The sequence below is a fragment of the Prosthecochloris marina genome (assembly GCF_003182595.1).
Lineage (GTDB): Bacteria > Bacteroidota > Chlorobiia > Chlorobiales > Chlorobiaceae > Prosthecochloris > Prosthecochloris marina.
Window position 1 is genome coordinate 1 of the sequence record NZ_PDNZ01000004.1, and the last position, 57,671, is coordinate 57,671.

Below are 57,671 nucleotides of genomic sequence, written 5' to 3' on the forward strand. Positions count from 1 at the left end.
GTTCCCTGCTGAACTGGAATCGTTCATCTCCAAGGTTATCGATCAGCTGCAGAGTCCTCGTCTGGCTTCTAACTAACAACGCTCTTCTTCTCTCCGCTTCTTCGGCTTTCGTTTCTTCACAGGGGTCCTGGCATGTTCCGGGGCCTTTGTGGTTTACGTTCTTTTCTTCAGGGTTTCAATAGAGTAAGTACGTTCAGGATACCCTATTTCACACTCAATGTGTAAGTCGCCCCACTGTCAGATCCGGAAGATATTTTCCAGCTGATGGTAGTCAACCTGCTCAAAAACCGCTGATCGTGGCTGATCAGCAGCAACGCGCAAGGGCATTCGACCAAGGCCGCTTCAAGACATTCAATCGAAGGCAGATCCATGTGGTTGGTCGGCTCATCCAGTACGATGATATGAGGAAGGTTCATCATGCCCAGTGCAAGCAAAAGCTTTCTGGTTTCACCAGGACTGGGTGTGGTGCTTTCCAACAAACGATGAGGACGCGATCCCAAACGGCTGATAATGTTCATCACCTGCCCTAACTGCTCGGTTGACAACTCTCGAACCCGGGCCAGTGTTTCTTGCGAACGTTGTATATCAATCTCCTGAGGCACATATGTCAAATGTTCTTTGGGGACATTGAGATATGTTAGTATGTAGCGCAAAAGCGTGCTTTTACCTGCACCATTGGGTCCTGTGACAGCTATGCGATCAGTGGAATGAATAATGAGTTCCTGATATTGCAATGTCTTTTTATCCCCAAGCCGCAACTTACCCGGCGGACAGTTGAGGAGCATATGACGTTTGGAAATTGAACCAGGTAACCAAATACCCAAATCATATTCCTTTTTCACGTGTACATCCCGCATTGCCTGCTCCGCCTGCGCCAAACGCCCATCCAACTGCCGCAACAATTTTCCGCCAACAATATCTTTACCGGAAATGCGAACTAAATCGATTTTCTGTTTGGCATCATGATCATGAGCGGCAATATCTTTTTTTGAACGTTTTTTATCGTATTGATTAGCCATGTGCCGTCTTCGTCCGGCTTCACGTTTGATTTTTTTAAAAGCCTTTTTTTTCAAAGCGTAGTCTTTTTCTCTCGCTTTGCGTTCTTCAGCAGCAACCTGCATGCCTTGTGAATAACCATTCGGTCTTACAATCACATTTGGCGGATCGATGAACAAACATTGCTGACAAAGCGAGTCCAATAAATCACGGTCATGGCTCACGAGCAGGCCCACGCCCTGAAATGCGAAAAGCGCCTGAACGAGAATTTTACGCGCATCGCTATCCACATGGTTGGTCGGCTCATCAATTGCCAGCAAATCAGGCTCTTGCCATAAGGTAACGGCTATCTGAGCTCGCTTACGTTCGCCATGCGATAACGTTTCCCATCGCTCATACCAATCGTCCTGAACACCAAGATTATTCCGGATAACATACGCTTGTTTTTCTGTGGTCCTTATAAAATTCCCGAAATCATTCGGCATGCTGTCAGTCCGCTGTGGACAGTAACGTGACAATGGAGGGCAATCGATCCGTCCTGCATTTGGCTGCAACTGCCCTGTTGCCAATTTCAGAAATGTTGTTTTTCCTGACCCGTTCGGCCCTACGATACCTGTCCATCCTCGTGTCGCATGTACTGAAACATCTTCAAACAAGGGTTCAAGAGCCGTCTGATAGGTGAAACTCACGTTTTGAAATTGTAAAAACAGGTGGCCCATATGAAAAGTTTTGATAGATGGTTAGTTAGTCCCGGTTTCATTCTCACCAAGAAGATAGAATACCACAAATTTGGCAGGAGTTCTTCTGAAAACGGATCATCGATCACACAATATGAATCATAAACAGTAAAGGCAGGACCCTATCATAGAATCCTGCCGTTACTTTAACTGCGCTTGATTTATTCAATCAAAGCGACGGTGGGGGCAAATTTCATTTAAAACCACTAATGGCAATCATGAGCCTGACAGGCATCCTCACTCTCTACCCTGCGCATCAATCCTTTTTTATAACTCTCGAGTGCTTCGGAAAGTGTAGAAAGACCACCGGCAACAAACACTTCAATATCGAGCATTTTCAGCTTAATGAGAGCACGACCACCGATACCTTTGCACAAAACCGCATCGACACTGTTTTGCGCAAAAACATCTACCGGGTTGCATTGTCCATGCTCATGGGTGCTGTTGGAATTCTCCATTATCCGAAGCCTTCCCGAATCCATATTACAGACAGCATACAACGGCGCACTTCCAAAATGTTCGCAAATCTGCGAATCCAGCCCTTTACTTGTTTCCAATGGTACCGCAACTATCATAGCAAAACCCTCCTCTTGTGGCACCCCCACTAACAGCTGTCACCATGGTCACTTCGTCAGGCGGTTCTTGACATCATCATATCCCGAAAAATCGAAATATTCTGGCTTCCGAACCCGTCCGCCTTTGTACTCATACCGCTCACAGCAACATACCGAGGCACCTCTAAATTATTTTGAATAGAATCATGACGTGTTCCTCACTGAACCCGACGGGTCCGATAAAAACACGAATATTGAGCATATGACCGCAATATAACAAAAAAGAACGTAAGAACAGGAATGATTACTGATATATATCAAGCAAACAATGCTCAGTAGAGGCTAAGCCTTGTCTGCTTATGATCGAAAATCGTCAATCGTCAAACTTTTTTTGGTAGATATGACAATAAGGTTGATGACCCGTCTTTGCATAATAGTCCTGATGGTAGTCTTCAGCCGGATAAAATTCCTCCACAGGCTCCAGCTTTGTAGCAACATCATAACCTTTTGCTTTCAGTTCGGTAATCAGCTTTTCCGCAACCTTCTTCTGTTCGTCGTTTGCATAAAAAACTGCCGAACGGTACTGCGAACCGATATCGGGTCCCTGTCGGTCAACCTGAGTCGGATCATGGATTTCAAAAAACAGTTTGGCCAGCTTCTCGTATGAAACGACCGAAGGATCATATTCGACCTCAACAGCTTCTGCATGTCCGGTAGTACCGGAAGAAACCTCCTTGTAACTTGGATTTTCCTTACTCCCTCCTGTATAACCCGATATCACGGCTTTTACTCCGGGAACCTTTTGAAAATGATATTCCACTCCCCAAAAGCATCCTCCAGCAAAAACCGCCTTCTCTGTCGTACCGGTCAAAGCTGTATCAGCGCCACCTTCCCGACTGAAGTCAAGTGAGATCGAATTGACACAATACCGCGCGTTCTTGTCGGTAAATCCTTCATTATAGAATACATGTCCGAGATGTGCACCACAGTTGGCACAGAGTATTTCGGTTCTTCTGCCGTCCGCATCGGTCTCTTTTTTTATCGCTCCGGGAATTTCATCATCGAAGCTTGGCCATCCCGTGCCTGAATCGAACTTATCAGATGAACGGAAAAGCGGAGCGTCACAGCGCTTGCACACATAAGTTCCGTCATCTTTGTTATAGACATATTCACCGGTAAACGGCATTTCAGTCCCTTTATGAACGATCACTCTCTCTTCTTCCGGCGACAAAGTCTTGTGCGTCATTACATCCTCCGTTTCTACAACTTCTTTTTTTGCTGTTTTTTCCGCGGCTTCAGGCTGCTGTGTGTCGCACGAAGCCACAGTCAACGCAATTATCACCATTACTGATACAGACAAATACCTAACATATCTCATCTTTTCACTCCAACATTAAATCATGAACACATATCTCTATAACCATCTATAATGCTACAGGGTTTCACTATCGTGAACTTCCTTTTTCAAAGTATTGTTCTATAGATAACAGATAATCTATCCGCAAATGCCAACACCGTCAAAACGAAAACCCAACCTCCTGGCCAAAGAAACAAGCCCTTACCTGCTGCAGCATGCGTATAATCCTGTCGAATGGTATCCATGGAGTGACCTTGCTTTCGAAAAAGCCCGCAATGAACAGAAACCGATCTTCCTTTCAGTCGGCTATTCCACCTGCCATTGGTGCCATGTCATGGAACGGGAATCGTTCGAAAACGATGCAATAGCCGAGCTCCTGAACAGATCGTTCGTTCCGGTCAAGGTTGATAGAGAGGAACGTCCGGACATAGACAAGTTGTATATGACCTATGTCCAGTCGCTAACTGGAGGTGGTGGCTGGCCGATGTCGGTATGGCTCACCTCTGATCTTGAACCGTTTTACGGCGGCACCTATTTTCCGCCCAAAGACCGTTATGGCAGGCCCGGCTTTCTCTCTCTTCTGCTGTCGATCGAACAGGCGTGGAAAGATGACCGAAACCGGCTTCTTTCTGTAGCGGCAGGCATGAGCACTCGGCTCGAAACCCTCTCCCTGCATAAACCCGACGAAGTTCCTGTGGATAAAGGTGTTTTCGATCTTGCAGCCAAAACATTCGCTGAAATGTTCGACAAGGAAAACGGGGGGTTCGGCAATGCACCGAAATTCCCTCAACCGTCTATCCTCGAATTTCTTCTGACCTACTCCTATTATACCGGCAATCAGGAAGCTCTGGAAATGGTTCTTTTTACTATAAGGAAAATGGCGGCAGGGGGAATTCACGACCAGTTGAGCATAAAGAATCATGGAGGTGGTGGATTTGCCCGCTACTCCACCGATGAACGGTGGCATGTCCCGCACTTCGAAAAAATGCTTTACGACAACGCACAGTTAGTAGTTGTGGCAATAGAAGCTTACCAGATTACCGGTAAAAACCTTTACGCCGATCTCGCCGACGATATCCTCAATTATGTTCTCTGCGACATGACCGACAACGATGGAGGGTTTTATTCTGCTGAAGATGCCGACAGTTTTCCGGACAAAACAAGTAACATTAAAAATGAAGGAGCTTTTTACGTCTGGTCACGCAAAGAAATTGCAGAGGTGCTCGATCCCCTTGAAACAAACATCTTTTGTTTTATATACGGTGTGGAAAATAATGGAAACGTCCTGGATGATCCGCATGTGGAGTTTACTGGGCAAAACATCCTTTTTATAAAGAATACCCCGACTGTTGCTGCTGAAAAATTCTCCATACCTTTAGCAACTATCGACAAACTCATGGTCGAAGCCCAGAAAAAACTTTTCCATGCTAGGCACAAAAGGCCCAGGCCGCATCTGGATGACAAAATCCTCACATCGTGGAACGGCCTGATGATCTCAGCTCTGTCAAAAGCCTCTTCCGCTTTTCAAAATCAACACTATCTTGATGCGGCTCTTAAAGCCGCCGAGTTCATCCTCGAAAACCTTTACAACGGCAGTGAAGGAAGACTGCTTCGGCGTTACCGCAAGGGCCGAGCCGGTATAGAGGGAAAAGCCGACGATTACGCGTTTTTCATACAGGGGCTGATTGATCTTTACGAAGCCTCGTCCGAACATCGCTATCTGAACCATGCGATCAAACTTATGGAAAAACAGGTTGCACTGTTTTTCGATGATAAGTCGGGAGGTTTTTTCAATGCAGCATCGGACGACCCCTCCATTCCGATACGCATGAAAGAAGATTATGACGGTGCCGAACCTTCTCCAAACTCAATAAACGCGCTTTCTCTCTATCGGTTGGCTGACATGACAGGCCGCGAGGATTTGAGAGAAACTGCAGACAAAACAATCGCATATTTCAGCAAAGCACTCAATGAAAGCGGCAGGCCGTTGCCCTTTATGCTGAAAGCAACCATGCTTCCCTTGTACGGAACACGCCAGATTATGCTTACCGGTCACCGGCAAAGCGAAACAATGAAAAGCTTTGAAAATACTCTGGGAGGGATGTATCTGCCTGACACATTTATCGTGCACGCATCAGACAGCCATGCGGAAAATCACCCTTTTCTTAAAAAGGTCATAAGCCAAACCGCGGGAACCGCCGCATATGTCTGCGCACACCAAACCTGCAGCCTACCGGTTTCGGAAAGCAAAAGTCTTGAAGAGCTGCTCCGCAAAACAAAGCCGTCGATGAAAAAATAAAGGGATAAACGCTCAGTCAAGCAGGCTATCATTTTCTGCAGGATCACCGTCAATCTGGCTCTCTTGAGCATCCTGTATCTGCTTGTTTTGCTCTACGATCTTTCCAATGACAGCGTTTGCGGCATAAAGACCGAGCCCTCCTACGACAGCACCCGATACCCCATGGAACAGAACAGGAAAACCCAAAGGCGAAAACATCACGGCGCCTCCCGCCAATCCTGCAGCCCCTACTGCTTTGTTGATCATATCTTCCATTTTTTCTGTTTCGTCAGCCTTTTTCATCTGTGAAATCAGGATACTCTTCGCGATGCTGGTCTTTCGGTGTAACGATATTTCCGATATTATCGGTTATCGCACCGACTGCAGAGCCTGCAGCAATCAAACCAAGGCTCGCAACCGCAAGTCCGGCAATGCCATGGACAATCGGCATACCAACCGGCGAAAACAAAAGCGCTCCACCTGCAACACCTGCCGCTGTTTTCAGCATTGTTTCCTGTTGACCCGAATCAGCCATGATAAAAAGGTTTCAGGTTGTAAACGACCTATGATACCACAGGTAGAAATATAGTATCTGGCATAATGGTTTCAAATGAAAACATTATGTTTTTTAACATCACGACCTATTCCCATCCACCTCCCAATGCCCGGTAAAGTTCCGTTCTTGCATTAAGGCGCTGACGATGTAGATCCGCGAGTGAAAGAGAAGCATCGAGCGCATTTGATTGAGCAGTAATCACCTCAAGGTAATCGGCCAGACCACTTTTAAACAGAAAATTTGCATTATCAACCGATTGACGGAGAATGCGTTCCTGTTTTTCAACTGCTTTCTCGCGATTTTCCAGCTTCTGTATCGCCACTAAAGCATCGGACACTTCCCGTACAGCATCGAGAACAACTTTTCTGAAAAGGATCTCCTCCTTATCACGTGCGACCTTTGACTGCTTATACGCTGTTCTGAGTTTTCCCTGTTGAAAAACCGGTTGAAGAACCGCGCCTTGAACAAACGAGAACAAGGAACCCGGAAAATTAAACCAGTCACTCGCTTCGAGAGCGTTTGCCCCTGCTTCTGCACTGATTGAAAAAGAAGGATAGAGCTTTGCAGAAGCAACTCCACTCTCTGCGTGAGCTTTCATAAGAGCCATTTCTGCAGTTTTGACATCGGGCCGGTTACTGAGAAGCAACGCTGGTACCCCCGGAGAAAAACTGTTTTCCGCGGACAGCTCAGAAAGCTTTGCTGTGCGGGCTATCCTCTCGGGCATCCTGCCGCAAAGAACACTCAAGGCATTTTCCTGTACGGCAATTCCCTGCTCTATTCCGGCAATGCTGGACTGTATTCCAAACGTTCTTGCTTCCTGCTGCTCCACTGCCAGCGACGTTACAAGGCCTGCATCATATTGTAGCCGCATCATTGAAAGAGTGGTTTCTGCAAGTGCAAGATTTTTCTTCGTGACATCGAGCTGTGCATCGAGCAACAACAAATTATAATACCCAACTGCAACGTCGGCAACCAGTCTGGTATGCACCGCCTTTCTTGCTTCAACCGTACGGAGGTACTCAGCCAGCGCAGCCTTTCTTGTATTGCGGATTTTCCCCCATATATCGGCTTCCCAGGACAACAAAAACGATGCATTGTAATCCTCGATACTTTCTTCTCCGGTGGAGAGAGCCGTACTGCTATAATCTGAAGTAGTCGATCTGCTTCCTCTCACCTGGAAATCCAGCGTAGGAATGTTTCCCAATTTTGACTGCTTCAAAGCAAGAGAAGCATATTCTATATTCTTTACGGCAACCTGAAGATCATGATTGTTCTCTATAGCAGCATCGATAAGGTTGATCAGCGTAGGATCGACAAAAAAAGCCCGATACGGCACTGTTCCGGAAAAAGGAGCCGCTACAGACGCTGAATCCGGTTTATCGGCACCCCGGTACATTCCGGGAATACCCGGATCAGGTTGAGCATACTCTTCAACCGTACTGCACGCTGAGAACATCAGTAAAAACATGAGGATCAGGAAGATCCCCGGTACTCTCGTTCTGTTCATTATTTCAATAATTCTTCGTTATCGATTTCGTATTCCTGAAGAAAACATATTCCCTGTACCTGTCAAACACAATCACTCAACCGAGACCTCCTCGGCATCAGGGTCACGAGGCGGCCCGCTGATTTTTTCCTGAAGAGACTGAAAGAGCACATAGAGAACCGGAATTATCAACACACCAAGTAACGCCCCGCTGAGCATACCTCCAACCGCCGCTGCACCAATAGAATGATTGCCAAGAGCTGATGGACCCGAGGCCCACAACAGAGGCGAAAGCCCGACAGCAAAAGCCAGCGAAGTCATAAGAATCGGCCGCAGCCTCGCTCTTGAACCCTCAAGTGCAGAATCAAACAAAGACTGTCCAGCCCTCCTTCGCTGAATAGCGAACTCAACAATCAGGATAGCATTTTTAGCAAGCAATCCAATCAACATAATCATGGCAACCTGCACGTAAATATTATTTTCGATGCCAAACAACTGTATACCGGCAAACACCCCGAGTATACCGGTTGGAATCGACAAAATAACCGCAAGAGGCAAAAGATAACTTTCGTACTGCGCGGAAAGCAGCAGATAAACAAAGACAAGGGAAAGAACAAAAATATACACCGCCTGGCCGCCTGACTCAACCTCCTCACGGCTCATACCTTTCCAGTCATAGGAAAAACCGGCCGGCAGAACCGTTGCAGCGACTTCCTTTGCCACTCCGATAGCTTCACCGGTGGTATGCCCGGGAGCAACAACGGCATTGACAGTCAACGCATTGAAAAGATTGAAATGATCGACAGTCTGCGGACCGTAAACTTTTTTGATACTTACCAGGGAGGTCATGGGCACCATCTTGCCTGAAGAATTTTTCACAAACACCCCCCTCAGAGAAGACGGATCTGCACGGTCTTCTGGTTCAGCCTGCATAACAACCCGATAATATTTACCGAAACGATTGAAATCCGATACCTGGAAACTCCCGTAAAAAGCCTGCATAACCATCAGGAGATTATCGACATCGACTCCAAGCTGGCTTGCCTTGACTTCATCGACCTGTAACTCATACTGCGGGTAGCCGGTGCTGAATGTCGTAAATGCAAAAGCAATTTCTGGCCGGGCCATCAACGCACCGATATATTCTTTCGCCACACCGGAAAAATCATCCAGGCTGCCCGATGTCCTATCCTGCAATACAATTTCCAATCCCCCCACATTACCGAATCCCGGAACGGTAGGAGGCTGAATAGGGAAAAACGTCCCCTCACTAATCACTGAAAGCTTTTGGGAAACGCTGCCCATGATAGCGTGAATATCCTTTACAGGACCCCGCTCTTCGGGATCTTCAAGAGAGACAAAAATAAGTCCGGCGGAAGGAGAAGCAGTACTGCCGGCTATGAGATCGATACCGGCAACCGTGATCGCGGTCTTCACACTTTCTTCCTCATCCAAGATAGCTTCGACCTTCTCAAAAGTCTCTGCTGTACGTTCAAGCGACGCTCCCGGCGGAAGTGATGCGTTCAGAATAAAGAAACCACTATCCTCGTCAGGAATAAAGCCCGAGGGAGTGACCGATGCCATCCAGAAAACAAGACCGGAAACCGCAGCAAGCGCCCCAAGACTCAACCACTTGCGACGAATCAGAACCCGCAGAGCCCCAACATAACGTTCAGTCATCACAGAAAACCCGGCATTGAAGCCTTTGAAAAAACGCAACTCTATGTTTTTTAGCCAGCCGGTTTTTTCGCCACCCTCTCCACTATGGCTATTGGTAAGAAACAGCGCACACAAAGCCGGACTGAGAGTGAGCGCATTGACTGCGGAAATAAGAATAGCTATGGCAAGCGTAAAAGCGAACTGACGATAGAACATACCGGTCGAACCCTCGAGAAAACCAACCGGGAGAAAAACAGATGCCATCACCAGGGTGATCGAAACAATCGCACCGGTAATTTCACGCATAACCTTATGCGTTGCCGCCCTTGCCGGAAGATGGGTTTTTTCCATTTTCGCATGAACAGCCTCAACAATAACTATAGCGTCATCAACCACAATACCGATTGCCAGAACCAGAGCGAAAAGAGTCAGCAGGTTGATCGAAAACCCGAAAAGAGTCATGAAGAAAAAGGTACCGATAATGGCAACCGGAACCGCAATAGCGGGAATAAGTGTCGATCGAAAGTCTTGCAGGAAAATAAATACAACAAGAAAAACCAGCGCAAAAGCCTCGAACAAGGTATGAATGACCTGATCGATTGACTCGTCAAGGGATTTTTTCGTACTGTAGGGAATAATGTAATCGATGCCTTCAGGAAAAGCAGCCGAAGCGTTCTCCAAAACCTCCTGCAATGCAACTTGGATGTCATTGGAATTCGAACCTGCCGACTGGTAAATCGCCATGGTTATACATTCCTCTCCATTTGCATAGGAATCAACGTCATAACTGTACGAACCAAGCTCGACTCTTGCGATATCACCGAGCCGCAAGACCGATCCATCGGCATTGGCCCGCAGAATGATATTCTCATATTCAACAGGCTCTTTCAGCTTACCCTTGTAACGAATGATCAGTTCAAGAGCTTCATCGTTGCTTTGACCGAATCTCCCCGGTGCCGCCTCGACGTTCTGGCTTTGCACAGCGGCAATGACTTCCTGAGGAGATATGGAATAAGCCGCCATTTGCTCAGGCTTCAACCAGATACGCATAGAATAGTCTCTGGAACCGAAAACAGTTGCCTGCCCGACACCGTTTACTCGCTGAATCTCCGGAATCAAGTTTATTTTTGCATAGTTATTCAAAAACGTCGCATCATAGGTTTCGGAGTCGTCACTGACGAGCGAAATCAGCATGATCATGCTGTTCTGCATCTTGGCTGTCGTCACCCCGATCTTCGTCACCTCCTCGGGCAATTGACTGGTTGCGGTTGCAACCCTGTTCTGCACATTGACCGCCGCCTGGTCAGGATCGGTACCAAGCCTGAAAAAAACATTGATTGCAAGGGTACCGTCATTGCTCGATGTCGATGTCATATAGGTCATATCGTCGACACCATTGATCGCCTCTTCAAGTGATGGAGCGACTGAACGAGCTATAGTTTCGGCATTAGCACCCGGATACGTTGCCGATACCCTCACACTGGGAGGAGCGATGTCGGGAAATTGCGTCAACGGAAGCTGAGCAATCCCGATCAAACCAAGCAGAACAAAAAATACCGATATTACCGTTGCGAGAACCGGCCTGTTAATAAATCGTTCAAACATAGATTCAATTGTTTTCCAAGCTGTTCATCAATTTTGTTTACCTTCACCAAACCCCTCACCTTCCCCAGCAAGCTGTGGATTGATAACCGCCCCGTCAGGCAAACGTGAAAATCCCGACAAGACTATCATTTCACCCTCTTCAAGACCTCCGCTCACGATATAATTGAGGTTGCTTCTGTCAATAACCGTTATAGGCGCTCTCGTTACGGCATTACCCTCTCCAACCTTGACAACGAATATTCTATCCTGAAGGTCTGCAGTACCTGCTTGTGGAACCTGAACAACATTTTCATAGCGGTAAGGAACTTTCACTTTTCCGGTATTGCCCGAGCGAAGGACTCCATCAGGATTTGGAAACGTCGCACGAAACATAACCGAAGCTGTAGTGCGGTCAAATTGGCCACTAACCGCATCGAGCCGCCCTTTCAATGGATAACGGCTGCCATCGGCAAGAAGCAGAGTAACCGGTGGCATCAAAGCGAGCTTTTCTTCGATGGAGCTGCCGGGATATTGTTGCCTGAAATGCACAAAATCAACCTCACTCATGCTGAAATAAGCCCGAATTTCATGTACATCGGTCAGGGTCGTCAACTGTTCAGGCTGATTCTTGCTTACCAGACTGCCGATACGAAAAGGAATATCGCCGATATATCCATCTACCGGTGCTGTTATCCTGGTATAACCAAGGTTGATACGCGCCGCCTGAACCGCAGCTTCCGCCTTTTCAAGACTCGCTTTTGCAGAGCGATGATTTGCTATAGCCTGTTTCAGCTGTATTTGTGACACAACCTTGTTTTTCACCAGAGGCCTGAGTCTTTCCACCTCTATCCCGGCAACCTCGAGAGACGCTTTTGCAACATTTCTCGCTGCAACAGCCGATTTCAGCTCTTCACGGTACACACGATCATCGATACCGAACAACAGCTGACCTCTTTTGACGAAAGCGCCTTCATCGATAGCTATTTCCCGAAGGGTTCCATCAACCTGAGGCCTTACCTCGACAGTGACAACTCCTTCGAGAAGAGAAGAATACTCCCTTTGAACAACCGGAGAAGAACGTTCGATTTTCATCACCGGAAGAGATGGTGCCTGTGCTCCCGGCCCGCTACTCCTGCCTCCGCACCCGAACAGGAATATCGATAGCATTGCAATGTGCAATGCCGGCATGCCGATTCTTTTTCTGATATTTTTCAACATATTTATTTGATCTAACAATAATTGATAGCGCAAGTATAATCAAAAAAACAAAAACTAAAAAAACCCTTCGCGAATTTCTCAGGCAAAAGGAGTTCCCCGGTCATTGCCTGGCAAACGTTTCATCAAAAACATTCTCATGCTGACGTCAGGGCAATCGCTTAGAGAAGCAATAATATATGTGTAGAGCAAAAAAACAGAAGAGCACTATTGTCCACTATGCTTGGACAATTTGAACATTTTCCTTCGAAACGCTTCGGGAGAGAGACCCGTATGCCTTTTAAAAAAACGGCTAAAATAGGCTTGTTCACTAAATCCAAGTTCAAAAGCAATCTGTTTAAAATTTTTGTCCCCGTACCCAATCTCACGCTTGGCGTGAGTAATCAGATTATAGTGCAGAATAGCCGTAAGAGTAGAACCTGTCGTCTGCGAGAGAATCTCATTGAGACGTTTGGGCGAAAGACCAACGCGGTTTGCATAAAAAGAAACCTTTTTTTCACTTCTGTAAAACTTGTTGACAATTGAAAACAGCATGTGCAATCTCGCGGCATCTTTCCCGTAGGAAATACTGTAGCCCGGACCGGACCGGGCAATATGGCAAAGGAAAGCTTTCAAGTAAGCCTTGAAAATTTCAGGATCATTTGCCCCCTGAAATTCTTTCACCATAATCTGTGACAATGGTTCCAAGACCTGAAGAACCTCATTGGAGACCACAATACCATCATTATTCAGTTGATTAAAGAGCCAGCGGCTCTTGTCATCAACAATGTCGAGAAACATCTCAATAGGGCATAACAGCCTGAGACCTTCCAAGGGACCTCCTGAAACGAAATGCACCTGCCCGGGACCGAGACAATAAAAGGTATCGGCCGTCACCGGATGCTGCTCGAAATCGATCAAATGTTCGGCCTCTGTCGACTCGGTAAACCAGACGATCTGAAAAAGATTCGGCTGGAAATATCCACCATCCATTCCCGGCAGTTTGTGATTCAGTGGAAAGATCCCGAAAAAATCGTCTGGAAGATTATCGACAACGATATCCGTATCTTTTTTCATGCCACCAAATATTGAATTTCTGTCACTTTTTTCAGGATATTTTCCACCCTCCGAATTCGGCATTTCTAACTCCGGAAATACGGTTTTTCCTCATATAAAACCCTCGAAACACCAGCATTTCTATACCATAATCACATTACGCTATAATTCCCATACAAAAAAGCCGTCCTGATTTGTTCAGGATACCTTCCGGATTCTCCCGATTCTGAAGAATAAAATGCTGGATATCAAAGCCGATCATGTAAAGGCAAGGTACCAAAACAACGGTCAACGGAGTTGCCAGCAGCAGACCCCAGCCCAGCGCGAGAGCCATCGGCATCATCGTGGCATCCGTTCCGCCAATACCGTAAGCAAAAGCGGCAGAAGGCCGGCAGCGGTCGTCACCGTTGTAAGCAGAATGGCACACAGACGACCAGCCGTACCTTTTGCAACCAGTGCAGAAACATCCCTTGATTGCCCGGACTTGCAGAGGTAGTTGACCAGGATAAGCGAGTCGTTGACCACAACACCGGCCATACCGACAACACCGAGCAGTCCGAGGAAGCTGAACACCTCACCGTGCAGCGCAAAAAATTATAACGACACCGATAATGGGCAAACGGTATCGACATCCCTTTAGGTACCGGGAAGATCCGTATCGGGTTGTGAATACTCTCCAACCGTACCGCATGCGGAGAGTATCAGTAAAAACATGAGGATCAGGCCCAACCGATGTTCTGTCGTTCTGTTCATCATATCCATCGTTTCTCCTTTACATCATTGCGTACTTTCACTCCCGGGCTCATGCGGCGGGCCGCTGATCTTTTCCTGAAGCGATTGAAAGAGCACGTAGAGCACCGGAATAATCAGCACGCCAAGCAACGTCCCGCTGAGCATTCCCCCCACCGCCGCGGCGCCGATAGAGTGGTTACCGAGGGCGGATGGCCCGGACACCCAGAGAAGTGGCAGAAGGCCGAGAGCGAAGGTAAGCGAGGTCATGAGAATAGGCCGAAGCCTCACCCTCGAACCCTCAAGTGCCGATTCAATAAGCGAATACCCGGCATTCCTGCGCTGAATGGCAAACTCCACGATCAGAATAGCGTTTTTTGCAAGCAGTCCTATCAGCATGATCATCGCGACCTGCACATAGATGTTGTTTTCGATGCCGAAAAGCTGTATCCCGGCAAAAACACCCAAAATGCCGGTCGGGATCGAAAAAATAACCGCAAGCGGCAGGATGTAACTTTCGTACTGCGCAGAAAGCAGGAGATAGACAAACACAAGGGAAAGCAGAAATATATAAACCGCCTGACTGCCTGACTCAATCTCTTCACGGCTCATCCCTTTCCAGTCGTAGGAAAAACCGGCAGGAAGAGTCGCCGCCGCAACCGCCTCAGCCGCTTCGATAGCCTGACCGGTGGTATATCCCGGAGAAACAACGGCATTGACCGTCAATGCATTAAAGAGATTGAAATGATTTACAGTCTCCGGACCGTAAACTTTTTTCAGGCTTACCAGCGAATTCATGGGGACCATCTCCCCCATTGCATTTTTTACGAACACACCTTCAAGCGTAGAGGGATCTCTGCGGTCTTCTGCCTCTGCCTGAACAATAACCCTGTAGTATTTGCCGAACCGGTTGAAATCCGACACCTGGAAACTGCCGTAATACGCCTGCATAACCCTGAGCAGTTCATCGACACTAACGCCGAGCTGGCTCGATTTTACGTCGTCCACCACCAGCTCGTATTGCGGATATCCGGTATTGAACGAGGTAAAGGCAAAAGCGATTTCCGGGCGGGCCATCAGCGCTCCTATAAAACCGTTGGCCGTTTCCCCGAACTTTTCCAGGCTGCCGGATGTCCTGTCCTGTAAAACCATCTCAAGCCCTCCCACATTACCGAACCCAGGAACGGTAGGGGGCTGGAAGGGGAAAAAGACTCCTTCGCTGATCGATGCAAGCTTTTGCGATACCCCGCCCATGATAGCGCCGATATTTCTCACCCTGCCACGCTCTTCCGGGTCCTTGAGGCTGACAAAAACAACACCGGCGGAAGGGGAACTTGCTCCGGCTATCAGGTCATAACCTGCGACTGAAATGACGTTGTTAACGCTCTCCTCTGCCTGCAAAATGGTCTCGGCCTTGTCAAGGGTTTGCATTGTCCGGTCAAGCGACGCCCCGGGAGGAAGCGATGCGGAGAGAATAAAGAAGCCGCTGTCTTCGTCAGGAATAAAGCCGGTTGGTGCGGAAGCCGCCATCCAGAATGCAAGCCCGGAGACCGCGGCAAGCCCGCCAAGGCTTACCCATTTTTTGCGGATGAGTACCTTGAGAGTGCCGACATAGCGTTCGGCCACCAATGAAAAACCGGCATTGAATCCCCTGAAAAGACTCTGCTCAAAACGTTTGAACCAGCCCAGGTTTTCCTCTCCTTCACCGCCCTTCGTAAGAAACAACGCACAGAGTGCCGGACTGAGCGTCAGTGCATTGACAGTCGATATCAGAACTGCTGTTACCAGCGTAAAGGCAAACTGGCGATAAAACATCCCGATCGAACCACCGAGAAAACCAACGGGAAGGAAGACCGAAGCGATAACAAGCGTCGTGGATATAATCACGCCGGTTATCTCCCGCATAACCTGGTGTGTGGCGACCCTTGCCGGAAGATGCTGCTGCTCCATCCTTGCATGAACAGCTTCGACAACAACGATGGCATCATCGACCACAATGCCGATTGCGAGAACAAGCGCGAACAGGGTCAGCAGGTTGATTGAAAAACCGAAAAGGGTCAGGAAGAAGAAGGTACCGACAATGGCCACAGGCACGGCAATTGCAGGAATAAGCGTGGAACGGAAATCCTGCAGGAAAATGAACACCACGAGAAAGACCAGCGCAAAAACCTGCAGCAGGGTAAAAATGACCTGCTCGATCGACTCGTCGAGCGACTTCTTCGTACTGTAAGGAATGATGTAATCGATCCCTACGGGGAACGATTCCGCCGCCTCCTCGAGTACATCCTGGATGGCAATCTGAATATCATTGGAGTTGGAACCCGCTGCCTGGAAAATCGCCATGGTTATAGACTCTTTGCCATTGGCGTCCGCATCGACCGCATAACTGAAAGCGCCAAGCTCGACCCTTGCCACATCCCTGAGCCGCAGCACTGAGCCATCCGCATTGGTTCGCAGAATAATGTTGCCGTATTCACCCGGCTCCTTCATTTTTCCCTTGTACCGGATGATCAGTTCGAGGGCCTCACTGGTGCCCTCGCCGAACCTCCCTGGAGCAGCCTCTACATTCTGGCTCTGAACAGCCGCAATCACCTCCTGGGGAGTTACCGAATAAGCCGCCAACCTGTCCGGCTTCAGCCAGATGCGCATCGAGTAGTCTCTTGCCCCGAACACCATGGTCTGGCCAACTCCGTTGACACGCTGCATATCGGGAAGCAGGTTGATCTTCATATAATTCTGCAGGAATGTCGCGTCATAGGTTTCCGGATCGTCGCTGAACAGGGTAATCACCATGATCATGCTGTTCTGCGTCTTGGCGGTTGTCACCCCGAATCTCGTGACCTCTTCGGGCAACTGACTGGTCGCCGTCGCCACCCTGTTCTGAACATTGACCGCCGCCTGGTCAGGATCGGTGCCCGTCCTGAAAAACACGTTGATCACCAAGGAACCGTCATTGCTCGATGTCGATGTCATATAGGTCATGTCATCGACACCATTGATTGCCTCCTCGAGCGAAGGAGCTACCGAACGGGCGACGGTTTGAGCATTGGCTCCTGGATAAATAGCCGATACTTGTACAGCGGGTGGTGCTATATCGGGAAACTGTGTGAGGGGCAGTTGTGTAATACCGATCAAACCAAGCAGAACAAAAAATACCGATATAACCGTAGCGAGAACCGGCCTGTTGATAAATCGTTCAAACATAGTCTACATGTTTTCTCAGCTGTTCATCGATGCTGCTTTTTCTGATCAGGGCTGCCTTCTTCTTCAGAAGGTTGTGGATCGATCACTGTCCCGTCCGGTAAACGTGAGAAGCCGGACACGACAATCATATCGCCGTCTTCAAGACCACCGCTGACGATATAATTGGAATTGCTTTTGCCGACAACTGTTATCGGGGTTCTCGTCACACTGTTGTCCTCCGAAACCTTGAAAACAAAAATCCTGTCCTGAAGATCCGCCGTGCTTGCCTGAGGCACCTGCACAACGTTATCGTAACGGTTGGCAATGATTACTTTTCCGGTGTTGCCTGAACGAAGCATTCCGTCAGCATTCGGAAAGGTCGCCCGAAACATGACTGAAGCGGTAGAGCGATCAAACTGGCCGCTGACCGCGTCGAGCGTCCCTTCGGAAGGATAACGGCTGCCATCGGCAAGAAGCAGGGTAACCGGTGGAACGGCGGTAAGTTTTTCCTCGATTGAGCTGCCCGGAAACTGCTGCTTGAAACGGACAAAGTCAATCTCGCTCATACTGAAATAAGCCTGCATCTCATGCACATCGGTTAATGTGGTCAACTGTTCCGGCTGGTTCTCGCTTACCAGGCTGCCGACACGAAACGGTATATCACCGATGTAACCGTCCACGGGAGCCTTTATCCTGGTATAATCGAGATTGATACGAGCTCTTTGAACCGCGGCCTCCGCCTGCTCGAGACTTGCTTTTGCAGACCGGTGGTTCGCCTGGGCCTGCTTTAACTGTATTTGCGACACGACCTTGTTTTTCACCAGCGGCCTGAGCCTTTCCACTTCGATCCCGGCAACTTCAAGAGCCGCTTTTGCCACACTTTGCGCTGCTACGGCGGATTTCAGTTCTTCACGGTACACCCGGTCATCGATACCGAAGAGCAACTGGCCGGATTTGACAAACGCACCTTCATCGACTGCTATTTCCTGAAGAGTCCCGTCAACCTGGGGCCTGACTTCAACCGTGACAACCCCTTCGAGCAAGGCTGAATACTGTTTTGCAACAACCGTCGAAGAACTCTCGATCTTCATGACGGGAAGCTGCGGCGCCTGCTGCTGCATCCCTCCATCCCTGCTTCCTCCGCCACACCCTGCAAGAGCCACAGAGAACATGATAACGCTGAAAGCAAACTTTCCTGCTCTTTTTCGAATACGTCTCACCATAACTCTATCTGACATAAACAATAATTGATACCGCAAATACAACAAACAACTCTTAAAACCTGCACCACTGGACTGGGCCATTCATTCAGGAAAAAAAGAACAGGTTCCGTGCACATAATGTACAGTACAAAAACGATATACCAAGTAAAAATCATGCCTCTTTCCGTCCGAAAGAAATCATTGAAAAAAGATTCCTGATATCGAAGCCGATCATATAAAGACAAGGTATCAAAACAAGGGTTAGAGGAGTTGCCAGCAGCAACCCCCAACCCAGCGCAAGCGCCATTGGCATCATGGCTGCATCTGTTCCTCCAATACCGTATGCAAGCGGAAGCAGACCGGCAGCCGTCGTTACCGTAGTAAGCAAAATGGCTCGAAGGCGGTCAGCCGTTCCTTTTGAAACATGAACACGCATGTCGATGTTTTTTCCTGATTGACAAAGTTCGTTGAGGTAGTTGACCAGAACGAGAGAATCATTGACAACAACACCCGCCATACCTACAACGCCGAGGAGCCCGAGAAAGCTGAACACTTCACCATGCAAGGCAAATGCTATCACAACCCCGATGATGGCAAACGGTATCGACATCATGACCAACAGCGGTTGTGTTACCGAGTTGAACAAGAGTATGAGCAGGAAATAGATTCCAAATGCTGCGACCCCGAAAGCAATGAACAACCCTCGAAGCGATTCTTCGGATTCCTGTGCCTCCCCTCCGAACACAAGTTTCATCCCGGGAAAATCGCGATTACGTGCAAAACGATTCTCAACCATACCCATAACCTCGATCGGCGTAACGGTATCCTGCTGAACCTCGGCTGAAACGGTTATCGACCGCTCTCCATCATAGTGATGAAAAATCGAAGGTCCGGCACTCTGCTTGAAACCGGCTACTTCTTTGAGAGGAATCAATCGCCCCGTCCGGTTCGGAATAGAGAGATCCTGGAGATATTCAATCTTCTTGCGAGCGAATTTCTGAAGCATCACCCTGAAATCAACCTCCTCCTCGCCATAACGAACACTGGTAACAACCTGACCGTCATAGGCGGTTCTGACTGTTCTTGCAATGTCCACCACAGACAGCCCTAATCTTGAAAGACGGTCGTGACGTATCGATATTTCAATTTGCTCTTTCCCTTCCTTGTCATCCCGATCCAGATCCGTCACTCCGTTGATACCGGACAAGTAGTTAAAAACTGAATCTGCAAGGGCAGTCCTCCCCTGATCATCGGAACCGACAACCCTTATGGTAACCGGCTTGCCGACAGGCGGCCCTCCCGACACCACGAAAAAAGTGGTTTTTTCCAGTCCGCCGATTGCCATTGCTTTCTCACGAATATCTGCAACGATCTCGTCGGCGGACCTGCTTCGTGTGCCGTAAGGAGTAAGTTTCACCGCAAGCTCGGCAAAATTTTCCTGCTCGATAGGAATAATGTCCGCCTGGGTTCCCACCCTTGTTAGATAAGCCGACACCTCGTCTTCCGGCAGCACATCGAGCAGCTTTTCGAACTCTGACGCTTTTGCCGACGTTGCTTTCAGGGAGCTTCCAACCGGCAATTCGATCCAGATGTTGAATGCATCGGCACCTTTGGTGGGAAACAAAATGTAGCTCATGTAATTAATACCATAATAGATTGCCCCGCCAAGACTGAGAAAACCGACAAAAACCAGGACGTATCGAAAACGAAGCAGGGAAAAAAGCACTTTTTCAAACATGTCGCGGACAGGCATAAACCAGTTGCGCATGGTGGACTTTTGACCTTTACCGTCATCTGCATTACCTGAATACAAACCGGGCAATATATGTGCAGGCAATACAAAAAATGCCTCGATAAGCGACATAAAAAGGGCAAGCGTAATGGTAAGAGGTATCACGAAGACAAATTTTCCCAGCAATCCCGGCATGAAAAACATCGGCGCGAAAGCCAGAAACGTTGTCAGTATGGTTGTCAAAACAGGTTTATAAACCTGGTAGATACCGTTTACGACCGCATCGACCGGAGACTCCCCGCGCTCACGCCTCTGAAAAATGTTTTCTGATATGATAATTGCATCATCGACCACAATACCGATAACGATAATGAGAGAGGTGAGGGTAACGCTATCCAGCTCGACATCAAAAAGGGGCAACAATGAAATCCCGCCGAGCAGGGTAAACGGTATACCGAGCGCAACCCAGAAGGCTGTTCGGATATTGAGAAAAAGAGAAAGAACAATAAGGACGAGCACAAGGCCTATCATACCGTTTGTCAGCACAATCGAAAGCTGATTCTCTACGTACTGTGAAAAATCAAGTCCGTAAATAAACCGGACTCCCTCGGGCAGAAGTTTCTCCTCTTCATTTACCAATTCACGTATCGCTTTGACCGTCCGTATAATATCCGCGGATTCGCTCTTATTGATGAGAAAAGAAATTGCAGGCTCTCCGTTGATCCTTGACAAAACACGCTCTTCCTCAAAACCATCGGTTACATCCGCAATATCCGAAACCCTGATGATCGGACCGTCGAAGCTCGAACGGACAACAACATCCTCGACCTCTCGAGGATCTCTGAACTGAGCGAGCGTCACGACGTTTTTTTCACTGGTAAAAGACTCGAGCGATCCTCCGGTTGCCCTGATATTTCGCTGCTGAATCGCATTGACGACCTCCTGCATGGGAATCTGGAGATTCGTTATCCTGTCAGGATAGAGTTCGACCTGTATTTCTCTGTCACGGTAACCGTAACGCTGAACACTGGCTACTCCGGGAATGTCTTTGAGTTTTTTTTCAAACAGCCGGGCGAGCTCTCTGAGCTCAGGGTAAGCCATCTCTCCAGTCAGGCCAACTTCGAGGATTGGAAAAATCGAGGATTTAATATCGGTGATCAACGAAGACTCGGTTACCTCTTCGGGAAAATCCGTTATGCGAAAAACAGCTTCCCGGATTTCCTGTTTTACCTCGTCAGGATCCGAAGCATCCGGTTCTATATCGACAATAACGATCGAGACATTTTCCATCGACATGGAAAAGACACGCTTGATATCGGTAACGCTTTTCAGTTCATCTTCGATCTTGTTGGTGACGTTGAGCTCCACGTCTTCAGGCGCGGCACCGGGATACTGCGTGGTAACCACCATCTGTCCGAGATCAACCTTGGGATATTGGGCACGATTGATCTGCCATAGCGTAGCCATGCCGAACAGCAGAACCAGTATCGTCATGAGATACGCGAGCATATGACGCTCAGCAAAGAATCGGAAAAGTGATTTCATGCAGACTCGATCAAGTCAAAAGAAAATTAGTGACGAGTAACGAGTGACCAGTCACGACCCCCCATTCTCTATCATCTATTACCCAATACCTGCTAACCATTAACCAAACAACCCTTCTTACTCCTGCGCACGAAGTGCGCTACTCCTTGCTCCTTGCTCCTCTTCATACAATTCATCCATCAAAGCCTGGTACTGCAACCAAAGTTTCTGGTAATTCAGAGCATTTTCAGCATATGTCAGCTTGGCACTTTCCTCATTATCCCTGCTCATGATAACAAAAGTGAGATCACCTCTTCCCTGCTCGTATATTTTTATCTCCTCGATGGTTCTCAACCTTGCCGACTCGATCTGCTCACGGTTCAGTTTCAGAACCCCGTTAAGCCTCATCATCTGCGCATGAAGAGAAGAAAGAGATGCGTCGAGAGAAAGGAACACATCTTCACGATCCTTCTCGAGCTGAAGTACCTGGAGGCGGTTTCTCTGATAATTCGCTTTAGCAGTTCTGTTTTCAATCGGGAGCGAAAGTTGCAGCCCGATTGCGGCATCTTTTTTCTCGAGATTGAAAGAGTCCCACCCGTTCTCCTCAGCATTTTTAGCCGTCACTGCGGCAATCAAAGAGAGATCGGGTTTACCTGTTTCTTTCACACCTGTTGCACCGACATCGAGCTGTTCTTCCCGTAATTCAAATATCCTCAAAACCCTCGATGAATCCTGCAGCTTCGCTCTGGCTGAAACAAGAGACCGGGGAAGCCGCAGGTCATAAAGATTGAAATCAGGCGTTCCGGTAAGAATAGTGGATGCCTGTACCAGAACAGACAGTTCCGCCTTTAACGCTGAAAGTTGCGAGTCAACAAGCCCCAAGTTCTGCTTCCATGTGTTCAAGGCGTCCTGCGCCCTTATCACGTCTACCGAATCAACAAGAAACGCATTGAATTTGCTTTTCGCTCTTTCATACTCCTTACGGCTCAGGTGAAGCCTTCTCTCAATTATCCTTTTCTGTTCCTCGAGGTAAACCCAATCGAGGTATTTCGAAATCGACTCGGTAAGAAAATCCTCTATGTTCTCTTCAGCCTGAATGACAGCAACATCGACATCATAGGCCTTGAGGTCATATTCCAGACGAGTCAGCTTTCCTCCCCAGTTTCTCAACAACGGTTGGGAATACTGCAGCTCTATGCTGTTTTCATAAAATCTTTCCGGATAAGAAAATAGCGGTGCCGCTTCAAAACTGCTTGAAGTACGGTTCAGAGAATAGGTAGCCGAAAGCCTCCCCCCCGTATCCCAAAACTGCTTGTTTACGCCTGTCTCCAGTGAAAGGGCATTTGTAAGATCAGGACTGAATACAGCGATTGTCGACTCTTCACGCGACCATGTCAAAGAAGAAGAAAGGTTCCAGTCAACCTCGCCAAGATTGCTTTGCTGTTCGGCCTGTTCGATCGCACTGGTCAACCGCTCTTTTTCAAATATGGGATGAGTGTTCTGCAAAAGAGTGACGAAAGCCTCTCTGGTCAAAGGCTCGGCATGAGAGAGTTTGCTCGCAGGAAAAATCAGGAAAAGAAAAAAAATGCAACAAGAAAAAACAGTTGTTACATACCGCGCGAATCCATTGAAAAGGATCATGTTCGACATAACGTGCGTATCAGAAAATCTAACTCAAAGAGATATTTGAAATTTTCTGTAATACATTGCAGCGTAAACGCTTACATGTGCTAACAAACCACGGTAGCGAAAAGTTCATGAAGTTTTCCGGAGAACAGCAAAGAACTATCGTCGAGCCCCATGGAAATGAGAAAAAAAATTTATCACAGATTTCTCGCAACACCTGCCAGCACCCCGAAGATCCCAACCACTCCATGAAAAACGGAAACCCCGACAAGATTCGGGATGTAGTAATAAATCAACGCCCAAAGAAGACCGATACAAAACGTCAGAGCGAGGGTTAGCCAGTCTCCATAAATGATATGTATGAAAGAAAATGAGAGCGCCGAAAATAAAACAAGCGCCCAACCATTTCTCACCCCGGCAGCACGCATTTCCGCAAACAAAAAGCTCCTGAACAAAAACTCTTGCATCGGACTGGACAGCAGAAGATAAAAAGGAAAAAACACAGTCATTGCCGGATAAAAAGGTCCCGGTATCAACTTAAGGTAAAACAATAATGCAAATAAAGCGGAAAACAGAAGTGTCAATACAATGTTTACCCTCAGTGAAAGACCGAGGTTGTCTACTCTGATCCCAAGTTCGCCAAGAGTGAACCCCCTATAAATACTGTATACCACGGTCACACAAAAGCTCAGCAGCAACAGGGGCAAACGAAACGTAAAAGGAACGAAACCGGATGCGATCAATGAAGCAGGAAGAAAAAAAAGAAGCAGCAAAACCGGCAGGAAACGTAAGAACGAGAATTTTTCCATGGAACAACAGCGAGTTACAAGCTACAATGATTCCGTCGAGCAGCAAAGTCCATTGCTTCGCAGCCTTCTGCAGCTTTCTTTCAAAGTTTTGTCTTGCTTTTCAACCAACCAGCCGAGAATAAAAGTTCAAAGCAATCTATTCGGGGTGAACCAAAGCATGTTCGACAAGCAGATCAACGATCATATCCCCTGTGGCTTCCGACCATCTGTATACAGACTCGATTCCCGGATTCGCATTTATCTCCAAAACAAAAAGCCGGTTCGGAGAACCAGGATGACCCTTACAGTCCAAAGCAAAAAAACGCAAAGGCACGCTTTCATAAATTGCACTGCACAACCTCTTCCACTCTTCGGCAATCTCAATCTGACAACCAATCACCTTACCGCCGATCGAAAGATTGGATGCCGGATGAACCGCAAGCAATAAATCGTCATCAAAGACCTTATCGCCATACTTAGCGATGTAACTTCTAAAAGAGATCATTTCCCCACGGCCAAGCACTCTCCCATCCGATTCACCGGAACCAGCAGTCAGCTTCGAAACATTCCGAACACCACCTCCCGTCATTTTTCGAGTTTCACGCTCGATAAGAACAACAGGCCTGCCATCCAGCACCAATACCCTGTATTCCGCTCCCTGTACCATCTCCTGGAAAAGTATTCCATTGTCATACTCTTTTGCGTATGCGACTGCCTCGGAAACATTCGACGAATCATACAAAAAAGACAACCCGGCTGCACTCCTGCCTCTGTTCGGCTTGACAACAACAGGATAGGATATTTCAGACAATACCCGCTCGAGCGAAGAAGATTTCTTTCCGCGATCCGAAAGATCCGTACCGCCGGTAAATGCAATGAACGTTTTAGGAACCCGTATGCCGTTTTCAGCCAGTATTCTGATCGTCAGCTCTTTATCATCGACCACCGACATCCAAAGAGACGAATTGAATGGCCATAACTTGAGAGGCCCCGCCCCGAAAAACGCTCGGCTTCCACCTCTTTCAACAACGCCAATACGACCGTTCAACTTGTCGTAGTAAGTAAAACCGGCTCCCAACCTTTTTGAAGAGGCCGCTATACGGGATAAAAACAATGAGTTGTAACCCGGCATCTTATCTTTTCATAGTCTCTTTTAACGGAAACAGCAAAAAAAACATAGCAACCACCTCACGAAGCAGCACTGTGAACTTCACATACCGCAATTGACTCGTAAAACAAACAAAGGAAACCTTTACAAATCAATATCACGGATCTATCTTGTAATACATAAAAAACACATTACAAAAATTTCAAACCGAATCACCGTCTTTTCAATCACAGCAACCGTTTAACTGTTCGCCTTTTGAGAAAAAAACATACCGATCATAGCGAAAACCGGACATTCGAGAAAATCACCTTTGACGAAAAGAATCCTGCTTGTGGCATTTACGAAGAGTGCACCTTCATCCACTGTAACATGAACAATGCCGACCTTTCCGGCATCACCTTTCGAAACTGTCTTTTTGAAGGCTGTGATCTGAGCCTGGCCAGGCTCAGGGAAACCGGTTTTCAGGAAATTCGTTTTGCCAACTGCAAGCTCTTGGGCATGCAGTTTTGCGACTGCAGGAAATTACTGCTGGAATTCGAGTTCGAATCATGCCTGCTCAAACTCTCGGTCTTCAACAAGCTCGTCATAAAAAACACCCGCTTCACCGACTGCAACCTGCAGGAGGCCGATTTCACCGGAACCGATCTTACTGGTACTGTTTTTACAAACTGCGACCTCATGCGGGCGACTTTCGAGCACACAACTCTCGAAGAAGCCGATTTACGCTCAGCCTATAATTTCTCAATAAACCCGGAAACAAACCGAATCCGCAAAGCCCGTTTTTCCCTGACAGGAGTGACGGGGCTGCTGGATGTTTATGGAATCGAGATTGAATGAGGGGAGAGGCTGAATTATTGATCTTTGATACCATCGAAAGAAAAACGGGCAAGTTGTCATGTCGATGCTGCCGCTACTGATCGAGCGGAATCTTATTCTTCGACCTTTAACGGAGCACCTCATGATGCGGAAAAAACCGCACTCCAACGCCAGGGTTCAGTTGCTGGTCGTGAAGCCGGTCAACTCAATGCCATTGTTAGAACAATAGAGCTTATGCAAGCTTCTTTAATGCCGAATCGAAATCGGAAACAAAGAATATGTGGTTACCCCTATTACACTCAATGATGAATGCATTCAATGCGTTACTATTGTATTTTTCATATTCGCCTACAATAGCGAGTTGTTTATGATAATTCGATACCTTCTGAAGTATCTCCCCTGCAATACCAGTTCTCAAGTTGAAAAATTGAGGATCAAGACTCGTTTCGTTTATAATAATCCTGCTTGCACCCTGATAATCTGCATTACCCAGCAAATCTGTTGCATCCTGAACAGAATTGATTTTAGTTTCAGCAGACACTTTAGCTATTTTCGAATTTCCGTATTCTAAAATTTCAAATTCCATTTTCTTGATTCTCCCGAATGTTTTTTTAGTACTGACACTAACTTTTTTTCTTGTGCATCTCAGAAAATAATAGACTTGTTTTTCATCCTGTTCGAAAAGCTCGGTTCATCGATTTCACCTGCCGCCAAAGCCATGACCGCGTTAACAGTTCCGGCTTCTGACGACTTCGGTCGCCGTCCGTTACTATGCAAAAACACATAGGCAGCAGCCAAATCAAAGACAGACGGCTCGTCGCCGTAATATACCCCGAAGGGGTACACGATGTCCCTTACTTGATCGTCAAGCGCTCAGCCACAACCTTTGGCAGGATAACACCTGTCGAAATACCGATCTTCATTACTGTTGCACACATAAAAATCACCTCGATTTTGTCATACCATATGGTATAACAAAACAAGACCATAGCCAAGAAAGCTTTTCCTCATCATTTTGTCCAGTAAAACCGAGTCCTGCAACGAGCGATCAAGGATGACCAACATTTCCTTTTGCATCACAGAACATCAAAAACCATGGAATATTTTTTGATTCAGCTTTGCAATAATCCACCCATGGAACAATGCGTTCAAAATGTTAAGTATATTATCACCATGGTCAGAACCACATTCCGCTAAATATCTATATCAAGCTTCCCGTATGAAGGCCGATAACTTTAATCTCCAGGCATATTTTTCCAGAATTAACTTTCAGGGTAGCGTTTCTGCAGATTTTTCAACATTGAAAAACATGATGCGGTGTCAGCTGTTTTCTGTACCATTCGAGAATCTTGATGTGCAATTCGGGAAAGTTGTTTCACTCATACCGGAAGAGATTTATACAAAAATCGTCGATCAGAAGCGCGGTGGGTACTGTTATGAGATAAACGGATTGTTTGCCATGGCCCTCGGTGAGTTGGGCATACCGTATCAGTTTGTCGCCGCTCGTCCGATGACCTATCCTTCTCGTCGTCCGAAGACACATATGGTGATTGTGGCAAGCGTTAACGGTGAAAAATGGCTATGTGATCTTGGCTTCGGAAGCTACACTATACGTGAACCGGTCAATCTCAACTGGCTTGACCAAGACATCAAGCAGGATTTCGACACGTTCAGGCTGTCGCGGAATCCGAGGCAAGACTATCTTTTGCAGTTGCTTGACAACGGTGTTTGGAAAGACCTCTATGAATTCAATCTATGTCCCCAGGAGTGGATTGATTTCGAACCAGCCAACTATCTGAACTCCACCCATAAGGATTCGATTTTTGTACAGTCGCTGATGGTTGTTCTGCATACACCTGAAGGAAAAAAGGTTCTGAGCGGCGATCGCTTCAAATCCATTTCAGAAGGCATGACAGTGAAGTCATCGGTCAGCAAAGAGGAGATTGCTTCACTGTTGCAGCGAGAGTTTTCTCTCCAGTGCCAGCTCGAACAAGATTCAGGATATCGTTTTTCAGAAGCTAAACAAGTTGATAGCAGTAGTGCTGCTGGAGACTAGTTGCTAGAAACCCCATAGCAAAGGCTTACAACCGCTAAACACCCCTAACTGACATTTTTTTTAGATAGCGCACTTTTTTCTTGGCGAAGTATTGGCGAAATTCTAAATTGCAAAGACAACGTTTTTTAAGCCGTTGTTTGACCTTCCAAACGGCATATTCTTAGCAAATAACTCATAGAGCCTGGACGTTTTTTTCGTTCACGCCATAGCCGATGTTATCTGACTGATAGTAAGACAGCGCAGGTAGGCTTTAAAAACAGCACTATTAATCCATGAAAATCAGAGAATTCAAACACCGGGACCTGCGCTTTACCCTTCATGAGGAACCGGACCTGGATGGCCATGCCACCGTCACGCTTTTTATCGAAGATGAGGAAGTGAAAGACTCAAAAACCAGAATCCGGATAGAAGAGGTGAATGGTTTTTTCGAACGGTTGCAACAATCCATCGCTTCAACGATCAAAGGATAACGGCTTTCCGTTAGCCAACACTTTTCATACAAGCTTCTTGCAGCACACGTTGTCCCATCCTGAAAAAGTTGACGGTTTTTCAGGTGCATATATTTCATCTGGGGTTCGATAATCTAGCGCCGGATGAAGCCGTTTGTTGTTAGTCGCAGAAGGTTATGGGATTAATGATCCTGCGAGGAGAGTGTCACTGTACCCTAAACCTGTTCAGTGCAGCCGCAGCTATTCCAACGATAACAAACGCAAAGGACGTATAAATGAAAGCATACTTGGTTGTTGTGCCAACAACCGCCAACCATGCGACAAAAGCAGGCTGTGAAGGATAGACTGAAAGCATTGTTACAATGCTCAGGTTTTCCAACAGATCAAAAATCGCCGCACCGAACGGCAATACATTCAGCAGTTGCATCTTGCTATCAGGCCTGAAACCTCGCTGGAAAAGCCACGAAATGAACAGAGCCAGAAACAATGTGTAAAGAATGGGATTGAGGATATCGGCTGTCAAATAAAAAAACCGGAGCAAGGAACGCCCCTTTTCACTGTATGCAGCAACAACAGCAAACGCCTCTTTCGGCGTATAAAAATGACGAGAGTCCAGCCCCTCTATACCGGCCGATGCAGTTTGAGCAATCGGTAGAGTGATCACCACGAACCCTACCAGGACAACAAAAAGCAAAAAAACCAGCCAGCCCTTGCTCCATCTGCGCAAATGATCCGCAAGATTTCTTATCATGCTTACAATAACCCTCGAGCGTTTAAAACTCCTTCGACAATCGCTTTCGCTTCCCTGCCGGAAGGATTTTCACCTCCTTTGACATTACACGCAAAAACGTAAACATTTCCTTTGCTCTCCACGAACCCGACAAACCAACCCAGCGTCCAACTACCTTCAGCATCCATTCCTGAACCGGTTTTTCCATAGAGTGTTCCTTTTTCAGTTTTAGCAACCAGCATTACATCACGTAATGTCTCGACGTTACTGTCAGAAAAAGGCAGTTTTCCATCAAGCAGTTTATTCAGAAGTGCTACTTGCTCGTCTGCACTGATAACAACTGTTTCACGTTCGGGATGGTAAAGCCAGAAAACATCGATACCGGCTGAAATATCCATACTGCCATAACCAATCCGCTCCATGTATGATTTCATGCACTCAGACCCAATTTGCCGGGCAAGAATTTGAAAAGCAGGCACCGCCGAAACACGAAATGCCTCACGAAGCGACAGGTCTTTATTCCATGCATCATAGCTGCGATGCACCCCGTCCCATGAGTACCACGGTTCGTCCGAACCCTCGATCAGGCCAAGTTCCAGCCCGATAAGCGTGTTGTAGATCTTGAATGTTGAACAGGGAGCAAGTGGCTTTGCGGCACGCACTGGATCAACGGATATCGTTTCCCCAGAAGAACTGTTGTGGAGCACGAATGCCGTATCATAGCCCGTGAACAGGGATCTGTCAATTTCCTGCGACTTTGATTGCAGCGGAAACAAGAGGAAAAGAAAAAGCAGAAAAATAAACCAGTTCATAGGCGCTGTATTTTCGAGGATTGTTGAACTGTCAGTAATTCTCATCAACACACTTCATATAGTTATATACGTCTTTCCGTCCCCTTTTTCTTGTTATAACCCAACATCTTTTCCTTCCAGACCCATGAAATCTCGCCATACCATATTTGGCTCCCACTCAGCGATAATGACTTTCTTCGCTTCTTCAGAACTCACTTTGTGAACCAACCTGAAATATTGATACAGGAACGCTGACACTCTGTAATTCACGACACAATGCACCCAGCACTTCTTCCCTTCAAATGCCTGCATAAGAGAGAAAAACGACCTCAGATGCTCAGCCGTAGGTGATTCGAATGGAACGGCAAGATGCACGTACATCATCTTTCGCGCTGTTACGATGTAACCTTCTTCCGGTATCGCGTTATCGGAGTTTGGCATCGCTAGATTGATCACCACTTCAAAACCCGCTTCAGCGATTTCCTTAAACTGCAGTTCTTCAGGCTGACCGGAAGAAGCTAAACTTTCCGAAATCGCCTTGTAGTTTGTGATTTCTTCGATGCTCATTGATTATAACGCATGGCATAACCGGCAATTTTCGTAGCGCATAGCGGCACGAAGATTGTCCGGGTTCATGCAAATGTCAGGATAGTTTTGACACCATCCGTGTTTTGAATTCATTTAAATAATCGAAAAATGAAATGTCAAATACATCTAAAAAAACGTCTTTGCTATCTTTATTTTGAAGTAATTGATGATAATAAACAATGAAGCGGTCGTGTCCATATGTGTTTATCAAATCATCCACAATGCATCCAAATTCGGAGTATATAAAATAGTACTTGTCTTTTAGTTTGAACTTTTTGGATTCAATTGGCGCCTGCTGCAATGGCTGCGGCCACCAGTAAGGATGAAAAAAGATATCTTTTGATAAATGCTCAGAAACTTCTCGTTGCGTGAAATAACCTGCTTTACCAAACTGATCAGACGAGTATACGGCGATACCTTCATTAAGCCATGCAGGAAATGTAAACGTTCCAAACAAAGACAAATTCTGTTGAGTAAGCGAGTGCGATAGTTCGTGCTGAAGATACATTCCAAAGCGTTTTTCATTTGCAGTTGCTTCATCCTGCACCTTTCTTGAAAATACGATTCTACCCAAAAAAGGAAATGATTGAGCACGCGTTAACGAGCCCGTTATTCTTTTCTTTTCCTGATCGGATTCGCAAAGAATAATATCAACTTTCCGCTTATACTTAAGACGATGAATTTTTTCGTTTTCATCGATCAATTCGTCAACATCCTCCAAACTTGGCAGATTGTACCCCTTGTGATAATATACAGTTGCTCTTTTGTAGATTTTCTGCTCAAAGCCTACAATTACCGGACTATAAGGAACCAACCTTCCATATACAGTCGAATATCCAGTTATGACAATTAAAATGACAAAAACACTGATGCTTAGTATTTTGATTTTTTTTGCATTCATTATTACCTATTCTTTTATCCCAACGATGAAGCTCAGTGGCGCGGCTTGTCCGCATCCGCTGAAGCGCCTTGTTCAGCACTAACCAACGTCTTTCTGAAAACGACCTGTCCGTCGTCAAGGAAACCATCTTTATACCAACCGAGATGTAAATAAAATCCTACTGCTCGAAGTTCGGATTCCGACCCTGTCGAAAGCCACGCTTTTTGAACTCCCACTCTGCGCAATCCCTCTTCGGCGGCATCCATAAGCACCCGTCCAAACCCGTTGCCTTGAAATTCAGGTCTTACAAAGCAGGCGAAAACGTAGCCATCCGAAATTTGCACCATCGAGAATCCGACGGGCTGACCGTCTTCCTCAGCGAGGATCGTAATGTAGTCTTCCCCTTCAATCATTTCCTTGACGCTTTGAATGGTTATGCCGAGGCTTGCCAGTTCCTCTCGTGATTGGTAGTTCTCCACGACCGAACACCGGATATCAAATAATGTCTCGGCGTCATTGGCCAACGCTGGTCTCAATTTCATAAGCTTTTGTCTCTTGCTGCCGAACATTATTTAGTATCTGTACTACAGCTTCTCTTGTGCCACATCAATAAGATACCGCTTAAACACCTCTCTCCGGCATACAGCTTGCAAATTCTGGCTATATATGGGAAGTGCGTACACACCGTTAACCAGTGTGGTGATCGTGAGGCGCTGGAATAATTCGAGGGATTTATATTTTGAAGGAAATGGTCTGCATTTTCCAGCCCACACAGGCCAGCACAATTAACGTTTGCCAGAGCATCTCCATAAAATGAAATCGCGATGACAAAAGAAAATGTCCTGATAAGAGACGAGAAAAAGTACGATGCCGACGTCATTACCGAAGTGACTGCGGCGGCTTTCGAGTCTCTGGAATTCAGCACCCACACGGAGCAGTTCATCATCGAGGAGCTTCGTTCCTCAAGGGCCTTGACCTTATCACTGGTCGCAGAAGTAGACGGCCATGTTGTGGGGCATATCGCATTTTCTCCCGTGGCCATTTCAGATGGCACCACTGATTGGTACGGACTTGGGCCGGTTTCCGTGCTGCCGCCCTACCAGCGAAAAGGTATTGGCACAGCGCTGATACAGGAAGGGCTGTCACGATTGAAAGACCTCGGGGCTAAAGGCTGCTGTCTCATCGGGCATCCACAGTATTACAGGAAATTTGGATTTGAAAATGTTCCCGGGCTTGGACTGAAGGGAGTTCCAGAAGAGATATTTTTCGCACTTTCTTTTGACGGCTGTTTTCCGCAGGGTAATACCACACTCCACGAAGCATTCAAAGCTACCGGCCCGCAAGCGCCAGCAGGAAACACAGACGCGTCGAACTCCTGATGCTTGACGCCAGGGCTCACAAATCCCCGCAAGTATGAAGATTCGCAAAGCACAGTTCTCACTGGCTGGGGTGGCTGGATTGCTGGATGTGTATGGGGTGGAGATTGAATGAGGTAAAGAGATGTTGAGGTGTTGATTCGTTGAGTGCTTACAAAAGATTCTTTAATGCTTGTAACAGTAAAAACACCCACCCACTTATAAAGCTAATAGGATGTCCCCTATTTCAATGAGCCGTCGAACTCCATGCTTAGCGACAATTGCTGCGGAGTGCCAAGCGCCAAGAAAGCGTTAAGAAATCACTTGAACGCATTGTTAGCAGCTCAGGCATTTTGAAAATCTTTCAATGCCGTCATTAACTTCATACCGGCTTTCCATGAAAGTTCGTCACCTTCAAATTCCGAACGATAGAGACCTTGAAGGTTTGAAGGCACTGGGATTCGCTTATCCCAGAGTAGAATTACCTTCTTATTATAGAGAACGAAAGCCGCACCAATTTCGATCAAAACATTCTGATTAATTGAAGGCATTTTATCTTCAGTAGGCTCTTCATCAACAGACACGATAATGACTGCAGCGTTGCATTTCCGCATTGAATTGAAGACTTTCTCCGGAACGGGAATTGCACTCGTTTCTTCTGTGACGGCAAGCTCATAGGGGATCTCTGCTACTCCCAGCATTGTTTCGACTTGCTCTACGATCTCCATATTTTTACCGTGAGAAATAAATACTCGAACAGCAGTCTCCTCATCGACAGCTACAGTGGAAAGAGTTTTCGATTAATATCGGTGGCTCCACTTCTTTATCATCATTCTCCGCCTGTTTTTTTTCCAGTTTCGACACGACCTCACTGTCTTCTACAGAAGGTTCTTCTTCTTTAGAAATTCCCGCGCCTATAAACAACTCCAGTGTATCGGTGCTTAAAGCAAGTCGTGTGGTCTGCCCCCTACGACCAATGGTTAAAGTACCAAGTTTGGCCTCTTCACAAAGGCGAAAAAAACACACCACGCGATCTTTAATCGATTGTTCATTGTCTGTCCCTAGAACTTCTGAAAAATGCTCGTGCCAATGTGAGCCAGCATCGACGTTGCTAATTTCTTCAAGATCACTATGGAATGCCCACTCCAAGACTGACACATACGCAGTATTCGATTTTAAGATTTCTTGAAAAACGACATGTCGAGGCCATGAGTTCCTTGCCAAGTGCCAGCCTCGCTCATCAAGCTTAATATTCTCTCCCTCTCTTTTGATGATATTCCACTGGTCATAAGCAGGCATCTTTCGAGCATCTAATATCTGCTTTCTTATTACCTTTTTCGCATCATCAACTGAAGCTCCGGCAGGCTTGGTTTTCAGGTAACCTATAAGATCGTTTATGTCTTCAATTGTGACCAATACAGGTAGAGCCATGATTCTTCCTTTTTATCTTCTAGTAAAGAAGCTAACGTTGCCTTCAGGGGTTTCTCAGTTGCAATGCCGTGTTAGCTGCCTGCTTCCAATTCAGATTTGATCGCGCTGTAACTCTTGCAGGCCTCAATAAATCCTCCATACCAAATTGAAAGTGGACATTTTGAATTTCTTGAAACTTCAAACTCACCATTTTCTTTTAAGTCTGCAATGTCAGGAGCGGCATTTTTATTGTGCTTTGTTGCCATTTCGTTTGCATTTACTGCTATGGTTTTACAAAGATTTATAGCCCACTCATCGTACCTAAACTGCATTGGATCCTGATCATCAGGAGCCCAGTCAATTATGACTACCGGTTTATTTCGATCCCCCCTTCTTATTGTATGTAGAGAATTATTTAGGTGGAAATCGTTGAACCCATAGCCCAAAAATAGAAACGCATCAGCCTTAGCTGAAATTTCATCAATTCTTGAGTAATAAGTTCTGAACGGCGACCTCTGAATTTGATTAGTTTTTCCATAACCAGCAACAATTACAGAGGTTGGCATGCTTATGCCCTCAGAGTTACCTTGGGAATTTCTACCTAAGGAATTATCACTAAATGTAGAATTTAAATCAGCATTCCACTTGATAGCGTGCATATCCAGCCCTTCTCCTTGCATGTCAAAGTGGACTGATCCGTGTAAGTGATATATTAACTCCCAGTCAGATCTTTCATAAATACTAACAGGATAAAAAGTCCCGTTATCATCGAATCCAGTAAAAAGATGAGGACAAGCTTGCGTTATAAGGTCATCATAGTTTAGAGTTATAAACGCAACATCATAGTCGCTGTTTAGCTGATTAATAAAATTTTCAAAAATCTGGAAATATATCTTTTTGCTCTCTTTAGAAACCTTGCAACGCTCTCTAAACTCATCTATCAACTTATCTACCAGTCTATAGCAAAGTTGCCTAAGATCATCACCACTAACAAATTTATTGCCTGCATCTAACTTTAATTTTGGTAGTTTTTTCAACTCACAAAAAGCATTCATAGGCAGACTGTAATTATCATCTCCAAGAGCGGCTGATAGTTGAAGTATCACATATAGAATTTCTTCATAGTTTGATTCCTTACATAATCCTTGCTTTGGGTTTTTGCTGTAATAACTGTTGACTTCATCCCTTATATAACAATACAAAGTTTTATCTTCATAATTAGCTAGCTGATACCCATCTTTTGCCCACTCAGTAAACAAGAGATCGACACCTCTTACACTAGGCATTCCTAACTCAATCGAAGCACCAGCTCCAATAACAACCATTAGCTTTTTTTTCATTTATTCTTTCATCTATGTTCATTCTGTGATTCGTAACTGGTTGCAACTAACGGCCGATTTGCTTTCGGACTAAGCCGACCGGGGGAATTGCATCCCTAACCCCTTGCCGAAACGAACGTGAACGTCTCCGCTGATCTGGTAACCATTATCCAGCCTTTCGGAATACATCTCACTTTCTGTTGTAGAAACCACTTCATTCTACCATTATAGGTTTTAAAGACGTCTATACCGTCTTTTCCTTCTGCTGGTGTGTCCATCAAATCTTGGCAGTGCCCGAGTTCGAGTATGTGTGTTTGCCGCTTGTTGTTTGAGCTCCCCTTTTGTTATCTCTGTGTGAATTGGCTGAATAATATCATCAAAGAACTTATCGAAGTTATCACTGTTAAATAACTGAATAAAGCTAGCGCGTGAAAATGGGGACAGGTAGGCACTGTGTAATGGTGTTTTAGGAAATAAAAACCAAAGCATTGACTGTGCAACATCTTTCGTAGTTTTGAAGTCAAAAAACACTAAAGAATTATTATGCCATTCTTTTAATAGCCTGCATTCATCTGGAAAGTATGTTCTTATAATAGGAACATTTGTAGGAAGTGGTTTGCTTTCTTCCAGCATTTTCTCAAACTGCTTTTTATCTATTTTTCTTCTTGTTCCATCCACAACCCAAACCAGTTTCTGATAAAAATTATTTCTGGATAGACGTTCTTCAGGATTTAGAAGGGAGTGTTGAAATTCAAGAATCCATCCACTTTGTGTCTTAACATCAGCTATGTGCTTTTCGCCACTTTGATCAAAATGAACTACTTCTTGCCACTCTATAGGAAAATTAGCCTTCCATGAGCGATGCCATTCAGTTTCATTTTCCCACCATTTGTCACAGTTTCGATTACCCTTGTGAGACCAATGATTTACTTTCAACTCGCCACATTTAGCAATTAATTCAGCACCACAACTCGGACAAACTCCCTTAGCGCCTTTAGTTGCTTCAATTTTCTCATCATTCAAAAGTGCGTATTTCATTTGAAACATCTGATAGAGTTCGTTCAATCACATACCTTGCCAGTCTTGTATCTGTCCCCGAGACTAGGAGACATCGTTGATGAGCTTTAAAAGCGTGCGATTCAAAAAACCATATGGCAAAGCTTGCAGTTGTAACCATAACCGTCTTTCCATCTCAGCCAGTAATATCAGCATTTGGGGAAGTTGTTCCGTAACCACAATAAAAAACACAGACGCACTAAACGCCACGTCAACAACTTATTGGGATTTTAGAATACCGCCCCCAAACTACTGGTATTTGGCAGACGTAATAAACTCTCCGAAAGCTTCGCACCAAACAATAACGCTCGTGAATTTCGAAGGATCGATATCTGGCGGGACTTCCAACACAAAGTTCTCGAATGTTTTAACATCGCCCACGCGAACCATAGTAGACTTCAAACGATTGAAGTCTGCTTCGGTCTCGACGAATTCCGGAGAAAGATAGAGTTTGTAATCTGGACCAGGCGCCAGCCGGCCCGTAAGGGAAATGTACTTGGGGCCAACCGAAACCGTACCTTCTCCCCAATGCAAAGCATCACTGCCTTTCAAATCTCTTCGGAATTGAGCTGTATACCTTGCTTCCGAGGACACCTCCTCTATTGCAGCTTCGCTTGGCGCAGACTGGGCAATAAGAATAGGTAATGTATAGATGCCGACCCCGAATCCCAAGACGCCTACGGCAAAGTGCGTTACGATCAGTAATACCACGCGTATTTTCATGATTTCAACCTGTTATGAGTTTTTTTCTATGCCTCACTTTTTTTCCGCACTACAAAATTCCTTGTCACCTGTTAATAATATACAGCACAAACACTTTTTTCGGATCAAAACTTCTGCATTCTTCTGGCACACAGGCAGGTTCTGACGCCTTTTATACCAGTTATTCAGCAGTTGCAGATTTGCTGTTACTCTCTGTGAGTGAGCCATTCTCTATGGTTCAGCGATCAGCAGAATAAAGGCCATATACTTTGCAAGCCCGATGGCACACAAGCTCTTCGTTTGAGTTTCATTATGCAATTGCATTACCTCAAATCAACAACATCCTTTGGAACGAAAAAAGTTCTACAACTTACAGGCACGGTGTCTCTATTAATTGTCATGAGCGTCAGGAGTACGAGGCGGACGGAGCACAGAAACCGGAGTGTACAAAGAGCACATGAAGATTTTGGGCACCGACCAACGAACTAATCACGACACGAAATAAATTATTAGAGGTACCGTCATGGCTTTTCAGCATAAGAAAGAACATAATCCAGTCCAGCATAGACACTGTCAGCAGAGCGATTGAATGTTGATTGCGCAAGCATCTTTGCCAGAGGAGGCAGCTTGTCGACAAACGTCCGGTCTCTTGACAGATACTCATGAAGAGGCATATAGACATCGTCACGTATTGACTTGATATCAGTATTGACAAATCCGGCTTTGGAGAGTTTGTTATCGTAGGATGGGATCAAATAGTAGTTTTCTTGCGGAATATTGAATTTACCTGCCACAAGGTTCCATGAAATCCACTGCTCTATTCGCCTGAAGAGATTATTGGAGTTTTTTGTTGGTAAAATGTCAGCTGTCACAAGCCTCCCGCCCGAACGCAGAACGCGGAACGCTTCCTTGAAAAAATCCTCACGGGTTCGATAGTGGAACGCGCTTTCCACGGAAACGACCAGATCAATGGATTCATTGTCAATCGGCATCTCTGTTGCCGAGCCTTCCCGTAAATCTATTGATTCTCCGAGTCCCGCATCAGCAACATTCATCCGGGCTCGCTCAACCTGAGATTTCGTAATATTCAGCCCGATGATTTTTTCAGGCTTCATGCTCCTCGTCCAGAGAATATCCTGATCGCCAAAACCGTATCCGCAGTCCAGTACGATATCACCCAGGCCCATGCCCCCTCTTTTCGCCACCAGAAGCGCAAGCGCTTCACTGGCTTCATCAATGGTATCCACATCCCGCCAATAGCCAAGATTGAGATATAACGCATTCTCAGTAAGAGACGTGGTGCCAATCAGATCATAGACTTCCGTTGTCTTCAGCCCATGAAACGGATTGAAAAGCCAATTCAGATATTCAAAAAAACGACCGATCGTGTTGTCTGACATTGTAATTTTCCGTTTTCCGCTGAAGAAATCCGAATCCTGTTTACCGTCCGTCGAAAAGCATCTTAACCTCTGAATGCACTTGAATGTTCGGGTGCAGATCGTTTTTGTTGAAAAAAAGGAGCGGATGTCCTTGCGTGTATAATGTATCAGACAACGTGACTCAGACAGAACGCCTGCAATAAACGGCGCGAAGAACATGCGTCTGGTGACCGCAGGGAACGAATTTGATTGCTTTATGAAACATTTGCCTCTGATAACCCCCTAGCTCGACAGTATTAACATGTGCATCGATTGTGAAGTACTGGAGTTTTTCCACGATCAGGGTATAGACTATCAGACAAACTCCATCCCCTCCTTTTTTGACCATGAACAACAGTACAAACAAAACCAAATACAGGGTTTCTATGGCATACTGCATTCCTGAGAAGTATTGGGATCACCTTGTCCGTCGATCATCAGAAAATGCATTTCGGAAACCGTCACGGTTTCTACATCTTTTGCCGTCGGCATTTAGAGAAGATTCAGCTCTTTTTTGAAATCAATTATTTTCAAACCTCATATTGTTATGGTACCGGAACAATATGTCATGGCATTCCCTCCTATCGAAACCCTCTCCATTCTATCTTTACAAAACAGCTCTCCCCCGCGCCTGCTTAGCTGTAATGCACATAAGACTGGCTTGTCAAGGCGTTCGGCCCAATAAGGAATTAAGGTGCAGTGTGCTGATCCTGTAACAGGATCTTCAGGAACACCGACGCGTGGTGCGAAAAAACGGGAAACGAAATCCGAACGGCTACCTGGCGCCGTAAGGATAAGCCCATGGTAATTCAGACGAGCAACCCCTTCTATATCTGGCTCGAGCTCCCTTACGGTCTGTTCGTCATCGAACACCACCATGAGATCACGGGCTGCTAAAACACACGATGGCACTATGCCTAATGCAGTTTCCAAACCATCCGGAACAACACATGGGGAGGGCTTACGAGATGGAAAATCAAGCCACAACAGCCCATCCCGTCTTTCCACTGATAAGCACCCGCTCTTGCTCATAAACATCACCTTTTCCGCGTCTTTATTCAAAACGTTGAAAATCAAGTGAGCGCTGGCAAGCGTTCCATGACCACATAGATCAACCTCGACCAAAGGAGAAAACCAGCGTATGTCGTAATCATTCTCTCTCGGTACCAGAAATGCCGTTTCTGACAGATTGTTTTCAGCCGCAATCGACTGAAGCAGTGCGTCAGGCAACCACTTTTCAAGCAAGCATACTCCTGCCGGGTTCCCGGAAAAAGGCCCACGTGCAAACGAATTGATTTGGTAAAATGGAATGTGCATCATGTTTTTTTTCGGCAAGTCCGTGCATTATACGGTTTTCGAGTCCACACCCATCTATCATTCAATGTTGTATTCCTGATTATACTCAATGGATCGGCAAGGAAAAAACGGATAAGGAGAATGCAGAAAGAGGGATTGATTCGCTGCGCTCACCCCGACAAGTCGGGGCGGACTCGCTTTGCTCGCCGTCCCGGCAGCATAGCTGCCGGTCGAACCCTCCTATCGGATTCTCATCACTCTCAGTGTAAAAAACAAAACCCCGGAATTTTCCGGGGTATTGTTTTTTATGCGGAGAGAGAGGGATTCGAACCCTCGATAGCCCTTGTTAGAACTATGACGGTTTAGCAAACCGTTGCCTTCAGCCGCTCGGCCACCTCTCCGATTATATTATCGATACAAAAGCTCATGAAGATGGGTTCGAGCCCCTCTCTCTCCTTGACACTTCTGCTTTCAATGAACATTGTGCTCTTGCACACATTTTCCTCTCTTTAACCGAGAGGGATTGATTCGCTGCGCTCACCCCGACAAGTCGGGGCGGACTCGCTTTACTCGCCGTCTCAATGCCTGTCGGCATTGTTCGAACCCTCGATAGCCCTTGTTAGAACTATGACGGTTTAGCAAACCGTTGCCTTCAGCCGCTCGGCCACCTCTCCAGTTGTCATTTTTATCTGCGGAGGATGAGGGACTCGAACCCCCAAGGCCGTGAAGCCGGCAGTTTTCAAGACTGCTGCATTACCAATTATGCTAATCCTCCGAAAAATATGTAAAGAACTGTTCCGTAGGGCACATAAGATAATCAATGAGTGGAAAAAGTCAAAAACAATAGTTTGAAATCGAAATTTCCTAAACCATCATAAATGCCACATATCCACCTAACAGTCGAGTGTTGCAAACTGTTTCGTAGTTCTTTTCTAGCTGTACAGCTTATATGTAATCCGAGACAGCCTCACAGCACCTCCTGGAAGAGAGGAAGGAGACAAATCATATCTTGGTTAGAATTTTAAAAGAATGCAGAAAGATCGTAAATCGACCGCTATTGGATTTGATTTTTTGACAAATCAGGGATAACGGTCGGAATTGATGAAACGCTCTGCGTTTCCCCCTTCGGGTTGACCTAAAGGTCAATCCCAGCGGCATGGGCCGCTGGTCGAACCCTCTGATCGGGCTCGATCCCTCCCTCAGTGTAAAATAGAATGACCCGGTCAAGCCGGGTCATTCTATTTTATGCGGAGAGGGAGGGATTCGAACCCTCGAAGGCTGTTAACCTTACCCGCTTTCCAGGCGAGCGCACTAGACCACTATGCGACCTCTCCATTTTTTAGGGCAAGTAATGTACAATGTATTTTACTTTTTTAAAAGCAAGAGAAGAAGTTAAAGCAAATATTTCCTCCTCGGCGCCTTGTTCCAATTGTCTTTGAGCAGTCACTTTTGTAAATTGGCAAAACTTGCTTTAACCCAAATGACATAAACCGTTTATTGCATGACAAAAATTCTCTACGAAGCGCTTACGTTCGATGATGTTTTGCTCGTCCCGGCTTATTCGGAAGTTCTTCCCAAGGAAACAAGTGTAAAAACTTCCCTCACAAAAGAGATTCAACTGAATATTCCCTTGGTCAGCGCAGCAATGGATACCGTTACGGAATCGGAACTCGCTATCGCTATCGCCCGGTCCGGAGGTATAGGATTTATCCACAAGAACCTCACGATCATGCAACAAGCTCGAGAGGTAGCAAGGGTGAAGCGTTATGAAAGCGGCATTATTCGTGATCCGTTTACCCTGTATGAAAACGCTTCTGTACAGGATGCCCTCGATCTGATGAAAAAGCATTCGATTTCCGGTATTCCGATTATCGAAAAACCTGTAAGCTCTGACGACGCATCCATGAAGCTCAAGGGAATCATCACAAACCGAGATTTGAGATTCAATCCTTCACCGGAGCAGCCGATCTCAAGCATCATGACCAGTGAGAATCTGATTACCGCTGATGAGAACATAAATCTTGAAGATGCAGAAGAAATACTGTTATCGAACAAGATTGAAAAGCTCCTGATCACTGATCCGCAAGGGAACCTGAAAGGTTTGATAACGTTCAAGGATATTCAAAAAAGAAAACTCTACCCCGATTCATGCAAAGACAAGCATGGCAGACTTCGGGTTGGTGCGGCAGTCGGCATACGAGCAAACACGATCGATCGCGTTATGGCGCTTGTTGAAGCAGGTGTCGACGTTGTAGCGGTCGATACGGCACACGGTCATAGCAAGGCTGTAGGAGACATGGTAAGAACCATCAAAAAAAGCCTCCCCGATCTTCAGGTGATTGCCGGTAACGTTGCAACCGCGGAAGCAGTCAGGGATCTTGTCGCAGCAGGTGCCGACGCCGTCAAGGTGGGTATCGGTCCGGGCAGCATCTGCACAACCAGGGTCGTTGCCGGTGTCGGTATGCCTCAACTCACAGCCATCATGAACTGTACCGCCGAAGCCTCAAAAACCGGCACCCCTATCATTGCTGACGGCGGCATCAAGTATAGCGGTGATATTGCAAAAGCTATTGCTGCAGGTGCCGACTCGGTCATGATAGGCAGCATCTTTGCCGGAACCGACGAGAGCCCTGGAGAAACGATTCTGTATGAAGGAAGAAGGTTCAAGGCATACAGGGGAATGGGCTCGCTTGGTGCGATGTCTGAACCGGAAGGTAGCAGCGACCGCTATTTCCAGGATGCTTCGAGTGAAAGCAAAAAATATGTTCCGGAAGGCATCGAAGGCAGAATACCGGCGAAAGGTGCACTCGAAGAGGTTATTTATCAGCTTATCGGAGGATTGAAGTCGTCAATGGGATACTGCGGCGTAAACTCTACGGATGAAATGAAGCACAACACCACCTTTGTACGCATAACTCAGGCAGGACTGAGGGAAAGCCATCCACATGATGTCATGATCACCAAAGAGGCCCCGAATTATTCGGTATCGTAAATCAAGACTGCATGTTGATGTGTTGAATCGTTGAGTTGTTTCAGTAAGGGCGAAAAATTTTTCGCCCCTACAAATCTCTGCCTACTGAAGACTGCCAACCCTCTTTCCCTACTTCTGTGCACGAAGTGCGCTACTCCATTCCTGTCTCTTGCCATCCAACCATAAAATAAGGCGGACACACAGGTCCGCCCCTACAATTCAACACATCAACAACTCAACAGTTCAACATTTCCCTTTACTCTTCATCATGCATTCCTTCCAGACGGTCTTCAAGGTCGGCATAAATCTCCTGGAGCTCTTCAATGGTCTCCTGATCTGCCGTCCACATCCCCCTTCCATGGGCTTCGAGCATACGCCCGACAATGTTCTTGATTGCCTGAGGATTAACCTTGGCAAGCCGTTCACGCATTTCAGGGTCGAGGGCATAGGTTTCGGCGGTCTTTTTATAGACCCAGTCATCGACACTTTTCGTCACCGCATCCCAGCCCAGCATATAGGTCACGCGGTTGCTTATCTCCGTAGCCCCGCTGTGCCCGTGCTTCAACATTCCCTCGAACCACTTCGGGTTCAGAAGCTTTGAACGGTACTCAATCCTGAGCGACTTGTTTGCATCGTCTACCTTGATATCGGAAGTAAAGGATTCGACATAGTTCAGTTTCACGTCGCTCACGCGGCTGTTGCGCTTACGAGCGGCAAGCTGGAGCGATCCGGACGATGAGAAGTAATGGTCGATATCCGAAATACCGAACTCGGTTGAATCGACCTGGTGTACCACACGGTCGACAGTTTTAAACAGTCCCTTGAGTATATCGGTCTGCTTCTCCCCTTTTCTGCTTCCTCCATAGGCGCTACTGTTGCGGCGCAGAAACAGTTCATCGAGATCGTCATCGTTCTCCCAGGCTGAATCCTCGACCATGTCGTCGACATAGGTCCCATAGGAACCCGGGGCCTGGGTGAACTGCCTGGATGTAGCGCTTTCGAAATCCGCACCTTCCGCCAGGGCTTCGTCGACATGCTTCTTGATATAATTCATGTCATGCGGCTCGTCGGCTTTTGCGGCTTCCTGGATGAGCTTGTCGAGCTGATCCATGAGGTTGCCGAAAGCGTCGCGGAAAATCGGGCTCAACTGCATAAGCACATCGATCCTCGGACGCCCGAGTTTTTCAAGTGGTACGAGCTGGTAATGACTGATCTTGCCCTGAGCGTCATAGGCAGGCTCCGCACCTGCAAGCCGGATAACAACCGCAACCGCCTCACCTTTTGTCTTGATGGTATCGAGGCCCCACAATACCTGCGCGATTGTTTCAGGGTACTGTCCGTCATTTTCTTCGAGGTGTTTGCCAACCAGCATATCGGCGATCTTCGTCCCCCGCTTGAATGCCAGCTCTGAAGGAATTCGCCAAGGGTCTATCGAATGGATGTTCCGCCCTGAAGGAAGAACGTTGACACCGTCCCTGACAAGGTCACCGCCAGGCCCGGAAGGAATGTATCGCCCGTCAAGCACCCTGACAAGCGCATCCATCTCTCCATGATTATCATCAAGAGCATACAGTAGCTGAGCGCCTTCCTGCGCAAGGCTGTCCACCATTTCCATGTATTCTGCAGGAAGATTTTCCCCACCGCAGACCTCCTTGAAAACATCAGCAGGACTTTGCCGGTCAAACAACACCTTCTGTACAAAGTCCTTGCATGACTGGTCGACTTTCTCACGCAGGTCGATAGCCTCGCTTTCACCGCTTCTCGACCGTTTTGCAAGTTCCTCGTAGCTTTGGTAATGGCCGTTTCCGGCAGAATATTTCATAAACATGCCGGGGAGCGTCTTACCGTTCATCCCCCTGTTTTTCAATGTTTCGGTAACGGTGACCAGCTGCGACTCTGCCGGCGCAGATTCGCCGAACACGTGAAGCGAACTTGAAATCAGGCGGTTTTCAAGTTCAAGAACATAACTGTAAAGACGGCTGACAAAATCACTGAACGGCTCCCCTTCCCGTCGCGGACAGTCATCGGTAAGATTGAGCAGCTCGGCTTTCTGCATGATGGCGGTTTCCATTTCTTCAGCATCGCTCGACTGGTCAAGTCTTCGCTCACGGTAATCGGCAAGAAATTCCTTGAGCGCGGGAAGCTCTTTGTAGAGCCCGGCACGCGAAAGCGGCGGAACAACATGTGAAACCATCGTGGCAAGCCCTCTTCGCTTGGCTATAGAAGACTCACTCGGATTGTTGATGGGATAAATATAGAAATGAGGAATATCTCCCAGAAGCGCATCCGGCCAGCAGTCACCGGTCAAACCTGTCTGCAGGCCCGGCATCCATTCGACCGAACCGTGCATACCGACATGCACGAGAGCATGAGCACTGAAATCCCTGCTGATCCAGCGGTAAAAAGAAATATACTGATGATGCGGTGTGTTTGATTTATCGAACAGCAGTCGCATCGGGTCTCCCTGCACACCGAGACGGGGCTGTACCCCGATAAAAATGTTGCCGAACCGAACTCCACCGATAAAAACATCTTCCGAACCTATCGGCACTATCTCCCCAGGGAAATTCTGCCACCGCTCCTCGATACGTTCGCGCTCTTTCGAAGAGGTGAGTTCCCTGTACTTCTCCCCGTTAATCTTCAATGCGTCCGGCTTGCCGTTCTGGTACTGGTGATCGGTTGCCTTGTCAAGCGCCTTGAACAGTTCTTCAGCACTTGCCGGAAGCTCTCCGGTGTCGTATCCCTCTTTTTTGAGCCGCTGAAGAATAGCGAAAAGTGATTTCGGAACGTCGAGTAATGCCGCGCTTGCTTTCTTACCATATCCCGGCGGATAATCATACACAACAAACGCAAGCTTCTTGTCCCGGTTTGTCGCCCCCCTTAGCCTGAGCCAAGTCCGGGAAAGTCCGGTCAGACGATCTATCCTTTCGGCCACGGTCTCGATCTTGCCGTCTTTCAGCGCACCGAGAATGATCGGACAGACAGCTCCGTCCATTTCCGGTATGGAGTAGGTAAAGGTTATCTGCATGGGCGAAACGCCAAGCTCCTGCCACGATTCGAAATCCTGTATCAAAAGCGGCTGGGAAACGATATAGGGGGTATCCAGTTTGCGCATGATTTCATCACGGGCCTCAGCGGCTGTACCGGGTTTTGTCGAACCGGCGGGGCCACCGACAAGCCCGAATCCCATCATGTTCACAAGCAGGTCGAGTTTTTCCTTCACAAACCAGTCCCTGACAAGAACATGGCCCTCGACCCCCATCACAAAAGCCGGAAGGACGTTGATTCCTTTCTGCTCGAAACCGCGGATCGTGTCGTCGATATAGGTTTTTTCCTGAAGCAGGTGTTTGCGGAAAAACAGCAGTCCAACCTTCTGGCTTTTATTGAAGTTCCTCCCCTGCTTTTTGGACCAACTCTTGAATGATTTGACATCCTTGAAATACGCAGGCGCATCCGGGTGGTAAAGCCCCATGTTCGGGACATCGACTATCGGGCCGACCTCGAGAGGTTCGTCACAGTACTCCCGGAGAATCAACCGGAACATGTTGGCGATGTTCTCGGGCGTCGGCTGCATCCAGTAGGAGTAAACCAGCAGCCAGTTCTTGAAATCCTTTGCTTTTTTCGGCACAAGAGGAAGGATCGTACGCATGATCTTCATCAGCTTCATGTAACCGTAAAGCGCATCTTCATCACGGCCTTTCACCAGCATCTTGGCAATCTTCTTGACCGATTCAGGCATTCCTCCCTTGCCTTCGCTGACCGCATAGTCACCGACTTTCGTCAACGCCATGGCATCGGGCATCGACTCGAATATAAACACCGTCTTGTCCTTGTTCGAGGCCCCTTCGAGCTGCTCCTTGAACCAGTCCACCTGTTCTTTGAACTGGATCATGCTCATGAAAATGCAATCGGCCTCCGAAATGGCTTTTGCCGTATCGGGGTTCTGTTTTTCCAGATCAACATCGGTCCATTGGGTAAGCTCGGCTTCACCGTTGAGAAGACCGATAATTTTCTTCCAGAGATTGGTGTTGTATTGCTCTAGTCCTACAATAGCGGCGATTTTACGAAGCTGTGCCATAACTACTTATTGAGATAAGAAATTAGAGATACTGACAATCCGCCTTATCGAGAAAAAATGGTTCAAACTTTAAAAGTATACGATAATACGTAAAAATATGATAGTAAATGAAAAACCTCCCCTGTCGTCACACGAGCGGGGGAGGTTTTCCTAAATAGCCGTTTGCCATCGTTCAACTGAGTGCCGCCATCGCAATTTCTTCGGCTTTGGCGTTAGGCAGATAAAAATAACGCCCGCCAAGTTTTTCCGCGAGTTTCGGTGCTTCTCCCCTTGAAAGATAGTTCATCTGGGTATCGATCACGACCGAAGCGATTCCTTCAGCGAAAATCGTTGCCGCAAGACCCTCGATCTCATTCTCCACCTCTTCCTTGGTGGCTTTCGGTGCATCCTGATCGTACAAAGACTGAAGGCTGATGTTGCCTCTTCCGTCCGTAATCAACACGAACATGATTTGAGACACACCTTTGGTGCGAGCCTGTTTTGCAGTCTCCAAACCGAGAAAAAGCGCCGATGCCAATGGTGTTCCTCCACCTGTCGGCAGTACATCGAGTTCACGCTTCGCCCGATCGACACTCTGTGACGGTGGCAGCAGAAGCTGCGCCTCTTTTCCTCTGAAAGAAATCAATGAAACCTGATCACGATGCACATAGGCATTCTGGAGCAGATGTGATACCGCGCCTTTTGCCTGCCGCATACGGTTCAAGGCCATCGAGCCCGAAGCGTCTACCATAAATACGTAGAGAGTACCGGATTTGTCGCGGAACTTCTTTATCCTGACATCCTCTTTGTTGATCACCAAAGCTGTATTGACCTTGCCGTACTTCTTCTTTCGCTCCAACTTGCGGCTCTCCTGCCAGGGCGCAGCTGAAATCAGGGTAGGGATAATCGCAACCTTGCCGCTGCGCATTTCACCTTCCTGCGAGCGCACGAAGCGGCCTCGTCGATTGTTCAATGCTTCACCACGGCTGCCGGATTTGCTCTTCCTTTTCGCGGCGAGGGAAATATTCATAATGTTGTCGGGAAGCTCGGTCTCAACCGCCTCCATCATGAGTTCCTCGATCATATCCGGAGTTTCTTCCTGCTCCTCTTCTTCATTGGCATCAGGCTCTGAACTGTCTTCAGGAGCTTCCTGGTCTTCAGATTCAGGCGTTTCGGGAGGCATCTCCTCATCAGGAGGCATCTCGTCCATAACTTCCTCTTCCGATTCCGGCATACGCGTTGCGCGGGGCACCAGTACCAGTTTCAGGGCAAGTTTCAGGTCATCCTCGTCAACATCGGTGCGTTGGGCGAGCGCAGCACTCGCTTTTGCAGCCCTTATGGCAAAAATATCCGCACGATTACCCTCGACCCCAAGGCTAACCGCAGACTGAATAAGCCCCTGCATCTGCTCACGCGTCATAGAAACGAGCGGTAGCTGCTCTTTTGCCGCCTGGATAAGGCCCTTGAGCATTTTCAGCTCATCCTCCGTATCCTCGCTGCCGTTTTCACCGAGCACACATTTAACGATCAGCTTTCGCGCTCTGTAATCGTTTTGCGTGTTGAATGGCACAATCATGCCGATCCGGTCGAGCAGCCCCATACGGACATCCCCGTCTGAAGGGTCGTACGTGCCGATCAACATGAATTTCGACGGGTGCACCTCGCTGAGCCCTTCGCGCTCGACAAGCACCGCACCTCTCGACATGGCATCCATGATATGTGATACGGCGGAACTGTCGAGAAGACTGAGAGAATCGACATAGAGCACCCCGTCGTGAGCTTTCGACAACACACCGTGTTGCACGACTCGTTCGCCCTGGGCCAATGTCGCTTCGAGATCGACACCGCCGATCAAACGATCTTCCGTTACGTTAAGAGGGAGTTCGACAAAGGGAGTTTCTTCGGGAAGAATATCTGCAAAAGACCTTGCAAGCGTCGACTTGCCCGACCCTACAGCTGCGGGGACCACTACCCCGCCGAGAGATGGATCGACCGCAAGGAGCATAAGCGCCTGTTTGGCCATATCCATGCCTACAATATCGGTAAAAGCTATCATTATACTTCTTCTACTTCTCCAAGCACTTTTGCAAGTTCACGTTCGATTTTTTCACCCGGGTCCATGGTTTCAAGCGGATCTTTACGCAGACGGTGACGCAGGGCAAGTCCTGCTATTGCGCGAACATGATCCATAGTGACTTCCTTGTCTCCGCTGAACGCAGCAAAGGCATGAGCTGTTCTTGTAATTGTAAGCTCACCGCGATGACCGTCGATACCAAGCTGCATACACAATTTTGCGACATCAGTCAACACCTCGTCGGACATGGTGACTTCAGGCAGCAGATCTTTTGCACCGAGAATTTTCTTCTGCAGTTTTTTCTGTTCACGTGACCATTTTTTCAGGAATGCCTGAGGGTCTTCATCATATGCATGACGCCTTTTGACAATATCCACCCTTTTTGCGACATCGGTAATGGTGATAATCCTTGCATGGAGCCCGAAGCGGTCAAGGAGCTGAGGCCTCAACTCACCTTCTTCAGGGTTGCCGGAACCTACGAGCACGAAACGTGCAGGGTGCCGGATACTGATACCTTCACGTTCGACCACGTTTCTTCCGCTGGCTGCCACGTCGAGCAGAACATCGACAAGATGGTCATCGAGCAGGTTTACCTCGTCAATGTAGAGAAAGCCGCGGTTGGACTGGGCAAGGAGACCCGGCTCGAAAGCTTTGACACCGCTGGTCAGAGCCTGTTCAATATCGATGGTACCGCAAACACGGTCTTCAGTGGCACCAAGCGGAAGATCAACGACCGGAACCGGAATATCCTCGATAGTCAGATCTTCCGGAGCAAGGGTTTTTCTTCCTCTCTGAGGCTTTTCAGCTTCGATATACTCGTTAACATTACGGTTGTAAACATCATCCTTGACCCGCTCAATCATCGGCAACACCTCTGCAAGCGCCCGAACAGTCGTACTTTTACCAGTCCCCCTGTGGCCCATCACAAGCACTCCGCCAATCCTCGGATCGATGATGTTCAGAATCAAGCTGAGTTTCATTTCTTCCTGACCGACGATCGCCGTAAAAGGATAAGCCTGTCCTTGCTTCTTTTTGGTTCTCGCTTTCTTTGGGCCGGAAGCTTTTTTGACAACCGAACCTTCCTTTGCTTTCGTACTTGCTGTGTTGTTTGCAGCTGAAGCAGTCTGAGTCATAATTGATGATTTGGTTAAACACCCCAACCCTTTGCGTTTACCACTGCGGGAAAAGGCTTACTTAATTGAAGACGTTTACAATTAAACCATGAATTTATGGTTTTAACAAGAGAATAGAAAATGCTTTAAAAAAAAGGCAAAAGTAAAGTCAAAAGGCAACGGTCAAAAGGCAAAAAAAGATCCCCGGAATTCAGGATTCCGGGTTCATGATTTATTGTTCCAACGCATTTTCAGCAGCTTCTTTTATGGATTCTGAAAGTGTCGGATGAGCATGAATCACATCAGCAAGCTGTTCTGCCGTCACACCCAGACCTCGTGCAAGGGACAACTCTCCGATCAGCTCCACCGCTCCATAGCCCAGCACATGACCCCCAAGCAGTTCTCCGCTGTCCGCATTGAAAACCAGTTTCACAAAACCCTCCCTTACTCCGTATGCGCTCGCTTTTCCCGAGGCGGCAAAAAAAGCATGCCCGACCTTTACTCTAAAACCAGCTTCAATGGCTTTTTTTTCCGTATATCCCACACATGCCACCGACGGTTCAACGTAGACACAACGGGGCACTTTGCTCTCGTCAACCGGCTCGCTCCTCTTCCCCGTTATAGCCTTCACTGCAACTCCGGCTTCAGCCGAAGCCTTGTGTGCAAGCAGCATCCCTCCTCTGACATCACCTATGGCAAAGATGTTGCCGACATTGGTACGACATAACTCATCGGTTTCGATAAAACCCTTTTCTGTAGCAACTCCGACTTTTTCAAGGGCAAGGTCACGCGTGTTGGGAACCACGCCAACCGCGACAAGCATACTTTCCGCTTCCACCACCCGTTCACTGCCGTCCTGCAAACGTACCACAGCAAGAATGCCTCCTTCCGTCACTTCACTTCTTTTCACGGCAGCTTCAGTAATAATTTCGATCCCTGCCTTGGCAAGTGAACGCCTTAGCCCCTCTCCCACCTCTATATCTTCAAGAGGAAGAATCTCCGGCATAAGCTCCACCAGTGTAACCTCACTTCCCGCTGCACCGAAATACCATGCCATCTCCACCCCTATCGCGCCACCTCCTACGATAAGCATCTTTTTCGGCGCAGTCTGCATTGCAAGTGCTTCACGGCTCGAGATGATGGTTTTGCCGTCGAACTCCAATCCCGGAAGCTCTCTTGCAGAACCGCCGGCAGCAATGATGATGTTTTCCGCCGTCACCGTTTCGGCAACCTCACCGTTGCGGGTTATTGTAAGTGTATGAGCATCGGCAAACGAGCCTTCACCTCGTTTCACCGTGATATCGTTTCGCTTCAAAGCATATTCAACACCCTTGGACATCGTCAGCACGACCCTTCGACTTCTTTTCACAGCCTGAGCCACATCGACGATCGAATCTTTACACTCGAGGCCAAAAGGTCCGGCATCACCGGCCAAACGGAAAATTTCGGCACTTCTCAGCAGCGCCTTGGTCGGAATACACCCCCAGTTCAAACAAACGCCACCAATCGCACCTTTTTCGACAACACATACCTTCAAACCACAACCTGCCGCCTTAATCGCCGCTTCGAAACCTCCCGGTCCTGACCCGATAACGGCCACATCAAAATCAAAAGACTTACCTTCTCGTTTACCTGACATGAGAATTACGCTGTTATGTATTATTATAATGCCATATAGAATTTCACAGTACTCACCCAAGATGCAAAATCAACCGGTAAAAAGCGAACAGGAAGAACAGGACACGGAACGTCAGGAACCAAAAAAAATGACGTTGCAGGTCGCCCAAACCCAGAAGCCGATGCGTATCGATGTCTATCTTGCGCAACAGGTTGAAAATGCCACACGCAACAAGGTTCAGGAGGCCATTTCGGAACACCGGGTGCTGGTAAACGGAAAAACCGTCAAAGCCAATTACAAAATAAAATCTCTCGACAGCATAGAGATCACTTTTCTCCGTCCCCCGGCACCGGAACTTGCTCCGGAGAACATTCCGGTCGACATCGTCTATGAGGATGAAGATCTGATGGTCATCAACAAGGCCCCCGGCATGGTGGTTCACCCCGCTTTCGGCAACTGGACAGGAACACTTGCAAACGCAATCCTTTACCATCTTGGTACCGACGCCGAAAAGCTCGATGCATCCGAACTCCGGCCGGGCATTGTCCACCGGCTGGACAAAAACACCTCAGGGTTGATTATCGTCGCGAAAAACAGTATCGCCCTGCACAGGCTGGCACGTCAGTTCGCTAATCGTCAGGTCGAAAAAAAATACCAAGCCATTGTCCGGGGTGTGCCCGACCCTCACGAAGGAATCGTCAAAACAAACATAGGCCGATCTACGCGCGACCGAAAAGTGATGACTTGTTATGATTTTGAAGGAAAAGAGGGAAAAACGGCCATTACAGAGTACAGGGTCCAGAAAAACCTGCACTACTTCTCGCTTGTCGAACTGACGCTCCATACCGGAAGAACGCATCAGATTCGGGTCCATCTCCAACATATCGGTACGCCCATTCTCGGAGACGAAACTTACGGCGGCACAGCCATATTCAAACTGCCGTTCAGCAAAAGTGAAAGCTTCGTGAAAAATTTGCTGGAGCTCATCCCCCGCCAAGCGCTGCACGCTGAAAGTTTAACTTTTTTTCAGCCGACCACTCATGAGCGAATCTCCCTGACGGCACCCTTGCCGTCCGATATGCTGGCAGCCCTGGAAAAGATCGAAAAAGTTTTATCCTTATGAGCCTGTTCACCTATCACTGCACACCTTTAACCTGTCACCAACCATGAAAGTACTCGCTGTCAACGGAAGTCCTCGAAAAGAGGGAAACACGCATAAAATGATCGAGAAAGTTTTCGAATCCCTTGAAGCCGAGGGAATTGAAACCGAGCTTGTTCAGGTCGGTGGGAAAATCGTCCGGGGTTGTCTGTCATGCTACAAGTGCATCGAGCGCAAGGATAAGAAGTGTGCGACAAAAAACGACCTTTTCAACGATCTTTTTGAAAAAATGCTCGAAGCAGACGGCCTCATTCTCGCCTCGCCAACCTATTTCGCCGATATTACCCCGGAACTCAAAGCGGTCATCGACCGTGCCGGTTTCGTCTCGAGAGTCAACGGCCAACTCTTCCGGTACAAAGCAGGCGCTGCTGTTATTTCACTCAGGCGAGGAGGTGGTGTACACGCCTACGACAGCATCAATCATCTTTATCAGATATGCGGTATGTTTATTGTCGGCTCAACCTACTGGAACCTTGGTTTCGGAGGCAGAACCGAAGCAGAAGTCTCCAATGACAAGGAAGGGATGGAAAACATGCTCGATCTGGGCCGCTCGATGGCCTTTCTCCTTCAGAAGCTCAAAAGCTGACAACCTGATCTGCAAGGTTTTTCTTCGACTATCGTCTAATTTTTTAAAGGCACTTGAAAAATCTGCTTCACACGGCAACGATATGAGATTTGCTACTTATGAATACATGAGAGGAGTATCGAATTATGAAAAAAGGAACGCTTTTTCTTGTTGCAGCGCTTGCAACAACGATGGGTTGCCAGACAGCCGCACCTGCCCAGGCTGATGTAAACGTGCACATCGGATTCGGAGGCCCCCGTGCCATCGCATACCACCCGGTATACTATGGTGATTATTATTACAACGCGGCATATGCGCCAAACCTCTTATACATTCCACAGCTCGGCTTTTACGCTTCTGTAGGCTCACCCTACGACTTGCTCTTTTTCAACAACTTCTACTACGTCTACCACAGCGGACACTGGTACAACTCACACTATTATTATGGACCATGGACCGTTGTCAAACACAACAGACTGCCGTACAAGATCAGAAAGCACCGTTGGCATAAAATCAGGGAATACTGCAACCATGAATACCGGAAGTCCAACAAGCATCGTTGGCTGAAACACCGTCATTTTGTCCATAAGGAAAAGAAAAAAAGTATCAGAAACAGCGCTTACTACCATTCTGACCGGCCTGCAGTCAACCGCTGGAAAAAAGCACCTGACAGAAACGTGGACTATAAAAACAAAAAGTCCTATAAGGCGAGGTCAAAGAATGAAAACAGAACTGCCTACAAGGTAAGGTCCGAACGTGAAAGAAATAAAGCTTACAAAATCAGAACAGATACTGAAAAACGCTTTATTCGCAAAGAGCCCGGAAAAACAAAAACATGGCGCAAGAATCCGGATAAAAAAATTGTCGTCAAAGAAAAAACAGTGAAAACAAAGCGCTGGACAAAACAAAACAACGACCGCAAAGAAAAGCGTTTTGCAGAAAACAGGGGTAACACCAAGGAACAACGCCAGTTTAAAAAAACAAATCGAACCAAAAACGAATTGAAAAGAAAGGTCAGTGAAAGAAAAGTAGAACGCACCATCAAACGATGGGGGCGAACAAACGATTAACAATAAAACCCTTCCTGTAAGAAACGGCCCCTGCTCACTCTGCACTCGGGCCGTTTTCTTTTTGCTCAAAGCAAAACATAAAAACTCATAAGAAAATAAAATATAATAACTTATCAACCAATCACAACAATATCACCAGTGTACCCGCTGATCGATAATTTCGAGTTTCCTTTTCAAAAAGAACGATGCCCGGTATTCTCTCATTTCAGGGTTTCATTAGGAGATTACAGCCAGCTTTAGGCATATTACCCCCTACATGATCCGGCAACAGGCAAATACGAATGAGATTACGTGACCATGAAAAAAGCATTCTCTCTCTTCCTTATCCTTTCTCTTTTCTGGAACGCATACCCGCAAATAACAAGAGCTGATGATGCTTCGACTGCAAAAAAACCGCTTAACGCTCCTGCAAAAATAGTTGAAGAATCTTACTGCGGCAAAAAAATTGCCGACCCTTACCGGTATATGGAAAACCTTGAGGATCCTTTTGTCCGGCAATGGCTGATAGCACAGGCAGAATATGCAAGATCGATTATCGAAAAAATCCCTGGCAGAACCTCGCTCATTGAAAAAATGCAGGACTTCGATAGTCGAAAAGCTGCAAAAGTCTATAACCTTGTCATAACGGACAACGACTGGTACTTTTATCTGAAAAGAACACCTGCCGACGAAACCGGGAAACTGTATTACAGAAAAGGGTTCCAGGGTACCGAATCCCTGCTTTTCGATCCTTCTGATTTTTCGAAAAACAGTCAGAAAAAATATGCCGTCAGCAACATTTCTCCTACCGATGACGGCTCGAAAGTGGCGGTTTCAGTAGCAGCCGACGGCTCCGAAGATGATATCGTGCTGATCATGGATGTAAAAGCAGGCCGGTTTTATCCTGAAAAAATCGACCGTTGCCGCTTTGCATCACCATCATGGCTGCCGGATGGAAGCGCATTTCTTTATAATCGTCTTCAAAAAAGCGGAAAGCATGATACCGATATACAAAAAAACAGTAAGGTCTATCTTCACGAAGTCGGCAGTGATCCGTCTCTTGACAGGGAAGTTTTTTCCCGTGCCACCAATCCTGAAATGAACATCAAGCCCGAAGATATACCCTCCGTTCATTACGACAAGGACAGCAAACACCTTTACGCTTTTGTTCATAACGTAGATCGACGCCTTACGGTGTTTTATGCCCCCGTGTCAGAGCTTGGGATGGAGAAAATTTCCTGGAAACCGTTGCTCAAACCCGAAAACAACATTCACGATTTCGCTGTTACCGAAAAGGATCTTTACCTCTACACTCCGGAAAAAGCTCCGAATTTCAAAGTTCTGAAAACCTCACTTTTTCACCCGGACATCGACCATGCCGAAACGGTCATTCCGGAAAACCCCGATGCGGTACTCACATCGTTCAATCTTACCAGTAACGGTATATATTACACACTATCGAAAAACGGTGTGGAAGTGGAGTTTTTCCACAAAAAGTTCAACCGGAAAAAAGCGAAAAAATTACAATTGCCCTTTCCTGCGGGAACCATACACCTGAGCACCAAAGGCTTTAAGTTTCCCGATGTATGGGTTGTCATCTCCGGATGGAGTAGTGATTACAAACGGTACCGTTACGATGAAGCCTCGAAATCCTTTGTTTATGAAACACTTTCATCAGCAGCTGAATATCCGGAATACGATGATCTTGTTGTCCAGGAAATCATGGTACCGTCACATGACGGCGTGAAAGTCCCGCTTTCCCTGATTTATAAAAAAGGTCTCAATAAAAACAGCCGGAATCCTGTTCTGTTCTATGGATACGGGGCTTATGGAAAGTCATTACGACCGTTTTTCAACCCGCCATTCCTTCTTTGGGCCTACAAGGGCGGAATTCTCGCTGTTGCCCACGTCCGCGGAGGAGGAGAAATGGGAGACGCTTGGCACAAGGCAGGAATGAAAACGACAAAATTCAACACATGGCAAGACCTGATCAGCTGCGCAGAATATGTTATCGACAAAAAATACACCGCCCCTTCCCACATAGCGATCAACAGTGCAAGCGCTGGCGGTATTCTTGTCGGCAAGGCAATGACTGAGCGCCCCGACCTTTTTGCCGCCGTCATACCCCAGGTCGGAGCCATGAACCCTCTTCGAGGAGAAGAAACACCTAACGGACCGGTTAACACACCGGAGTTCGGCACCCTCAACGATCCAGTTGAATGCAGAGCGCTGATAGCAATGGATCCCTACCTGAGTATCCGTAAAGGAGTTACCTACCCTGCGGCTCTTGTTACAGCAGGCATCAATGATCCGAGAGTGATCGCCTGGCAACCCGCGAAATTCGCCGCCCATCTGCAGGCAGCAAGCGTTTCGGGAAAACCCGTATTGTTTTACACTGATTTTCAGTCGGGACATGGAATCGGTAATACAAAAACCAAGCAATTCGAAACACTTGCGGATGTACTGAGTTTCGCCTTTTGGCAGACAGGCCATCCCGAGTTTCAACCTGAACATTCGTCCAGGGAAAATTGACCGAACATATCTTTCAACACCAAGTCTCCCTCGACAATGCCTACCTGGTCAAAATACAGTACCTTGTTCCATTCTGAACGCTTCGGGTACTTTCTTTACAGTACCATGTCAAACTGCCTGATCCAGGTTGACGAGCCGCACTACCGTTTTCTGCAGCAGCTTGAAATGGAACCCTCTGTGGCCGATAACGGTTTCGATACATCGTTCATATCACTTTTAAAAGCAAAACATATTCTCGTTGAACGAGGAGAAAACGAAAAGTTGTTGATGCTCAAGCAGTACAAAAAGAATTGCAACTGCTACGGGCGTGGAGACCTTT

At 47.1% G+C, this 57,671-nt stretch carries 45 protein-coding genes and 3 tRNA genes (1 of these 48 running past the window's edge); 11 read left to right on the top strand and 37 right to left on the bottom strand.

Going from position 1 to position 57,671, the window contains the following annotated elements; translation table 11 throughout:
- Positions 1-203: 203 nt before the first annotated feature.
- The 3 genes from CR164_RS06110 to CR164_RS06120 all read right to left on the bottom strand — a co-directional run bounded on the left by CR164_RS06110 (position 204) and on the right by CR164_RS06120 (position 3,533).
- A complete protein-coding gene (locus tag CR164_RS06110) occupies positions 204-1,715 on the bottom strand; it encodes an ATP-binding cassette domain-containing protein (protein WP_110023068.1) in 1,512 nt (503 codons plus the stop codon).
- 224 nt (positions 1,716-1,939) lie between these two features.
- Positions 1,940-2,308 carry a NifB/NifX family molybdenum-iron cluster-binding protein gene (locus CR164_RS06115; RefSeq protein WP_110023069.1) on the bottom strand — a complete coding sequence of 123 codons (369 nt, stop codon included), beginning with the start codon at positions 2,306-2,308 and terminating at the stop codon, positions 1,940-1,942.
- A 352-nt stretch (positions 2,309-2,660) separates the two neighbouring features.
- Positions 2,661-3,533 (bottom strand): bifunctional methionine sulfoxide reductase B/A protein, encoded by an 873-nt coding sequence (locus CR164_RS06120; RefSeq protein WP_239994496.1) that lies wholly within the window; start codon positions 3,531-3,533, stop codon positions 2,661-2,663.
- A gap of 259 nt (positions 3,534-3,792) precedes the next feature.
- Between CR164_RS06120 and CR164_RS06125 the strand changes: the two genes are divergently transcribed.
- A complete protein-coding gene (locus CR164_RS06125; RefSeq protein WP_110023071.1) occupies positions 3,793-5,943 on the top strand; it encodes a thioredoxin domain-containing protein in 2,151 nt (716 codons plus the stop codon).
- A gap of 12 nt (positions 5,944-5,955) precedes the next feature.
- On the opposite strand, the gene CR164_RS06130 is transcribed toward CR164_RS06125, so the two are convergent.
- From CR164_RS06130 to CR164_RS06190, 14 genes are all read right to left on the bottom strand, one after another.
- On the bottom strand, positions 5,956-6,225 hold the full coding sequence (locus CR164_RS06130) for a hypothetical protein (RefSeq protein WP_110023072.1): 270 nt from the start codon (positions 6,223-6,225) through the stop codon (positions 5,956-5,958).
- On the bottom strand, positions 6,212-6,457 hold the full coding sequence (locus tag CR164_RS13125) for a hypothetical protein (protein WP_110023073.1): 246 nt from the start codon (positions 6,455-6,457) through the stop codon (positions 6,212-6,214). Before CR164_RS13125 ends, CR164_RS06130 begins: the two co-directional genes overlap by 14 nt.
- Positions 6,458-6,563: 106 nt before the next feature.
- Positions 6,564-7,985, bottom strand: a complete 1,422-nt coding sequence (locus CR164_RS06140; RefSeq protein WP_110023074.1) for an efflux transporter outer membrane subunit — start codon at positions 7,983-7,985, stop codon at positions 6,564-6,566.
- A gap of 72 nt (positions 7,986-8,057) precedes the next feature.
- Positions 8,058-11,228, bottom strand: a complete 3,171-nt coding sequence (locus tag CR164_RS06145) for an efflux RND transporter permease subunit (protein ID WP_110023075.1) — start codon at positions 11,226-11,228, stop codon at positions 8,058-8,060.
- A gap of 27 nt (positions 11,229-11,255) precedes the next feature.
- The gene (locus CR164_RS06150; RefSeq protein WP_110023076.1) at positions 11,256-12,425 is read right to left on the bottom strand and encodes an efflux RND transporter periplasmic adaptor subunit; all 1,170 of its coding nucleotides are present in this window, start codon (positions 12,423-12,425) and stop codon (positions 11,256-11,258) included.
- Positions 12,426-12,629: 204 nt separating this feature from the next.
- The gene (locus tag CR164_RS06155; RefSeq protein WP_110023077.1) at positions 12,630-13,541 is read right to left on the bottom strand and encodes a helix-turn-helix domain-containing protein; all 912 of its coding nucleotides are present in this window, start codon (positions 13,539-13,541) and stop codon (positions 12,630-12,632) included.
- A 73-nt stretch (positions 13,542-13,614) separates the two neighbouring features.
- Positions 13,615-13,791, bottom strand: a complete 177-nt coding sequence (locus CR164_RS13190; protein ID WP_239994484.1) for a hypothetical protein — start codon at positions 13,789-13,791, stop codon at positions 13,615-13,617.
- A gap of 5 nt (positions 13,792-13,796) precedes the next feature.
- Entirely contained in the window at positions 13,797-14,030 is a 234-nt protein-coding gene (locus CR164_RS13195; RefSeq protein WP_239994485.1) for a hypothetical protein, read from the bottom strand.
- Between the two features lie 204 nt (positions 14,031-14,234).
- The gene (locus CR164_RS06165; RefSeq protein ID WP_110023078.1) at positions 14,235-17,390 is read right to left on the bottom strand and encodes an efflux RND transporter permease subunit; all 3,156 of its coding nucleotides are present in this window, start codon (positions 17,388-17,390) and stop codon (positions 14,235-14,237) included.
- A 23-nt stretch (positions 17,391-17,413) separates the two neighbouring features.
- Positions 17,414-18,592 carry an efflux RND transporter periplasmic adaptor subunit gene (locus tag CR164_RS06170; protein WP_110023335.1) on the bottom strand — a complete coding sequence of 393 codons (1,179 nt, stop codon included), beginning with the start codon at positions 18,590-18,592 and terminating at the stop codon, positions 17,414-17,416.
- A 151-nt stretch (positions 18,593-18,743) separates the two neighbouring features.
- Positions 18,744-21,848 carry an efflux RND transporter permease subunit gene (locus tag CR164_RS06175; protein WP_110023079.1) on the bottom strand — a complete coding sequence of 1,035 codons (3,105 nt, stop codon included), beginning with the start codon at positions 21,846-21,848 and terminating at the stop codon, positions 18,744-18,746.
- A gap of 117 nt (positions 21,849-21,965) precedes the next feature.
- Complete coding sequence (locus tag CR164_RS06180; RefSeq protein ID WP_110023080.1) at positions 21,966-23,477, bottom strand: TolC family protein; 1,512 nt, start codon at positions 23,475-23,477, stop codon at positions 21,966-21,968.
- Between the two features lie 173 nt (positions 23,478-23,650).
- Positions 23,651-24,262: a CPBP family intramembrane glutamic endopeptidase gene (locus CR164_RS13315; protein WP_110023081.1), complete on the bottom strand. Its 612-nt coding sequence runs from the start codon at positions 24,260-24,262 to the stop codon at positions 23,651-23,653.
- Between the two features lie 136 nt (positions 24,263-24,398).
- Complete coding sequence (locus CR164_RS06190; RefSeq protein ID WP_110023082.1) at positions 24,399-25,373, bottom strand: ATP-grasp domain-containing protein; 975 nt, start codon at positions 25,371-25,373, stop codon at positions 24,399-24,401.
- A gap of 231 nt (positions 25,374-25,604) precedes the next feature.
- Between CR164_RS06190 and CR164_RS06195 the strand changes: the two genes are divergently transcribed.
- Positions 25,605-26,186: a pentapeptide repeat-containing protein gene (locus tag CR164_RS06195; protein ID WP_110023083.1), complete on the top strand. Its 582-nt coding sequence runs from the start codon at positions 25,605-25,607 to the stop codon at positions 26,184-26,186.
- Between the two features lie 211 nt (positions 26,187-26,397).
- Here the strand turns inward: CR164_RS06195 and CR164_RS06200 are convergent, their stop codons facing one another.
- Complete coding sequence (locus tag CR164_RS06200; protein ID WP_110023084.1) at positions 26,398-26,751, bottom strand: DUF4180 domain-containing protein; 354 nt, start codon at positions 26,749-26,751, stop codon at positions 26,398-26,400.
- Positions 26,752-27,384: 633 nt separating this feature from the next.
- On the opposite strand from CR164_RS06200, the gene CR164_RS06215 reads away from it, so the two are divergent.
- Positions 27,385-28,221 (top strand): arylamine N-acetyltransferase family protein, encoded by an 837-nt coding sequence (locus CR164_RS06215; protein WP_110023086.1) that lies wholly within the window; start codon positions 27,385-27,387, stop codon positions 28,219-28,221.
- Between the two features lie 272 nt (positions 28,222-28,493).
- Positions 28,494-28,691: a hypothetical protein gene (locus CR164_RS06220; RefSeq protein ID WP_110023087.1), complete on the top strand. Its 198-nt coding sequence runs from the start codon at positions 28,494-28,496 to the stop codon at positions 28,689-28,691.
- A 184-nt stretch (positions 28,692-28,875) separates the two neighbouring features.
- Here the strand turns inward: CR164_RS06220 and CR164_RS06225 are convergent, their stop codons facing one another.
- The 5 genes from CR164_RS06225 to CR164_RS06245 all read right to left on the bottom strand — a co-directional run bounded on the left by CR164_RS06225 (position 28,876) and on the right by CR164_RS06245 (position 32,201).
- Positions 28,876-29,421: a hypothetical protein gene (locus CR164_RS06225; protein WP_110023088.1), complete on the bottom strand. Its 546-nt coding sequence runs from the start codon at positions 29,419-29,421 to the stop codon at positions 28,876-28,878.
- Between the two features lie 2 nt (positions 29,422-29,423).
- Complete coding sequence (locus CR164_RS06230) at positions 29,424-30,212, bottom strand: penicillin-binding transpeptidase domain-containing protein (RefSeq protein WP_110023336.1); 789 nt, start codon at positions 30,210-30,212, stop codon at positions 29,424-29,426.
- Between the two features lie 93 nt (positions 30,213-30,305).
- Positions 30,306-30,758, bottom strand: a complete 453-nt coding sequence (locus tag CR164_RS06235; protein ID WP_110023089.1) for a protein tyrosine phosphatase family protein — start codon at positions 30,756-30,758, stop codon at positions 30,306-30,308.
- A 76-nt stretch (positions 30,759-30,834) separates the two neighbouring features.
- Complete coding sequence (locus CR164_RS06240) at positions 30,835-31,680, bottom strand: hypothetical protein (protein WP_110023090.1); 846 nt, start codon at positions 31,678-31,680, stop codon at positions 30,835-30,837.
- A 32-nt stretch (positions 31,681-31,712) separates the two neighbouring features.
- Positions 31,713-32,201, bottom strand: coding sequence for a GNAT family N-acetyltransferase (locus CR164_RS06245; protein ID WP_161953495.1), 489 nt, complete (start codon positions 32,199-32,201; stop codon positions 31,713-31,715).
- Between the two features lie 282 nt (positions 32,202-32,483).
- On the opposite strand from CR164_RS06245, the gene CR164_RS06250 reads away from it, so the two are divergent.
- Complete coding sequence (locus CR164_RS06250; RefSeq protein ID WP_110023092.1) at positions 32,484-33,038, top strand: GNAT family N-acetyltransferase; 555 nt, start codon at positions 32,484-32,486, stop codon at positions 33,036-33,038.
- 320 nt (positions 33,039-33,358) lie between these two features.
- On the opposite strand, the gene CR164_RS06255 is transcribed toward CR164_RS06250, so the two are convergent.
- From CR164_RS06255 to CR164_RS06305, 10 genes are all read right to left on the bottom strand, one after another.
- Positions 33,359-33,760 carry a TIR domain-containing protein gene (locus CR164_RS06255; RefSeq protein WP_275068356.1) on the bottom strand — a complete coding sequence of 134 codons (402 nt, stop codon included), beginning with the start codon at positions 33,758-33,760 and terminating at the stop codon, positions 33,359-33,361.
- A 22-nt stretch (positions 33,761-33,782) separates the two neighbouring features.
- Positions 33,783-34,445, bottom strand: coding sequence for a hypothetical protein (locus tag CR164_RS06260; protein ID WP_110023094.1), 663 nt, complete (start codon positions 34,443-34,445; stop codon positions 33,783-33,785).
- Positions 34,446-34,516: 71 nt separating this feature from the next.
- The gene (locus tag CR164_RS06265) at positions 34,517-35,764 is read right to left on the bottom strand and encodes an SIR2 family protein (RefSeq protein WP_204901794.1); all 1,248 of its coding nucleotides are present in this window, start codon (positions 35,762-35,764) and stop codon (positions 34,517-34,519) included.
- A 213-nt stretch (positions 35,765-35,977) separates the two neighbouring features.
- Entirely contained in the window at positions 35,978-36,781 is an 804-nt protein-coding gene (locus CR164_RS06270) for a competence protein CoiA (protein WP_110023337.1), read from the bottom strand.
- Between the two features lie 267 nt (positions 36,782-37,048).
- Entirely contained in the window at positions 37,049-37,522 is a 474-nt protein-coding gene (locus CR164_RS06275; protein ID WP_193525190.1) for a DM13 domain-containing protein, read from the bottom strand.
- Between the two features lie 500 nt (positions 37,523-38,022).
- Entirely contained in the window at positions 38,023-38,901 is an 879-nt protein-coding gene (locus CR164_RS06280) for a class I SAM-dependent methyltransferase (protein ID WP_110023096.1), read from the bottom strand.
- Positions 38,902-39,456: 555 nt separating this feature from the next.
- The gene (locus CR164_RS06290; protein ID WP_239994486.1) at positions 39,457-40,239 is read right to left on the bottom strand and encodes a PhzF family phenazine biosynthesis protein; all 783 of its coding nucleotides are present in this window, start codon (positions 40,237-40,239) and stop codon (positions 39,457-39,459) included.
- 286 nt (positions 40,240-40,525) lie between these two features.
- Positions 40,526-40,616 (bottom strand) — tRNA-Ser (locus tag CR164_RS06295).
- A 291-nt stretch (positions 40,617-40,907) separates the two neighbouring features.
- Positions 40,908-40,990, bottom strand: a tRNA-Ser gene (locus CR164_RS06300).
- A gap of 473 nt (positions 40,991-41,463) precedes the next feature.
- A tRNA-Ser gene (locus tag CR164_RS06305) sits at positions 41,464-41,549 on the bottom strand.
- A gap of 167 nt (positions 41,550-41,716) precedes the next feature.
- Between CR164_RS06305 and guaB the strand changes: the two genes are divergently transcribed.
- Entirely contained in the window at positions 41,717-43,207 is a 1,491-nt protein-coding gene (guaB, locus tag CR164_RS06310; RefSeq protein WP_110023098.1) for an IMP dehydrogenase, read from the top strand.
- Positions 43,208-43,442: 235 nt separating this feature from the next.
- Here guaB and bchH read toward each other — a convergent pair whose 3' ends face one another.
- The 4 genes from bchH to lpdA form a co-directional block, all read right to left on the bottom strand.
- Entirely contained in the window at positions 43,443-47,264 is a 3,822-nt protein-coding gene (gene bchH, locus CR164_RS06315) for a magnesium chelatase subunit H (protein ID WP_110023099.1), read from the bottom strand.
- Between the two features lie 172 nt (positions 47,265-47,436).
- Positions 47,437-49,299 carry a magnesium chelatase ATPase subunit D gene (gene bchD, locus CR164_RS06320; protein WP_110023100.1) on the bottom strand — a complete coding sequence of 621 codons (1,863 nt, stop codon included), beginning with the start codon at positions 49,297-49,299 and terminating at the stop codon, positions 47,437-47,439.
- The gene (gene bchI / locus CR164_RS06325) at positions 49,299-50,450 is read right to left on the bottom strand and encodes a magnesium chelatase ATPase subunit I (RefSeq protein ID WP_110023101.1); all 1,152 of its coding nucleotides are present in this window, start codon (positions 50,448-50,450) and stop codon (positions 49,299-49,301) included. The genes bchD and bchI overlap by 1 nt, the downstream gene beginning before the upstream one ends.
- Before the next feature lie 211 nt (positions 50,451-50,661).
- A complete protein-coding gene (gene lpdA / locus CR164_RS06330) occupies positions 50,662-52,068 on the bottom strand; it encodes a dihydrolipoyl dehydrogenase (RefSeq protein ID WP_110023102.1) in 1,407 nt (468 codons plus the stop codon).
- A 61-nt stretch (positions 52,069-52,129) separates the two neighbouring features.
- On the opposite strand from lpdA, the gene CR164_RS06335 reads away from it, so the two are divergent.
- The 5 genes from CR164_RS06335 to CR164_RS06355 form a co-directional block, all read left to right on the top strand.
- Positions 52,130-53,170, top strand: a complete 1,041-nt coding sequence (locus CR164_RS06335; RefSeq protein WP_110023103.1) for an RluA family pseudouridine synthase — start codon at positions 52,130-52,132, stop codon at positions 53,168-53,170.
- 43 nt (positions 53,171-53,213) lie between these two features.
- A complete protein-coding gene (locus CR164_RS06340) occupies positions 53,214-53,792 on the top strand; it encodes a flavodoxin family protein (RefSeq protein ID WP_110023104.1) in 579 nt (192 codons plus the stop codon).
- Positions 53,793-53,917: 125 nt separating this feature from the next.
- On the top strand, positions 53,918-54,841 hold the full coding sequence (locus CR164_RS06345; RefSeq protein ID WP_110023105.1) for a hypothetical protein: 924 nt from the start codon (positions 53,918-53,920) through the stop codon (positions 54,839-54,841).
- Positions 54,842-55,138: 297 nt separating this feature from the next.
- Complete coding sequence (locus CR164_RS06350; RefSeq protein WP_110023106.1) at positions 55,139-57,352, top strand: prolyl oligopeptidase family serine peptidase; 2,214 nt, start codon at positions 55,139-55,141, stop codon at positions 57,350-57,352.
- Positions 57,353-57,388: 36 nt separating this feature from the next.
- On the top strand, positions 57,389-57,671 hold the start of the coding sequence (locus tag CR164_RS06355) for a radical SAM/SPASM domain-containing protein (RefSeq protein WP_110023107.1). 1,088 nt of this gene lie beyond the right edge of the window; only the first 283 of its 1,371 coding nucleotides appear in the window; its start codon is at positions 57,389-57,391; its stop codon lies off the right edge, out of view.

Coding starts and splice junctions, on each gene's coding strand:
- CR164_RS06110 (WP_110023068.1), bottom strand. CDS start 1,715: ATGGGCCACCTGTTTTTACAATTTCAAAACGTGAGTTTCACCTATCAG.
- CR164_RS06115 (WP_110023069.1), bottom strand. CDS start 2,308: ATGATAGTTGCGGTACCATTGGAAACAAGTAAAGGGCTGGATTCGCAG.
- CR164_RS06120 (WP_239994496.1), bottom strand. CDS start 3,533: ATGACGCACAAGACTTTGTCGCCGGAAGAAGAGAGAGTGATCGTTCAT.
- CR164_RS06125 (WP_110023071.1), top strand. CDS start 3,793: ATGCCAACACCGTCAAAACGAAAACCCAACCTCCTGGCCAAAGAAACA.
- CR164_RS06130 (WP_110023072.1), bottom strand. CDS start 6,225: ATGAAAAAGGCTGACGAAACAGAAAAAATGGAAGATATGATCAACAAA.
- CR164_RS13125 (WP_110023073.1), bottom strand. CDS start 6,457: ATGGCTGATTCGGGTCAACAGGAAACAATGCTGAAAACAGCGGCAGGT.
- CR164_RS06140 (WP_110023074.1), bottom strand. CDS start 7,985: ATGAACAGAACGAGAGTACCGGGGATCTTCCTGATCCTCATGTTTTTA.
- CR164_RS06145 (WP_110023075.1), bottom strand. CDS start 11,228: ATGTTTGAACGATTTATTAACAGGCCGGTTCTCGCAACGGTAATATCG.
- CR164_RS06150 (WP_110023076.1), bottom strand. CDS start 12,425: ATGTTGAAAAATATCAGAAAAAGAATCGGCATGCCGGCATTGCACATT.
- CR164_RS06155 (WP_110023077.1), bottom strand. CDS start 13,541: ATGCCGAATTCGGAGGGTGGAAAATATCCTGAAAAAAGTGACAGAAAT.
- CR164_RS13190 (WP_239994484.1), bottom strand. CDS start 13,791: ATGGCTCTCGCGCTGGGCTGGGGTCTGCTGCTGGCAACTCCGTTGACC.
- CR164_RS06165 (WP_110023078.1), bottom strand. CDS start 17,390: ATGTTTGAACGATTTATCAACAGGCCGGTTCTCGCTACGGTTATATCG.
- CR164_RS06170 (WP_110023335.1), bottom strand. CDS start 18,592: ATGGTGAGACGTATTCGAAAAAGAGCAGGAAAGTTTGCTTTCAGCGTT.
- CR164_RS06175 (WP_110023079.1), bottom strand. CDS start 21,848: ATGAAATCACTTTTCCGATTCTTTGCTGAGCGTCATATGCTCGCGTAT.
- CR164_RS06180 (WP_110023080.1), bottom strand. CDS start 23,477: ATGTCGAACATGATCCTTTTCAATGGATTCGCGCGGTATGTAACAACT.
- CR164_RS13315 (WP_110023081.1), bottom strand. CDS start 24,262: ATGGAAAAATTCTCGTTCTTACGTTTCCTGCCGGTTTTGCTGCTTCTT.
- CR164_RS06190 (WP_110023082.1), bottom strand. CDS start 25,373: ATGCCGGGTTACAACTCATTGTTTTTATCCCGTATAGCGGCCTCTTCA.
- CR164_RS06200 (WP_110023084.1), bottom strand. CDS start 26,751: ATGGAATTTGAAATTTTAGAATACGGAAATTCGAAAATAGCTAAAGTG.
- CR164_RS06215 (WP_110023086.1), top strand. CDS start 27,385: ATGAAGGCCGATAACTTTAATCTCCAGGCATATTTTTCCAGAATTAAC.
- CR164_RS06220 (WP_110023087.1), top strand. CDS start 28,494: ATGAAAATCAGAGAATTCAAACACCGGGACCTGCGCTTTACCCTTCAT.
- CR164_RS06225 (WP_110023088.1), bottom strand. CDS start 29,421: ATGATAAGAAATCTTGCGGATCATTTGCGCAGATGGAGCAAGGGCTGG.
- CR164_RS06230 (WP_110023336.1), bottom strand. CDS start 30,212: ATGAACTGGTTTATTTTTCTGCTTTTTCTTTTCCTCTTGTTTCCGCTG.
- CR164_RS06235 (WP_110023089.1), bottom strand. CDS start 30,758: ATGAGCATCGAAGAAATCACAAACTACAAGGCGATTTCGGAAAGTTTA.
- CR164_RS06240 (WP_110023090.1), bottom strand. CDS start 31,680: ATGAATGCAAAAAAAATCAAAATACTAAGCATCAGTGTTTTTGTCATT.
- CR164_RS06245 (WP_161953495.1), bottom strand. CDS start 32,201: ATGAAATTGAGACCAGCGTTGGCCAATGACGCCGAGACATTATTTGAT.
- CR164_RS06250 (WP_110023092.1), top strand. CDS start 32,484: ATGACAAAAGAAAATGTCCTGATAAGAGACGAGAAAAAGTACGATGCC.
- CR164_RS06260 (WP_110023094.1), bottom strand. CDS start 34,445: ATGGCTCTACCTGTATTGGTCACAATTGAAGACATAAACGATCTTATA.
- CR164_RS06265 (WP_204901794.1), bottom strand. CDS start 35,764: ATGAAAAAAAAGCTAATGGTTGTTATTGGAGCTGGTGCTTCGATTGAG.
- CR164_RS06270 (WP_110023337.1), bottom strand. CDS start 36,781: ATGAAATACGCACTTTTGAATGATGAGAAAATTGAAGCAACTAAAGGC.
- CR164_RS06275 (WP_193525190.1), bottom strand. CDS start 37,522: ATGAAAATACGCGTGGTATTACTGATCGTAACGCACTTTGCCGTAGGC.
- CR164_RS06280 (WP_110023096.1), bottom strand. CDS start 38,901: ATGTCAGACAACACGATCGGTCGTTTTTTTGAATATCTGAATTGGCTT.
- CR164_RS06290 (WP_239994486.1), bottom strand. CDS start 40,239: ATGATGCACATTCCATTTTACCAAATCAATTCGTTTGCACGTGGGCCT.
- guaB (WP_110023098.1), top strand. CDS start 41,717: ATGACAAAAATTCTCTACGAAGCGCTTACGTTCGATGATGTTTTGCTC.
- bchH (WP_110023099.1), bottom strand. CDS start 47,264: ATGGCACAGCTTCGTAAAATCGCCGCTATTGTAGGACTAGAGCAATAC.
- bchD (WP_110023100.1), bottom strand. CDS start 49,299: ATGATAGCTTTTACCGATATTGTAGGCATGGATATGGCCAAACAGGCG.
- bchI (WP_110023101.1), bottom strand. CDS start 50,450: ATGACTCAGACTGCTTCAGCTGCAAACAACACAGCAAGTACGAAAGCA.
- lpdA (WP_110023102.1), bottom strand. CDS start 52,068: ATGTCAGGTAAACGAGAAGGTAAGTCTTTTGATTTTGATGTGGCCGTT.
- CR164_RS06335 (WP_110023103.1), top strand. CDS start 52,130: ATGCAAAATCAACCGGTAAAAAGCGAACAGGAAGAACAGGACACGGAA.
- CR164_RS06340 (WP_110023104.1), top strand. CDS start 53,214: ATGAAAGTACTCGCTGTCAACGGAAGTCCTCGAAAAGAGGGAAACACG.
- CR164_RS06345 (WP_110023105.1), top strand. CDS start 53,918: ATGAAAAAAGGAACGCTTTTTCTTGTTGCAGCGCTTGCAACAACGATG.
- CR164_RS06350 (WP_110023106.1), top strand. CDS start 55,139: ATGAAAAAAGCATTCTCTCTCTTCCTTATCCTTTCTCTTTTCTGGAAC.